Raw genomic sequence first — 57,671 nt, forward strand, 5'->3', positions numbered from 1 at the left:
GCTACTACAAGATTCATACTGCTCCTCCGGCCTCGAATCAGGCAGTCCTGCCCGAGGTCGAAGGTGCGCTGATGCGGTTTGACCGCCGCGGCGCCATGTGGATCACCCAGCCCGATGGCCTTGAGCGCAGGCTTGATCCTGCAAAGCGTAGCAATCCGGCACAGCGCCTGTCAATCGAAAACGGGATCAGCGGCCCGATGATAGGGGCGCTGCTCGAGGATCGGGAAGGCAGTCTCTGGATCGCCACCTCGCAAGGAATCGACCGGCTGCGTCCGAATCGCTTACGCACAGTCCCCCTCGAAAAACAGCTGGAGTTTCCTGCACTCGTGAGCGGACCTTCCGGCGACTTGTGGGTGGGGGACTATGCAGGCGACCTGTGGAGTTTTAGCAGGGCAGGGCGCATCAAGCGAGAGGTTGCGGGGAAGCTGACCGCCAGCTATACCGGTCCGGACGGCGTGCTTTGGCTGGGAGGAATGGACGGCGTAGTGCGCCGCGCCACCGATGGCGTGATCAGCATGATTCGCTTCCCGGACGAGCTTAAAACTTTGCGTATCCACGCCATGCAACAGGATCTCGACGGCGCCTTGTGGGTCGCGATTTCTTCAGGCAAAGGTGTCTACAAGATCGTCGATGGCAAATGGATCAAGTGGGGCGGGGTGCAAGGAATCCCGGACTTGCTCACCACGTCAATGGCGCGGGACCAGGATGGCAACTTGTGGATGGCGCACTTGCGCAGCCTGGCCACCATCATCAGCAACGGCAAGGCACGCACCCTCGGCGCGGAACAGGGCCTGCAACTCGGCACGGTAATGACGCTGTACGCCGACGCAGGCAATATGTGGGCCGGGGGCGAGAAGGGTGTCGCGCTGTATCGCAACGGACGCTTTGCCGCGCTACTCGGAGAGCATGCCGAAGGGTTTCGCGGCGTATCCGGCATCGTCCGGATGCCGGGCGGCGACCTGTGGCTGCACGGTGCGGACGGATTGTATCGAGTTCCTGCCGCCGGCCTGGCGGCCTGGATGAAGGATGCCCGCAAGCCTGTCGCCTTCGAACGCTTCGACGCGCACGACGGCATGAAAGGCCATGCGCCGCAGCTGCGTCCTGTGCCATCGTTGAAGCTCGCTCGTGACGGTTTCCTTTGGTACGCAACCACCGGATCTGTCGGCACAATCGATCCCCAAAATATCCTGCGCAACCCCATTGCCCCACCGGTGGAGGTGGTTGGCGTGACCGCCAATGGCCAGCGATATGCGATTCCTGAACGTCACTTGATCCGGCTGCCGGAAGGCACCCGCAGCCTGCAGGTCGATTTCACGGCTTTGAGCCTGGCGCTTCCCGAGCGTGTGCGCCTGCGCTACCGCCTGGCAGGCATGGACCGCGAATGGCAGGAAGCAGTGGGCCGCCGGCAGGCTTACTTCACCAACCTGGCGCCGGGAAAATATCGATTCGAGGTTAACGGATCGAATGAAGATGGCTTGTGGAACAGCAGGGGCGCAGTGCTGGAAATCGATATTCCACCGACCTTTATAGAGAGCACCTGGTTCAAGTTGCTGATGGTGTTTGTCATTGTCATGACCCTGTTTATAGCCTACGCAATGCGCCTGCACTACCTGACCAGGCAGATGCAGGAACGCATGCTCGAGCGCATGGCGGAACGTTCGCGCATCGCGCGCGCCCTGCACGACACACTGCTGCAAAGCGTGCAGTCCTTGCTGCTGTCTTTCGATGCACATAGCAGGTACCTGAAGGAAGGCTCTCCGGAGCGCGATTGCCTGAACCAGACGCTCGACTTCGCAGAGAAGCTGCTGGTGGAGGGGCGCGACCAGATCCTGGACCTGCGCGCATCGGCATCGCAGGAACATCTTGAACAAATACTGGGGCAGTTTGGCAAAGGCCTGGCCGCCCACGGAGCACACGCCTTTGAAGTCAATGTCGACGGAAGCCCGCGCCAGCTGCGCCAGCAGGTGCACGACGAGTTGTACGCCATCGCACGCGAAGGGCTCTTTAACGCTTCGCGCTACGCCGGCGCCAGCCGGATCGAACTCGCCGTTGAATACAGCAGCGACTCGGTCAATGTTCGGATCGCGGATAACGGGCGGGGACTGGACGCAAGCGTCGTCGCATCCGGCCACCGCCCAGGGCATTGGGGCCTGGTCGGCATGCGTGAACGGGCAGGCTGCATCGGCGCAGAGATCGAGATCGACAGCAAACCGGGCGAGGGGACGACGATCTCGGTCACCGTTCCAGCCCAAAAGGCCTATTAGCGGCCGGCGAACTGCCTTTGCGGCGCGCTCAAAAAGAGCCGATAATAGCGGCCACGCTATTTTGAGCACTAAATTTGGAACATTCCCATGGAAATTAAGGTCAACTTTCTCGATAAGCTTCGTTTGGAAGCCAAATTCGACGATTTCACGGTCATCGCAGACCAGCCAATCCGCTATAAAGGGGACGGCTCGGCGCCTGGCCCGTTCGACTATTTCCTGGCTTCGTCGGCCTTGTGCGCGGCATACTTCGTGAAGTTATATTGCTCAACTCGCAATATTCCGACCGAAAACATCCGCCTGTCGCAAAACAATATCGTCGATCCGGAAAACCGCTACCAGCAGATCTTCAAGATCCAGGTCGAGCTGCCGCCGGATATTTCGGCGAAGGACCGCGAGGGCATTTTGCGCTCGATCGACCGCTGCACCGTCAAGAAGGTGGTGCAGGCCGGCCCGGAATTCATCATCGAGGAAGTGGAAAACCTGGATGCCGATGCGCAGGCTTTACTGACCCTTGATGCCGGATCCGGCACAACCACCTACATTCCCGGCAAGGACCTGCCACTGGAACAGACCATCGCCAATATGTCCGGATTGCTGGCGAACCTCGGCATCAAGATTGAAATCGCTTCGTGGCGCAACATCGTTCCCAACGTATGGTCGCTGCACATTCGCGACGCGCATTCGCCGATGTGCTTCACCAACGGCAAGGGCTCGACCAAGGAAAGCGCGCTGGCGTCCGCACTGGGCGAGTACATCGAACGGATCAGCAACAACCATTTCTACGCCGGCGAATTCTGGGGCGAAGACATTGCCAATGCCGACTTTGTACACTACCCGGACGAGCGCTGGTTCAAGCCTGGCCGCAAGGATGCGCTGCCGGCCGAAATCCTGGATAAATACAGCCGCAAGATCTACGACCCCGAAGGCGAACTGCGTGGTTCGCACCTGTACGACACCAATTCCGGCAAGGTCGAACGTGGTATCTGCTCGTTGCCGTTCGTGCGCCAGTCCGACGGCGAGGTGGTGTACTTCCCGACCAACCTGGTAGAGAACCTGTTTGTCAGCAATGGCATGAGCGCCGGTAACACGCTGGCGGAAGCCCAGGTGCAATGCCTGTCCGAGATTTTCGAAAGGGCGGTCAAGCGCGAAATCCTGGAAGGCGAACTGGCATTACCGGACGTACCGCAGGAAGTGCTGGCGAAATATCCCGGCATCGTGGCCGGCATCAAGGGCCTGGAAGAGCAAGGCTTCCCGGTATTGGTGAAGGATGCATCACTCGGCGGAACTTACCCGGTCATGTGCGTGACGCTGATGAATCCCCGCACAGGCGGCGTGTTCGCCTCGTTCGGTGCCCACCCGAGCCTGGAAGTCGCGCTGGAACGCAGCCTTACCGAATTGCTGCAGGGCCGCAGCTTTGAAGGCCTGAACGATTTGCCGCGCCCGACCTTCGTCAGCAACGCTGTGACGGAACCAAACAACTTCGTCGAGCACTTCATCGACTCCAGCGGCATCGTGTCCTGGCGCTTCTTCAGCGCCAAATCGGACTTCGAATTCGTTGAATGGGATTTTTCCGGCCAAGGCGAAAACTCGAATGCAGAAGAAGCCGCAACCCTGTTCGGCATCCTGAAGGACCTAGGCAAGGAATCCTACATGGCGGTCTACGACCAGCTTGGCGCGACTGCATGCCGTATCCTCGTGCCCGGCTATTCGGAAATCTACCCGGTAGAAGACCTGATCTGGGATAACACCAACAAGGCGCTCCAGTTCCGCAGCGATATCCTGAACCTGCAGCGCCTCGATGACGATGGCCTGGACGAATTGCTGGAACGCCTGGAAAACAGCGAGCTTGATGAGTACGGCGATATCGCCACCCTGATCGGCATCGAGTTCGATGAGAACACCGTGTGGGGCCAGCTCACGGTCCTGGAACTGAGGCTGCTGATTAACCTCGCCCTCAACGAATACGAAGCCGCAAAAGAGCTGGTTGAGTCCTTCCTGCAGTACAACGACAACACGCTGGACCGTGGCCTGTTCTACCAGGCTCTCAGCGCAGTGCTGGAAGTACTGCTGGACGAAGAGATGGAACTGGACGATTACGTCGTCAATTTCCGCCGCATGTTCGGCGACGAGAAGATGGATGCGGTAATCGGCTCGGTCGACGGCAGCGTGCGTTTCTACGGCCTGACCCCAACCAGCATGAAGCTGGAAGGGCTCGACAGGCACCAGCGTAAGATCGACAGCTACCGCAAACTGCACGCGGCGCGCGCCAAGGCAGCGGCCAAGTCGAACTAAGCGCCGGAAGGAAGGCAGCCAAGGCTGCCAAGCGTGCGGGTGAGGGCGGTTTCCAGTGGAGTATGCGGTTCGGTGCCGAGCACTTGCCGCAGCTTCTGGTTTTCCATCCGCACAGCACGCAGCCACAAGTAGCGCATTTCCATCATTTCCCGCAAGGTCTCGTTGAACGGTGCGGCGAGACGAATCAGCCACCAGGGAAAGGCCTTCAGCTTCGGCAGCTTCGCACCGTGGGCGGCGACCACGCGCTGGATTGCCTGTCCGAATCCGGTGCCGTCATGGTCCCAATAGCCGGCCATGTGATAGCTGGCAAAGGCCGGCAGTTCATCGCGCTTATCCAGTAGCGCAATCATGGTGGCCGCCACGTCCGGCAAGTAGGCATATTGATGGCCAACACCAGGCGCGCCGGGCAGTTTTACTTCGGCGGGCACTTCGCCGGGACGGATCATGCCTTGCGAAAGCCAGTTATTGCGCGCACCGGGACCAAAGAAATCACCCGCACGGACAACGATGACGCGCACCATTCCTTGCTCGCTTGCCTCCCGCAGGCGCTGCTCCATTTCGACGCGAATCTTGCCTTTACGTGTAAGAGGGCGCTGCAGCGAATCCTCATGCAGGACCGGGAAAGCGTCGGGACCGTAGTTATAGACGGTTCCCGGCAGGACGACGGTCGCACCTTGCGCAGCCGCCGCAGCGATCGTGTTTTCGATCATAGGCAAAACCTGCTGGCCCCAGCCGCGATAGCCAGGCGGATTCACCGCATGGACGATCACTGCGCAACCTTCAGACGCCCTGCGTACATCGTGCGCGATCAACGCGTCGCCTTCGACCCATTCGACGCCATCTGCCAGCCGGCTTGCTGTGCCCAGGCCGCGCTTCAGCGCCCGAACTCGCCAGCCTTGCGCTACGAGCTGACGCAGCATTTCGCCGCCGATACCACCGCTAGGGCCGAGAACCAATACCGATTTAGCTTCCATGATTTGCTCCGTTAAGTTGACTATGAGGCAAATTATGGCCAAACTCAGACTAAACGAAAATTCCCTAAAGCTTTTCATCGGCTATACAAATTTGCATGACAACCTCGATTCCCTGGGATCTTTACCGAAGCTTCCTGCATGTTTTGAACGCCCAGTCGCTATCCGGCGCCGCCCGATCCCTGGGATTGACGCAGCCGACTGTCGGCCGCCACATATCCGAGCTGGAATCCAGCCTCGGCCTGGCCCTGTTTACGCGCTCCCAATCGGGGCTGCAGCCGACAGAAGCTGCATTGCAGTTGCGCAATCAGCTCGAAGAAATGCAGCACGCCGCCGCGTCGATTGAACGCAGCGCCCGAGGCCACAACGCCGTTCGCGGCGCCGTGCGCATTTCCGCAAGCGAAGTTGTAGGCGTGGAGATCCTGCCGTTGATCCTGGCGCCGCTTCGGGCTGAATATCCGGAGTTGGCGATTGAACTCGTGCTCAACGACGCAGTCCAGGATTTGCTTGGCCGGGAGGTCGACATCGCCGTGCGTATGACGCAGCCGCAGCAGGATCTGTTACTGGCGCAGCGCGTCGGCGAGGTTGCACTGGGATTCTATGCGCACGAAGATTATCTGGCGGCCCGCGGCACGCCGAAAACCTTGGCCGACCTGGCCGCCCACAGCCTGATCGGATTTGATATGGAGACGCCATTCCTGCGGTCGGCCAGTGCCAAATTGGGCGGATGGAAGCGCGAAGGATTCGCGTACCGCTGCGACAGCAATCTGGCGCAAATGGCGCTGGTTCGTGCCGGCGCAGGCATTGGCGGGTATCAGGTTGGACTGGCGGCTCGGGATAAAAAGCTGGTGCGGGTCCTGGCTAAAGAAATGAACATGACGATGACGACATGGGTAACCATGCATTCCGATCTACGCCAAAGTGCGCGTTGCAAAACGGTTTTTGACGCATTGGTGTCCGGCCTGAAGGAAGTGTGGGAAACTCCGAACGGCCCTAAGGAATGACATTTGAACCAAGCAAGGACAGTGCTGCGGCGTTGCAAGACTTCGCATAATCTATATTATGTCAAATGCAGTATATAGTCGCCGTGCACTATGCCGGGCAATGACGCCCCAACGGCAGCGCCTTGACTTAATGAACATGTCCAATCGCAAAAATATGGTCTGTTCCCGGGATCTATCCCGTTGTAACAAGGATTGAGTCGACTCATTTATGTGATTGCAAATGATCGTCGGGTCGCCCCTTCCTGAGGTCGAAGGGGCTTACGATGGCATCGTCGATTAATACGCTGCCATTGCGCGCAACTCCGTCATCCCGGCACGGCTCTTTGTCTCTACGGATACGGCCGGCACATAGCGCATGAAATCGTAGCGCGGCAATGCTGGGGTCGACACGGTTCCGGAAAGTGCGAATACCGGGACGATCATGCCCTGCACTTCGCGCGGAGGCAGCGCATAGAAACCAACCTGGCAGTCATGGAACTGGACTGAAGCCTCACCAGCGCGCAGCTGTGCAAAACTTTCATCGCGCATCAGGATGTCCGTCAGGTGGTCTGGTGAGAGCGTTATCGCTTCACCGGCCACATCGACTTCGCGCCAGAACCGTAGCAGCTCGTCCATGTTGCCGCCTTCACCGAGCGCTACCTGGATTTTGGCGCCCGGGCCAAAGCATGGGAGCCCGGCTTCCTTGAAGCGCATATTCACCTGGCGCGCAATCGGAAACACGGTTTCTTCCTTGTCGCCGGCCTTGCGGAAGCTGTACTCAAGGTCCGTGACTGAATGCACGGCTGCGGAGCTGTGCATCAGGTCGAGCTCGCGCAGTCTTTTCATGGCCAGGTCGATGGCTTCCTTTTCGTCGGGCAGGCGTGGCTGGTATTCTGCTTCACTTTTCTGGCCTGGACGGGTGCTGTAGCGCACCGAGCCGGTGGCCACGAAATATTCCAGTGAAGACCGCTCGTCGCGTGCAATCATGCGCGCCCCCATATCCTGCGGCCGTGCTTGCACGCCGAAACGTTCGGCAAATTTGCTGGCAAGGTCCATCGCGGCGCCTTCGATACGGCGTGGACGTAACAGGCATACCGATTGCTGCGCTGGCATTTTGGGGAAGGTAAACAGTTCGTAGTTCATGAGGATCTCCTAGCAAGCGCCGCGCAGGTAGTAATGGATAGCCGGAACATCGGGGTCGGACGAGACAAAGCCCTTGCCGTGCCAATGGTCCTCATAAGTATTGGTGCCGCTGGCGTCGGCCCGAAGGTAGGCCCAACGGCAGTCGGAGCCTTCGGTTTCCTGGGCGGCCGCGATCCAGGCGTCGCGCACGCGCCATCCGTTGTTGAGGTGGTCGGCGAAGTAGCGGCCACGGTTGGTCTCGTCATGGCACACGGTATCGAAGCCCAGCATGTAATGCAGGCCGGTGAAAGAAGGTCCCCAGCGGTCAAACACGCCTTCGCGCTGCAAGACTTGGCAGGCATGGAAAGCGATCCACTCTAGATCGATATCGCCCAGGCGCACTTCACCAGGCGTGGCCTGGCCGCTGTCGATCGTGGTGCCGAAGAACGGTCCCTGCGAATTGCCGTGACCCGCGAAGAATGCGATGTCGACATTGTCCGCCCAGGAACTGTCGCCGCCGGACATCGGGCTGCCGGCGCCCCGCTGTTCAAAATCCCTGTCCCACGCCGAGTTGTCGCCCCAGGCGAACTGGCGGACCGCGTGGAGCGTATTGTAGAAGCCTTCAGCTGCCGCTTTGGTATTTGAGACGTCTGCGGCACGCCCGTTGTACTTCATGACCCATTCAATGCCCATTCCCATGATGTATCTCCGTTGTTGGTTCGAGATGCCCCACTGGTACTGCCCGGTGGGATGTCCTGAACTTTACGGAGATAGTCAGCCTCGGTGATCCGTGCTGGTACCTAACTTTGGCGCCCTGCTCCACCTAAAATACGCCGGGCGTGGCGCACTACAGGTCTGGCACGATCCAGCATCAGATCACGGACGTAGCTGGCCCTCAGGCATCTTGTACTGTGCCAGCAAGTCCACTGTTCAAGGGATGAAGAACGTAACGCTGTACTGGAACGACTTGGCCTGGCCGCCGACTTTTACGTTGCTGATCGACACATTGAACTTGGTGTCGGACGGCGAGCGGGACCACTCGCTTGCGTCAGCGGTCAGCTTCCAGCTCATGGTGTTGTCGCCATAACCGTCCGGCAATGGACCGACACTGCCGACGGAGAGCACCTTGCCCTGGTCGTTGCTCATCGCCACGCTCGCGCCACTGAAATCCGCGCCGGGCAAGGAGAAGCTCCACGGGTGGCTTGGGTCGGCCACTTTGGAAGTCCAAGGCACATAGCCGCGTGATGGCCAGGCGATGCCCGTTTCCGTCACACCAGCCGGTGCGGCAACGGTGCCGCCGAATACCCATAAAGTGTTGGCCCGCGTAGTGTCGCCAGTGCCAACCTCGCCCAGGCGCGAATAGAGCACCCAGCGGCGGTGTCCCAGGCTCGGCGTGCCGTTATCGACAATATACGCGCGCACGGCATTTGGCCCTGCGTTGCCCAGTGCCAGGTTGGAGCTGCCCGCTGCGGTCGCACCGTCTGCCGTGTAGCAATTCCACGAAGATGGCGGCGAGTGGCTTAACTGCGAATTTGCTTCCATCATCAAGGCCGCTTGCTGCGCCATCGCAGAATGCGTGAGATTCAGGGAGACGTTCCCTGGCAGTCCAGCCAGCACGCGGAAGCTGTTCACCGTATTAACGACCGCCGCCTTATATTCAGCAGAGGTGGTACCGGCTACACAGCCCTGGGTTGAACCCGTCCACTGCATGGGAACCGAAAACGCGGGCAGCATGGTGGCGTTGTAGAAAGCGGCCACTTCCGCCCTGCTGTTAACGTTAATCGCCGTCGTCCCGCCGGTAGATGGCGTGGTTGGAGTGGTCGGCGTCGTCGGCGTCGTTGGATTTGTTGGAGTCGTCGGTGTTGTTGGTGTCGTGGACGGCTGCACTGACGGCTTGGATGACTCGGAACCACCGCTGCTGCAACCCGCGATCACCACAGTCAGAGCTGCCGCCAGAATTCGCGCCCTCGGGGACGCAGTTGTCATTTTCATCATTAGCTTATTTTATTGCCATGCGGCACAATTAATTGAGCCAGCATTATCACTTAGACACGGCAGATCTAGCGTTTGATTGGCACAAAAACCATAGTGTGTGCGCTCTACACGTCATTGGGCTAGAGGCAGTTGCCCATCGGTTTTCCGCGGTTCGGTAGTATAGTCGCGCCTCAACACGTCAATTTGCCCTGAAATCGAACATGCCCGATACCCTGATCAAGATTAACCGTTGGCCCGTCATCGGGCCGATTGTCCGCGCCATTGGCCTGCCTAATCCGACGGAGTTGCGGCGCTCTGCGGCGGCTTATGTCGCGCAGCCCTTCATTTCGCAGTCGTATTTGCTCGCGAAGGCCGAGGGAGCTTACGCCTCGTCCGCACTTGCCGCCGCGCTTCAAGCTGCCGGCGCAAAGGAAGCGACGGAATTGATCGACATCTTTGTGGTGGACGCTACGGGCTGCCGGACTGTCGGCGATTTGCGCGCGGTGTATTGCGCGTTTAATCAACACATAAGTTGCATCGCACGCAATGGACGCGTCCTTCTTATTGCTCCGCCTTTCAGTGCCGCATCGGATCCCGTAGCAGCAGCCGTGGCGCGCGGTTTGGAAGGACTGGTCCGTTCGCTAGGTAAGGAACTTGGCCGGCGCGGCGTGACAGCGAACCTGGCCAGCGTGACGCCACAGGCTTTGGACCGGCTCGACGGCGTGGTGCGCTTCTTCTGCGGGCCTCAATGCGCCTACGTCTCCGGCCAGGCAGTCCATGTCTCGTCCGAAACTTCCGCGCCAGGCGCCCTGCCCTCAACCGCAACCCTGGCCGGCAAACTCGCTTTGGTGACCGGTGCGGCACGCGGCATTGGCCTGGCAACGGCTGAACGCCTGGCGCAAGAAGGCGCCAAAGTGGTGGCACTCGATATTCCTGCTTCCGCCGACGAATTGAATGTCGTCGCAAGCCGGATTGGCGCTTCGCCGCTGGCGCTCGATATCGCTGCACCTGAAACTCCGGCAGCGCTTGCCCGATTCATCAGGGAGAACTTTGGCGGCGTCGACATCGTCGTGCATAACGCCGGCATTACGCGCGACCGAACCCTGGCGAAAATGGAAGCGCGCCAGTGGGATCAGGTGCTGGAGATCAACCTGTCGGCCATCGCAGCAATCGACAAGCTGCTGATGGATGAGGCACTGCTGCGGGAGAACGGCCGCGTGGTTTGCATGTCTTCGATCAGCGGAATCGCGGGCAATTTTGGCCAGACCAACTACGCCACATCGAAGGCGGCCCTGATAGGCTACGTCGCAGCGCATGCGCCCTTGCATGCGGCGCGCGGGATCACCTTCAATGCGGTCGCACCAGGCTTCATCGAGACGCCGATGACCCGGAAAGTGCCTTTCCTGACGCGTGAGATTGGCCGTCGCCTCAATTCACTATCCCAGGGCGGCCAGCCGCGCGACGTCGCAGAACTGGTGACTTTCCTCTGCACCCCCGGCGCTTGCGGTATCAACGGGCAAACCATCCGGGTCTGCGGCCAAGGACTGATGGGCGCTTGAGTTCCGATAAACGGTCCGGTGGCCGTTTATCCCGTATTTAACGCTGCTGAGGAAAGAATAGGTCGGCGCAAACACCTATAAGTGACGATGAGTGAAATTGCCGTCTAAGCCAACATGTGGGTCTTAATCAGTGTGCTTTATTTCCTTATCCTTCAGATTTCTCCAGACAACGATGACAACAGTAAATAGGGCGGTGGTGATCAGAAATACAATTGCGGCATAGTAGCGCACAAAGCGATTGATGATGTAGTCACGTGACTCCTTCTCCCACAGGAGACTAAACCCGAAAACGGTGTCTACGCCCCCAAGGGCGGCTACTGCGGAAGCGACATCTCGGCCTGCCAGCAGTTCTTTACCTTTTGCATGGTACTCACCTCGTATGACCAACCGCTGCGCAGTCTCAGGTACGCCATTGGGATACCTGAACGTATACTTGAGTGCCATTTCGTCGAATGAAAAGTAGAGGAATATTGCACCTACACAGCATAAAATTCCGACGGCGGCCCATAAGCGTTGCGTAACAACTCTGCTCCTCGCTCGGATAAATGGCGTCAGCGAAAGAAACACGACCAGAGTCCCAAGCGCGACAAAATTGACCGTCCGATCGGCGCCATTCATCTGCGGAAGTAGGTCTTTGAGAATTGAGCCGAATAAGGCGAAGGTAGAGCACACCAGCGCGGCCCCAGCACTAATGACTGCAATTGGGCCCGCGAACGGGCTTCCCGCCTTCACCGCCCCACCTGATCCAACTTTACAACTTGTCCTTCGTAGAAAGTCAGCTCAGCGGGACCGGTCGATGCCATATTCGCGTGTACCGGAGCAAACTGAATCTTTCCACCCCGAATTAACGGAAGCATCGCCTTGAAGGCGTCTTTGGGTCCAACCCAAACACGCAGGTCACTGACTGGCATGCGGGCTTCAGATGGCGATGCCAGCTTTTCAAACGAGAGTTCAACCAGCAGGTCTTCAACCAGCTCTACGGGAAATCTCTCCGGATGATGGAACATGTCCTTTGGCAACGCATAGACTCGCAACCCTGACATCTGTTTGGCATCTGTTTCGCTGACTAGAACCATTACTTTGATATCACGATGTTGCAGCGGTTCCTGGCCTTGACTTATCCTGGCTTGCATTGAGTGTAACGGTACAGTAGCGTCGCGTAGCGCTGCGAGGTCGGCATCATTGATCCCGCCTGACTTCGTGAACGCCTTCGATTCCAGTTGCATCGCTTCGACGTTCGCATTTGCTAATAAGTACTTTGTCATCGCGAGGTCAACGCGGCTGTATCGGGCCTGCCTTTCTTCCACAAATTTTGCACTCGCTTGGAACTGCCCTACCAGCTGCTGGTGCTTAACCAAGGTTGCAGCATTTGTGTAGCTTTGTCTCGGCAGCAGTTGTAGGCGCTCCTTTGCTGCTGAAGCGTTAGTGAACTGAACCTCCAACGTCGGTTTCGTTCTCTCGGCCATGCGAAAGCGATCCGCCAACGATTGACCCTCTGTTCGTTCTAAAGCAGTTTCATAGCTTTTCGTCTTTCCCGGAAATTTCTCGGCATTTCTCAGTGTGGGGATTGATGCAGCCTCGCGAGGCAACGACTGTTCCTGAGCTATAGCAACGGCTGACAACAGGCAACTAAGAATAAGCATTGATTTCATTTCTCTCCCCTTAATGCTGTCCCGCCATCGGCTCACTATATTCCGATATTAATCTCTGAAATTGCGCACTTTCTCACCTTTCTGATTACAAATGCATCCGGTGCTAACAACAGCAAGGGGCCGAAGCCCCTGCCCATGCGTCAAGCCGGTTCTGCAAGATCCTTCAGCCCATCCTTGATCTTCAGCCCTTTGGCCTTATTGGTCAGCTCCTTGGCCAATTGTTTGCCTGGCGCCGTGCTTGGGCCTGCGTCCTTCACCCAAGCCGCAGCACGCTTCAATTCCGCTGGGCTCATGACCGTGCTGCTGTCGATCAGCTTGGCAGCGGCGGCAAAGTCGGCTTTACGTTCACGGAAACGAGTCGCCATGCGTTTGGCTTCGACGTAGGCAAAGTGCGGGCGCAGCACCGGGTTGGCAATCGCTGCATCGATCGCAGCCAAGCCTTCGTGCAGGTGGTCGCCGCCAATAGCCAGCGACAGCAGCGAATCCGGCGTCGACAGCACTTTCAGCGCCGCCTCGGCGTGCGCCTGGTCGACTGCGGAAGTCACCATGACCGTGTTTTCGCCGGTGCAGGTGCATTCCAGGCCGCCATTGTCCCAGCGGGCTTCCACGATGATCCGGTAAGCGCCAGGCATCGGGAACAGCGCGCCCTGGCCGCCGCGCAGCAGGGTCAGGGAATGCTCCACCGTGTCTTGCGCATCCAGTGGCTGGACCTGGTCGTCTTCCACGCAAATGACGATGGGCGCGAAGGTGCGAATGGTGCCGCATGGGTCGATCACCTTGCCGCGCACAATACCGCTCTTCATGCTCAGGGTGTTTGGTGCGGCGATCGGGGCGCTGGTCTGGTTCTGCAGCGTGATGTTCAGGCGAACCGGGGCACCGATCGGAACTGCGCTGGCGACAGGCATCACGAACATGCTCAGGCCGTCGATTTCCAGTTCCATGTCGGTTGGGCTGATCGGGGTCGAACCGTAGGAGGTGCCGAACGGAAGGCCGCCAGGACGCACGTAGATATCCGGCATATGGCGCAGGCGCTTCGCATCATCCGGGTTATAGGACCACTGGATGTTCGCCGGGAATTGCAGGCTGCCCGGATTGAGCGAGCGTGAGGCGATCACGTCGGTGGTGCACAGGTAGCCGTTATCGGCGGTGTTGTGGTACAGGCCCATGGCATGGCCGATTTCGTGCACCGCGGTGCGGAAGTATGGCGCAGCAGCCGTGCCGAAACGCTGGCCTGCAACGGTGCCCCACTCCGCTGTGTTCGGCATGGTCCAGTGTGAGGAAATGGCGCAGCCTTCACGCGGGACGTTGTTGGAGTCCGTGCCGCTGTTGTCGTACATGATGCCGCGTTCGGTTTCGTCCAGACGGCGCATGGCCAGCACATGGTAACGCCATTCGACATCCAGGTTGGACGCGTCGCGCTTGGCCAGCATTGCGGCATGGGCTTCGCCGTTGGACCATGAGATGCCGCTCGGCTCGACGACATTATTGTTGCTTTGGATCGCGGTGATGTTCCAGTCCACGCTCTTGCCGATCACAGCCCAGTCCACACCCGCGCCGTTGCTGATGACGGCTTCGGACTGGCTGACGCGGTCCACTTCGATGGTCGCTTTGCGCAGGAAGTCGGAGACCCAGCCCATCGTCAGGCGGCCGACCACGACGTTGGAAGCGTTTTTGACGTCGCCTGCCAGGTAGTGGCTCGGCTCAGGGAAGCCGGCTGGCGCTGCCTGCCATGTCATCAGGGCCGTCAACTCTTCCTTGCTCCAGGTGCCGCCGGTATTCCAGGCGCCGGGATTCTTGGTGAAGCGCCACATCTCGAAGCCCAGCGTGAAGCTGTTGCCGAAGGTGAAGTTCTCCAGGATCTTGGTGACCCGCAGGTAATAGCGATAGCGGCTGCGGGACAGGATGGGAATGCCGCTGGCAGGATTGGGACCCGACAGGAGCAGTGGCCGTGCAAGGTCGGCCGGCAGCGCGCTCTTCAGCGGCAGGAACAGGACCGGGCGCTGGTACAGGTCGCCGCTCGCGGTACGTCCGCCTGCATGTTTTTCAACGCGCATCGTGCCGTCGTAAGTCACCAGGCCGATGCCGCTCGGGGTGTAGTTCAGCAGGTAGCAACCTGGGCGCACACTTTTTATCTTGATGAACTCCGGGTTCACCAGTTCGCCGGGGCCGGGAAAATGCGGGTGAATGTCGGCAGCCGATTGAGGCGCCGGCATCTCGAGGGCGTCTGGCAGCGTTGGGAACATCTGGTTCGATTGCATGGCGGAAGCATTGTTTTGGGCATCCATTGCGAAACTCCTGGTTTGGATATCGGGTATGTGAAGGTGAGGTGAACATGCCGGCTGCGCGATGTGGCGCTGCTGCATGTCGAGCACTTTAGGTGGATGCTGCGATGTCCGAATTGGTGCTGGCACCCAGATTTGGCGGGACGTGCCCCCTAAATTTCAACGCCGCTGGCGATCGCGAAGTGACAGCGGCGCGTTGATGTTGTATTTTGCGCAGCAAGGGCAGCTGGTGAGAATTGGTGTAGATGCTAGCGGTTAAACTTGATTATCGTTGCAAGTCCGACGCCGCCTGGAGATTCCCGCATGCTGGACCTGGATGCCACGCTGGTAGGATCTAGTCCTCCGATACAAGCTTTGCGTGCATACCTGCCCAAAGTCGCGCGCTCATCGGCCTCGGTACTGATCACCGGCGAAACCGGGACCGGCAAGGAATGCGTTGCGCAAGCGATTCATGCGCTCAGTCCGCGTAGCCGGGCCAATTTCGTGGTGGTCAACTGCGCCGCCCTGCCCGATACTTTGATTGAGTCCGAGCTTTTCGGCCATATGCGCGGCGCCTTCACCGGCGCACACGCCAACGCCCGCGTCTCCGGCGCCCGGGCCTGGCTGGCGGAACGTTTTCCCGGCGCTTTTGTCGTGCAGGGCGGCGAAGCGGAAGCCTTCCCTACTCCCGCCTCCGAAATGAGCCCGAAGAGCGCGCGGAGCAGCAGGCAGCGCGCGATGCCGCCACGCGGCTGCAACTGGCGCCCGGCGCCGGCATGCCAAGCCCCGCGGCCCTTCGTACCGTACTAGGACTCCAGCCGCAGGACGAAGTTCCGGCCGGCGACCCGGAGCGGCTGGTGCCTCTTGCACGCTCATGCCTGGCACGCAACCGCCAGCAGATGCTTGCCACGATGGTGATGATGGGCTTGCAGCGCATCGTTATCGAAAGCGGCCGGCTGAATGCTTCGATGCGCTTCCATATCGACACCCGCAGCGCCGCGAATGACGACCGAGGCTCCAGTTTTGATGAGCGTAATGACCTCAGCGTTGGTGTCGGGGCGAAGGTTGGTCCCTGGGGTGTCGATGCGCGGATGCAGAACACGATCGCTTATGTTTCGACCCAGCGCACCCAGACCTCGGAGGAGATGAATACCGACCTTGACCTGAACTCCTCGGTTGAATTGCTGTTCAAGACGGACCATGTGGACCTGGAACGGCTCGCCGGCGGGCAGGCGCAGGAGCGCATCCGGGTGAATACCATCAATCCGGAGGCGGAATCGCGCTTGGCTTCTGAGGATCGGCGTGCACGGATCACCTCGCAATCCGGTGCGGAGACGGCGCGCAGTGGGCAGGTTTCGGGGCGCCTCACAGCGCCGGCACAGGCTGGACCGGTGCATGCGACGGTACCAGGCAGCGGCGAGCGCAGCACCACAGCCACAGCACCGGAAGCAGCCACCACCACCGGAGGCACAGGCGGCACCAGCGGCACGGGAGTACCGGCACCACAGGCTCTACAGGCGCCACCGGAGCAAGCACCGCAAGCCCCACCCCGTCCGTCCCCGAGCAGCCGCTCCAGCCCCCGCCACCGCCCCCGATGGACCGCTCGCACGGCCTGGCAGCTTGAACAGGGGCTGGAGTGGTCCAAAACACCGCCTAGTTGCAGTAATCGGCGTTGATGAAGTCCCGCAAGCCGTGATGCTGGAAGATCTCGCAGTAGTCCTGCTTCCCGCCACTCGACCAGTTGGTGTGCTTGTCGAGGATTTCCATGAAGCGGTTGGCATACTCGTAGCGGTCTTTGTAGGTCGATGCCGCCATCAGGTCGGCCGCCCAATACACGATCCAGTTAAAGTCGGTATCGGTAGTTGGGCGCCAGGTCCCGCTCTGGGTCGCGCCGGTGACCTTGATGCCATGGTAGAACTCCCACAGCGCCTGTCCAACGACACGGCCGGCGTGATACGGTCCCTGGTCCGTGGTCTGGTTGACACAGAGGTGGCCGCCGACCGTCATCCGGCTTGCATCATTCTCGTGCACTTGCCCGGTTTCAGAGTGCGAGAAGTATAGCTTGTCGGTGCTCGACGGTTTATAGCCGACCCCGTAATAGCTCTGCCAGAACGCCTGCGGCACCGCAGTGCCAAGCGCACCTTCATGGATGAACTTCATCTGGTTGTTGCCGCCGCAATCGAGGTCCGAACCGAAATCGTAATATCGTTTCAGGAAGAAGTGATTCAACTCATGATGCAGATTGCTTGGGTTGTCAAAGCAGCCGCCACCTTCGCAGGATGCATTGTGATTCGACGAACCGGCAGGATCCCGATGCGCGAGACGGATCACATTCCCGCCTTCGCCCTTATTGTTGTCGGTGGTAATGGCGAAGGTGGAATTATGGACCGATCCGGAGCGGCAGGCGTCCGATACCAGGAGCACGCGCGGGAAGTCGCTGGCCGAGTCGGGCAATACGCCCATTGCATCGAGCGAGGGTTTCAGCCATTGCGAGAATTGGCGCGCCCAGTAATACGCATTCGTCTCGCCGAAAGTCTCGCTGGCGCCGCCGGGGAAGTACGGCGCAAAGTCGCGATCGGTCCTGCGGGTAGCGCGGATGAATGAGCTGCCGCTGTCCGTGCCATACGCGGCCGAACACCAGTTGCTCGCAAATTTGGTTTCGCCGCACATGGTTTCTGCCGCGCCTTCGCAGCGGTGGTCGTTCATCATGTAGAAGAAGTCGTGCTCGAGGCGGCGGTCATTGCGGGTGTACTGGCCGGTTGAAATCACTTGCGCTGGGGTAAACAGGTTGCCGCTCGGGTAGCGCCAACGATTCACCTGTGCGTCCGTGTAGGCGCGGTCGACCAGGTCGCTCACATTGAGGATGCGCCCGTTCGCTGCATCGACAATGGTGCGCCAGTGGCACTCGCCATCGCTGGATCCCGATTCAATGTCAAACACCCGAAGGCCGCGGGCGATGTCGATCGTGCGCTCGTTGCGGATGGTACGGACTTGCATTTGCTTGCATTCGGCCTGCGCCGGCGCAATCAATGCAGTTCGTGCCGCCAGTTCCGGGCTGATGCCGCCGCCGATGTCGGCACTGGTGGACTTGAGCTGCAGCTTTGCCGGTGTGAGCAGCATCCGGCTGATACCTATCACGTTCCAGTTAAGATCGAAATGCACCAGCGTGCGGCCATAAAGCACTTTTTCGTCGCCAACGTACTGCTCGATCGTCAGCTTGCGGAACAGCGGCGACGTCTGATATTCCTTGATGCGCAGCGACTGCGCGATCCGGGCCGGATCGATGTCAAACATCCTGGCATGGCGCGCCAGGAAGGCCGAGAGGATCGGCATTGCAGCGCGCTTCTCGAGCGCGAGCGTGGCCGCATCCGGTCTTTTCCAATCCACCATGCGGTCGGGGTCCGGCGCAGGCCCCTGCCGTACCTCGCGCGGCACTACCGTACCGTCGCGCGGCTTGTCGGCGCCATCGACTGTGCCCAGCGAAGCACTTGCCGCGCTGCCAGCCTCGGCAACGAATGGCAGGGCCAGGCCGTTGGTCTCCAGGTCGCGGCTGGCGATCGGGCCCTTGGATGGCAGCAGGAGGCTGCGCACCGGTTTCGCAGTCGCCGGCATGCCGAGTTTGACGAGCACCTGCATGGCATAGTCTGGGATCACGGGCTTCGCCTTCGACGCGAAACTATCGATATGCGGCCCGGCAAAGGTAAACGAGACGTCGGCATCGAGTTTCCGGTAGTCGGCCATGGCACTGGACACTGCAAGCGAAGGCGCCTCCCGAGGTGGACGCGCACCGTCGATGCTCCCTGCCTGCGCCGCACCGGCACTGAAAAGCGCTGCAATAGCGAACGGCGTGATGGAACGTGGGGTAAACATTATTTCCTCCCGGCTGAAAAGCCAAAGTTGTCTGGGTCAACCAACTTTAGAAAAGATCAGCGGCGGGCGGATTGGTGCTGGCACCTAAATTCCCCTGGGTGCGGCACCTAATTTTCTCAGGCCAGGTCGCTACAGATTTGGAAGGTGACGCGCCGCACCAACGCAGAAAACTATTTTTCGGTATTGCCGTGTGAAAACTAGTCAAATCTGTGTAAGATCGTCATTGCCGTACAGAAATAGCATCCTCCTGGTGACGCCCCACCTCTGCGCACCGCACTGCCGCCAAGGCACATCAATCAACAGCCCTGAATCCTGCTGTCCGAGTCTGGCTCCGTTTATGCAAACGCGATTGCCCGATCCGTCTCAATTCAACGTCTGAGGTAGCGTTATGAACAGGATTTTCCGAGTTGTGTGGAATGCCAGCATGGGTATGTGGCAAGTGCGTTCCGAACTGGGCGGCGCCCATGGCAAAGCGCGCGGCGCGCGCGCCACGCGCCGCGCCCTGGCGACAGCAAGCCTGGCCCTGATTGGCGGCGCGGCGTTGGCGGCAGATTTGCCGACTGGCGGCGTGGTCGTCGCCGGCCAAGGCCATATTAGCCAGCAAGGCGGCGCGATGACCATTAAGCAGGGCGGCGCCAAGATGGCCATCGACTGGAATTCGTTCTCCATCGGCAAAGGGAATACTGTCAATTTTGTACAGCCTTCCGCCTCCTCCGTCGCCTTGAACCGCGTTACCGGCAGCGATGTATCGCAAATCCAGGGGGCACTCAAGGCAAACGGCCAGGTCTTCCTGCTGAACCCCAACGGCGTCCTGTTCTCGCCGACCGCACAGGTGAATGTAGGCGGCTTGCTCGCGTCGACCCTGGACATGAGCAACCAGGACTTCATGTCCGGAAATTACAAGCTGCAGGGCGCCAGCTCGAACGCAGTGATCAACCAGGGCAATATCAAAGCCGCCAACGGCGGAACGGTCGCCCTGGTTGCAGCACGCGTGAGCAATATGGGCGAGATCTCCGCCGAGCGCGGCAATGTGCTCCTGGGCGCCGGCAGCGAAGTGCTGCTGGACCTGGGCGGCCCGATCAAGCTGCAGATCCAGAAAGGCGCCATCGATGCGCTGGTCGAAAACGGCGGCGCGGTCCGCGCCGATGGCGGCAACGTCCTGCTGACCGCAAGGGCTGCCGGCGACCTGGTCAGCACTGTCATCAACAATGAAGGCCTGGTGCAGGCACGCACCATGGCCACCGGTGAACAGGGCCAGATCCTGCTGCTGGGCGATATGCAGAACGGCCGTATCGATATCGCCGGCAAACTTGATGCAAGCGCGCCGGAAGGCGGCAATGGCGGCTTTATCGAGACCTCGGCGGCGCATGTCTCCACCGCACGCGCCGTGCAGATCGATGCCAGCGCCGCGCGCGGCCAGGGTGGTCATTGGCTGATCGATCCCTACAACTACACCATCGATACCAGCGCCGCCAGCAATATCGTCAGCGCCCTGAACCTGGGCACCAGCGTGACCGTCACTACCCAGTCCAATGTTTCGAACTACGGCAGCACCGGCTCAGGAAGCGGCGACATCACGGTCGCCAGCGCCATCGCCAAGACCAGCGGCGGCGACGCAACCCTGGCGCTGCGTGCCGACCGCAATATCATCGTCAACAGCGACATCACCTCCACCGCAGGCAAGCTTGGCGTGACCCTGAGTGCGGCCAATGCCGCCAATGCCACCCTGGGCGGCGTTGACATCAATGCCGACATCAAGTCCAACGGCGGCAATATCATGGTCGGCAGCAATGCCGGCAGCCAGGTCAATGGCTTCGGTTACGCACTCAATTCAAGCTCCGGCACGGCTGCAGTTGTCCTCCAGCGTGCAAGATCCATCCTGTCCGACGGCGGCAATATCGTCATCAACGGCAAATCCGTGGTCGGTTCCAACAGCGGCAGCTACGCTGGCGTTACCGGCGGCGTGTACATCATGTCGAATGCGAACATCAACTCCGGCACCGGCAACCTGTTCATCACCGGCGTCAGTACGGCCGGCATCAAGACTTTTGGCGTCGCCTTCGAAGGCAATTCCAACACACTCACGACGGTCGGCAATTCGGCGGGCGGCGGCATGCTGCTGAATGCCTCCAATACCACGGCGGGCAATACCCAGGCAGTGCTGGACCAGGGCGCAATTGGCCTGGTCTCTTATGGCAACCGTGCGCGCGTGGCATTCCGGGGGAACTCGGTTGCCAGCTGGCTGGTGTTCGTCAACGGCGCGCCGCAGTTGTCGGCATATACCCAATCGCCGCAGTTGTCGAGCTGTGCGACGCCTTATCCGAACTGCGGGACGCTGGTCATTCCTGGCGCGAACAACAGCTACCTGTACGCGACCTACCAGGCGGTCAGCATGTCGACCCAGCCGCTTTACGTGATCCAGAATGCGGCCGGCACCAAAACGTACGACGGCAATAGCATCGCCACCGGCCTGGCCTTCACCACGATGGGCGGCCCGGGAGGATTTTCCGTTTCATCGCTCACGCCGGCTGTGGCCTATACCACCAGCAGCAAGAACGCCGGTTCTTATGCCGGCTTGAACGCCGATGCCGCAAATCCGACCAGCTATACCAGCGGCGGCACCACTTACGCTATCGGCTACTTCAACACGGGCAGCTATACCATTACAGCAAAGACCTTGACCCCGGCTGCCGCCAGCAAAATATATGACGGCACGACGGCAGCCAATGTATCGGCCACCGGCATCGTCAGCGGTGACGCGGTCAACCTGAGCGGCAACGGAACTTTCGCAAGCAAAAACGTCGGCAACTATACGGTCGATATCAGCAATATCACGCTTAGCGGCGCGGACGCCGGCAACTACGCGCTTGCCAGCACTTCTGCCAGTGCTTCCGCCAGCATCACCGCACGCGCTGTTTCCGTGGCGGCGGCAAAGACCTATGACGGCAGCACCGATATGAGTGGTTATGTCATGCTGGGGAACCTGGTGTCCGGTGAAAGCCTGAACTACACCGGCGCTGCCGCAAATAGCGCCAACGTGAATGGCGCGAGCTACCTGAATGCGATGACGCTGACCGATGGCAGCAACGGCCTCGCTTCAAATTACTCCCTGCCCGGCCTTGGATCGGCTGGTGCGGCGAACTCCGCGTCCATCGCGGCGAAAGCGTTGACCCTTACCGGTCTTGCTGCGACTGACAAAGTCTACGACGGCAATACCTCGGCAACCCTTAACGGCGGCACCCTGAACGGTTTGGTCGGTGCGGAGACTTTGAACTTCTCCGGCCTGTCCGGGATCTTCGCGGACAAGAACGCAGGTTCGGCGAAATCGGTGACGGTGAGCGGCCTGGTGCTGTCGGATGGCTCCGGCCTGGCTGCCAACTACACCATCAGCAATCCGGTTGGCGTTACCGGTTCGATCACGCCGCGTGCAACGGCAGTGTCGGGCATTACCGCGGCAGGCAAGACTTATGACGGTAGTGCTGCGGCGCAGCTTGATGCGGGCAATGCCGTATTCTCCAACCTGGTCGACGGCGAGACGATCAGCCTGACGGTCTCCGGCGCGTTCACCGATAAGAATGCCGGCGCCGGCAAGCTGGTAAACATCAGCAGCAGCTACGGCGGGGCGTACGCCAGCAACTACACGATTACGGACCAGGCCAGCACGACTGCTTCCATCGCACGCAAGGCATTGACCATCGTTGGCATGTCCGCAACTGACAAAACCTATGATGCGACGACTGGCGCAACCCTGGTTGGCGGCACGCTGAGTGGGCTGGTTGGTTCGGAGACTTTGAGCTTCTCCGGCCAGGCGGGGGCGTTTGCGGACCGCAACGCGGGCAGCAACAAAGCTGTTTCCGTGAGCGGTATCGTGCTGGCTGATGGCACTGGCCTGGCGTCGAACTATCAGTTGACGATGCCGGTTGGGCTTATGGCTTCGATCTTCCCGAAAGCACTGACTGTGGGCGACCTGGCCGCAGCAGACAAAGTGGAGGACGGCATTACAGTGGCAGCGCTGACCTCCGGCGGTTCGCTGGGCGGCGTGATCAGCGATGATGATGTACATATCGACAGCAGCGCGGCGACTGCGCAATTCGCACAAGCGACCCCAGGCAGCTCGCTTAACGTCAATGTGGCTGGTCTTGCACTCGGTGGCAGCGATGCAGGCAATTACAGCTTCTCCGGCAGCGGCGCGACGACGGCCAGCATCACGGCGCTGCCGGTGCCAACGCCTGTACCGATTCCAACTCCTGTTCCAGCTCCAGAGACCACGCCGGCCCCGGCGCCTGAACCAGAACCAGTCACAGTACCTGTGCCGATGCCAGTTCCAGAGCCGGTCACCATTCCGGTGCCAACGCCAGTTCCTGAACCAGTTTCGGTGCCTGTGCCAACGCCAGTTCCAGAACCAGTCAGCGTTCCGGTGCCAACGCCGGTCCCGGAACCAGTCTCCGTGCCTGTGCCAACGCCGGTTCCGGCCCCGGTTCCGGTCACGACGCCTGAGCCAACGCCGATCGTCGTTCCAGCTCCGGCCCCGGTCGTGACGCCGGCGCCAGCCCCTGTTGTGGTAGCAGCCCCGGCCGCAATCCCGGTGCCTGAGCCAACGCCCGTAGCAGCCTCTGTAGCAGCCCCTGTAGCAGCGCCTGCCCCGGCTCCAGTTGCAATCAGCGTCCCGGTTCCAGCACCAGCTGCAGCAGTATCGCCAGAACCTGCGCCTGTAGCAGCGCCAGTTCCCACGCCAATGGCGGCGCCGGCACCGGCCGTAGAACCATCGGCCATGCCTGACGCAAGGACCGCTATCGCAGCCCAGGCCGCAAGCCCCATCATCACGGGTGGCGCAACCCCAACCTTGCCCTCGCTGAGCGTCGGTGGCTTGAACTACACCGATGTCAGCGACTCCAGCAGCGTTCAATCCGGCTCCGGCAATCGTGACAACATGCCTGCAACCCAGAGCCTGACCGCTGGCCGCGACGTCAAGTTCCTGAGCGTGTTTGTGGTCTCTGGCGGCATCCAGATGCCATCTGCCGTCCCAATTAATGAAGGAACAGCGACAAACGACCAAAAGTAACGATAGAATGGAGTTGTCAATCAGACAGCGTTGAAAGCCGACATGCGACCAGCCAACACCATTCTGACCATCGCCATCTTTTACGCCTTCGCCGAGGCGGCCTTTGCCCAGCAAGGCGCGCAGTCTTTGCAGGAAAACGGGCAGCGGGAGCTGCGGGAGCCTGTTCCCGCACCACCGCTCCCGTTACCTCCCCCGCCCCCTCCCGCCACAGTCCCTCCTGGCGGACTGACGGTAACGCTGAAACAGGTAACCGTCACCGGCAATACCCTCATCCCACAGGAAGAACTCCTGCGCGAACTGGGCCCCGTGGTTGGCAGGACTTTCGACTTCGCCGGCCTGAGTGCATTGGCGGACAAGCTCTCCACTTACTATCGTGCAGCGGGCTATCCATTTGCTCGAGCGTACCTGCCGCAGCAGGATCTGCAGCAAGGCAGCCTGCGCATCGAAGTGCTGGAAGGCCGCTACGGTGCAATTACAAGCAACGGTGACAAGTCCCTCAGTCCCGCAGCACTGCGTTTCCTGTCACCACTGCAGCCCGGCAGTGTGATTGAAAGCCATGAACTCGAGCGTGTCACCCTTATCCTCGACGACCAGCCGGGCGTGCGCAGCATTCCTGTGGTGCGTCCCGGGAAGGAGGTTGGTACCGGCGACCTTGCCGTCGAAGTGCAGCGCAATCATCGTTACGCAGGCGAGATCGGGCTCGATAACAACGGCACGCGTTACACGGGGCGCACCCGCGCCCATGCCAACCTGGACATTGACAGCCCGTTTACGCTTGGCGACCAGGTCTCGCTGCAGGGCATGTACACCAACGAGCAAATGTGGTTTGGTTCCGCGGCATACGCCGTCCCGCTGGGCGCAAGCGGCTTGCGCGGCCGCGTTGGCTACAGCCGTTCCTACTACGCGTTGGCGGACAGCTTTGCGGCCCTCAATGCAACCGGTACGGCAAATGTCAGCAGCGCTGGGCTGAGCTATCCGCTGGTTCGATCCCAGCGCCGCAACCTGACCTTGTCGGCGACGCTGGAACATAAGCGCCTGCGCGACCGGCAAGGCGCCACAGACAGCAGCAGCGACAAATCGAGCAACAGCGTGCCGATTGCCATGAATTTCGACGTGCGCGACAACCTGCTGCGCGGCGGTGTCACCTATGGCGCCGTTTCATGGACGCCGGGACGCCTCAGCCTCGATGGCGCCTTATTGGAGACCGACGCAACGACCTCCCGCAGCGCCGGCCATTTCTCCAAGCTGAACCTGGACCTCGCCCGCATCCAGTCGGTGGCCGAACACGTGGACCTGTATGGACGCCTATCGGCGCAATGGGCCAGCAAGAACCTGGACTCGTCCCAGAAATTCGGGCTCGGCGGCCGGAATGGCGTGCGTGCCTATCCCGGGGGCGAGGGTTATGGCGATGCGGGTGCCCTGGTCCAGCTCGAACTGCGCTACGCTGCCGGCGCCTTCATGCCTTACGTTTTTTACGATGCCGGCCGCATCACCGCCAACCGCGAGCCATGGACCAGCGACAGCAACCACCGCTCCCTGGCCGGTGCGGGCCTCGGCCTGCGTTACGACAATCGCGCCTTCAATGCCTCACTGGTTGCTGCCTGGCGTACCCGTGGTGGGGCGCCGCGCTCCGAGCCCCATGACAGGCAGGCGATGGCTTGGCTCAACCTCGGCTATCGCTTCTGAACGCGGGAGGCGCGCGCCACGCGGCGCCGCCTGGTGTTAGCCTGCCAATGCCGACAGCTAGCAGACAGGGCGCGCCATGCAAAACGCTACTATCGCTCCGTTCCACAAACAGCAGCCGAAGTCCGTTTTCATCATCGACGACAACGCAATGATGCGCTCGATGATGCGCCTCGGTGCGAACGAAGCCGAACTGGCGGTTCTGGGAGAAGCCGGAACGGCCCAGGCCGGACTTGCACGCTGCACGCAACTATCGCCCGATATCGTGCTGCTGGACCTCGGCCTGCCCGATGGTGATGGCCTGGAGTTAATCTCCGAAATCAAATCGCGCTGCCCTGACGTCTTCGTTATCGTCGTATCGGGCAATAACGACCAGGGCGTCGTCCAGTCGGCCGTCTCGCGCGGTGCAATGGGATTTATCGTGAAGCCCTTCAGCATCGGCAACATTACCGATACCCTGGTTGCCGCCAGGCGGCGGCTTGCAGCTCGGCAGTAACAGCACGGCGCTGTATATCAATTTGCAATGCAATGTCGGAAAGTTTTACATTTTTTCAAGCGCCTGCCGCACCCCGCAAAGTAAGTGACTGAAAGTAAAGCGGCTTATTTGCTGGGCCCGTTTATTGCTAAACGTTTTCCCAACGTATTCATTCACTGAGCAATATTCTCGGGAGGGAACGACGTGGGACCAAACACCGCAAAAAAACTGTTCGGCATGGCACTGGCGTTCATCGCTTTTGCCGGCACAGCACACGCTACGCCAGGCGGCACCATCACACCGTTGATCACATCGGGCGCACTGCCCGACACCCCTGCAGCCCACGTGGATCCCAATACTGCCGCCTCGCCTTTCTCCGGCGTGGTAAGCATCAATATCCGCTATGACGGACTGAGCTATATCTGTTCAGGTGCACTGGTCGGCAAGCGCCAGGTGGTCTCGGCTGGCCATTGCGTGGATACGAATGGCAAAGGCAGCCTGATCGACCTTAACAAGCCTGGCAACGATGTCCGCGTTGTATTCAATGCCTCCTCCACGCCGGGCGACCCTGGGCGTGCCGTAGTAACCGCGTCCAAAGTCCAGATGAATCCCAACTACGCGGGATTTGGCAATTGCCCGGCCGGCGTGTCAGGCTTTTGCGTGAACGATGACCTGGCCGTCATCACACTCGGCCAGGATGCGCCTCCGTCGGCCAAGATCTACAAGCTGGCAGGCCAGCAGTTGCAGGCCAATACCCGCCTTATCATGGCCGGCTACGGCACTTCGGGCGACGGCATCAAAGGCTACACCATCAGCCCGGACTTCCGCATCAAGCGTACTGGCCAGAACGTCGTCGACCTGTTCGATGCCGATGACGAACAGGGATTCAGTGGACCCAACGAAGTCTGGTACGCCGACTTCGATGGCAATGGCCACGACACCTTCTGCGGATGGGGCCTGGCGTGCTCCGCACAGCTGGCCAACGATCATGAGTCGGGCATCGGCGGCGGCGATTCGGGCGGCCCCTCGTTTATCGAGCAGTATGGCGAATTGATGCTGATCGCTACCAACACCTTTGGCGGTACGCCGGATGGCATTGTTGCCGGTGCCTTCGGCACCTATTTTGGCGGCATTGCCCTGAACAGCTACCTCGATTACCTGGCCAGGGCGACCGGTGGCGCGATACAGGTGGTGCCTGAGCCTGCGAGCGCCGCGATATTTGCGCTTGGCCTGTTGGCACTGGCCGCCGCCCTCCGCCGCGGCCGGCGGCACTGAGCGCTTCACAGGGCGGGCTGCATCGCACTTTTTTGCGCTGCGGCCGCCCTCTCCCGCGACGAACGCTTGCGCCACCAGATCACCACTCCGGTGACGCTGAGCATGGCGACCACGATTCCCATGGCGGAAATCAGGATTCGCCCCGGCAGTCCGAGGATGCGGCCGGAATGCAGGGGGAACTGCGCCTGGACGAATATATCGGCCGCAGTTCCTTTCCATGGCTGGCGGTCACCCAGCAGGCGGCCATCGATGCCGTCGTAATACAGCACCGCCGGTCCCACGCCGCCAGCACCATGATCGTCGCCCGGCTTGAAGAAACTCACGCCATAAATTCCATAGGCCTGCGAATAGAACACACTGCCAGGCGGTACGGTCCATGCGCGCAGCCGGGCTTCCCGCGCGGCCTGTTGCAGGACCTTGGCATATCCAACGCGGGCCAGGATCGGATTCCGCAAATCCCGCGGCACCCTGGTATCGAATGGCGTGGGCGTCAGCTCCGAGACAGTCTTCATCACGGGATAGAAAACTTCGCGGTACAGGTTCAGCGAGAACGCTGTAAAGGCCAGGATGAACAGCAGGCCCCACGTCCACAGGCTGACGGCCCGGTGCAGGTCGAAATTGAGCTTGGCACTGCCGCCGCCCCAGCGGACTTTCCAGGCGGGCTTCCAGCGCTGCCACCAGCCGCGGGCAGAAGGCGTGCGGACACGGACAGGCAGCGTGAGGTAGAAGCCAACGAAGCTGTCGACCGCCCAAACCATCGCAATCATGCCCATCAGCCAGATGCCCCAACGGTCTATGCCCCACATTTCAGGAATGTGCAGCGAATAGTGCAGCCGATACAGGAAGGACACCAGGGTCTCCTTGCGGATCGGCCAGACTGCTCCCCACTCACGCTTACCCAGTTCCGCGCCGCTGACGGGATCGACAAACACCTGGTTGAAGCCGCTTGCCTCAACGCCAAACCCCAACGATTCTCCCTGCCCTGCATGCAGCGGGATATACGAAACCTTTGCCTCGGGATGGCGTTGCTCGAGCTGGCGCGCCAGCTCCAGTGAAGACTGCGGCTTACCCGCCGTATGCGCCGCCATCAGGTGCGGGTTAAGCAGGTCGTCCAGCTCATGGTCCCATGAGATCACCGCCCCCGTCAGGCCGCTGATGAACAGGAAGCCCGCCGTGAGCAGGCCAAGGTAGCGGTGAACCAGGGTCCAGGTTGCGCGCATGTCGTCCTCGATTTAGAAACGGTACTTCAGGCTGGCCGAAACACTGCGTGGCGCAGCGTAAGTAATGGCGCCGTAGGCTGAAAACATGCCGAAGTGCTTTTTGTCGAACAGGTTGTTGACATTGGCCTGTAGCGAAAGCTGCTTCGTCAAGTCGTAGCGCGCCATCAGGCTGGCCAGCGCGAAGGAGTCCTGCTCGATCAGTCCATTGGTAGCCGCTGGCGCACCGGGGTCAAGCGTATAGGTACGGCTTTCCCAATTCACCCCGCCGCCTACGGTGAGCGCATCCAGGCGATAAGTGGTAAAGACGCGGAACAGCTTGCGCGGGTAGACGCTGTTGATGTCGGCGCCCGCAGCGTCTTTCGCCTTGAACTGCGAATAGCCGGCGGTGGCGTTCCAGCCGCGCGCCAGTTCGCCTGACAGCTCGAACTCGAAACCAACGCTCTTGGCCCCGTCCGCAGAACGGTAGTAGGCTTCCGGCGCCAGAGGGCCGGCACCGTCGCGGTCAACCAGGCCGGCTTCCTGGGCCAGCTTGTCCTGCTTGATCTTGAATACTGCAAGCGAGGCATTCACGCGGCCGTCCAGGAACTCGCCCTTGATGCCCGCCTCGTAGCTCTTGCCTGCCACCGGGTCGAGGATATTCCCCGCCCGGTCCTTGCGGTTCTGCGGCTGGAAAATGTCGGTGTAGCTGGCGTACGCGGACAGGCTTTCGTTGATGTCGTACACCACGCCCGCGTACGGTGTCAGTTCACGATCGTGCTTCAACCGGTAGGCGGGGCTCCAGGCTCCGACGCCTGTTTTGTCAAAGTTGGTGATGCGCGCACCGATAATCGCTTTCAACGGATCGGTGATCGAGAAACGCGAGACACCGTACAGTGCTTCCTGCCTGGTTACGCTGCTTTCGTAAAACGTCGGCGCGCCCCATTTCGGTTCGGGATAGGCGGCGCCATTCCAGGTATTGAAGTTCCCTACTGGCGGATAGCCGCTGCCGTAGTCGGCGGCGCGGCTGTCGGCGTTGAATTCCTGCTTCGAATGCATGTAGCCGACCGCCGCCTCATGCTTGCGGCCCGCGAGCTCGAAAGGGCCGCTGGCGTGCAGGCTGAAATTGTCCTGATTGGTGTGGGTGATGTAGGAGCCGGCAAAAGCGCCTACGCCCAGGCCCGTCACGCGCTCCGGCACGCCGGACAGGTAAAGCAACGCTGAATCGGCTTTGCGCTCGCCCTGGCTGAAACCCGCGCGCAGCTTCCAGCCGTTGTCAAAGGCGTGTTCCAGGTCGGCGAATGCGTTCTCGTATTCGCTCTCCCAACGGGTCCAGTCCGCGGCGGAAGTTTTCGATGCATCCCAGTTGGTCTTGCTGCCGTCTGTGTACCAGTATGGCAGGCCGCCCCACATCGGGCCCTTGGGTTCGTTCTTCTGGCGGCTGTAGCCTGCGGACAGCACGGTACGCGGGGCCAGGTCGGCCTCCACCGTAGCGTAGAAGGTATTGCTCTTGCTCTTCAGGAGGTCAAGCCAGCTGTCGGACCGCTGGTATTCCCCGACCACGCGTGCGCGCACAGTGCCGTTGGCATTGACGCCTGAGGAAACGTCGACCATGCCGCGGCGCTCATTCCAGCGGCCAATGCCAATCTCGGCGCTGCCGGTCAGCTCCTTGCTTGTGGCGCGTTTGCGCACCAGGTTGATGGCGGCGGACGGGTTGCCGGCGCCCGTCATCAGGCCGGTCGCGCCGCGCACCACTTCCACCCGGTCGTAGATGGCGAGGCTGCCCACCACTTCGCCGGAACTCCAGGGCTGGTCCCAGGTGGTCGGCGCGCCGTCAATCTGCAGGTTGTCGATGTCGAAGCCGCGCGCAGTGAAGCCGGCGCGGTGGGTTTCGTACTGGTTGACCGAGACCCCGGTCACATTGTTGACGACATCGGTCACGGTCTGCAGCGCCTGGTCCTCAATGCGCTGCTGGGTCACCACGGACACCGATTGCGGCGTGTCGCGCAAGGACATATTCAGCGGCGTCGCAGTGCGGCTGCGGTCCGTAGTGTACGAATCCAGCTTTTGTGCAGTGACCTGGATTTGTGGCATCAGCGCCGCGTCTTCCGCAACTGCCGCCAGCGGGAAAGCCAACCCCAGCAGGACGGCCAACTTCTTCTTACCCATCGTTACCTCAGCTAATTGAATGATCTTTAGCTGGCAACAGGCTGGCTTTTATATGAAAACGCAAATGATAACCATTCGCATCTAAAAGTCAACACTTGCTTATGCAAGTTACCGGATTAGATTGAAGTTGACCCAGATCATGCCGCTGGATTGCGCAAAACCCTAGACTTTTCTTATCTATCCAACACGGAGGCTGCCATGGGCTTCAAGACCGTCGTCGTGCACGTCAATAGTTCCGCCGAAACCGAACGCAGGGTGCGGCTTGCATCCCAGATCGTGCGCATGTCCAATGGTCGCCTGGTCGGTACGGCAATGACCGGCATTTCCCGCTTCCTGTACGCCGATCACGCTACGGCAATGGGCGTCGGCATGGCCGCCCAATGCATCGACGAGGCGCGCGAGAACGCGCGTGCCAACCTGCGGCGTTTCGAGTCGCAATGCCAGATGCTTGATATGCCGTCATTCGAATCGCGCCTGCTGGATGACCAGGCCTCCGATGGCCTGGTGCTGCAGTCGCGCTACGGCGACCTGGTGGTCCTGGGCCAGGTCAACCAGGACGATCCGATTTCGCCGTTGGAAGAAGAAACGCCGGAATATGTCGCCATGAACAGCGCGCGACCGGTTCTGGTCGTGCCCTACGCCGGACATTACGAAGCGCCCTTTCAGCGCGTGCTGGTGGCCTGGGATGGCAGCATGGAGGCCACCCGTGCCATCACGGCGGCGATCCCACTAATGGAGCACGCCGGCAAGGTCACGCTGGCCGTCTTCAATGCCGGCCGCGAACCGGACACCCATGGCGGCGAACCCGGTGCCGATATGGCGCTGTACCTGGCCCGTCATGGCGTCAGCGTCGAGGTCTCCTCACAGGCAACCGCGATCGATGTCGGATCGGCCCTGCTCTCTTTCGCCGCGGACACAGATGCCGACCTGCTCGTCATGGGTTGCTATGGTCATAGCCGCTTCCGCGAAATCATGTTGGGCGGGGCATCCCGCACTGTTTTGCAAAGCATGACGCTACCGGTATTGATGGCGCATTAGGTCTATACTGGCCTGCATGCCAAATCCATTTGCCAATGTCGCCGCCGCATGGCTGGCGCATCCCTTGGAGATGGCCCGGGCGTGGCAGGAACTGGCCAGCGTCACCTGGGCCAGCGGCATGCCTGCGCCATTGGCTGAAGCAGCCGAGGGCGACGACCGCTTCAGCGACGAGGCCTGGCGCGACAATCCCTTCTTCCATGGACTGATGCAGCAATACCTCGGCTTCACGCGTACGCTCGAACGCCAGGTGTACGACACGCCTGGCGTCGCCGAGAGCGAAGCCCACAGTGCCGCATTCTGGCTGCGGCACTGGTGCAATGCGATTGCACCGAGTAACTTTGCGCTGACTAATCCAGAAGTACTGCGCCGCGCATTCGACAGCGGCGGCGCGAGCCTCAAGCACGGTTTCGAAGAATGGCTGCGCGACCTCCTGGCCGGCGATCTGCGCATGGTGGATCCGGCGCAGTTCCAGCTTGGACGCGACCTGGCAGCGACGCCGGGCCGCGTTGTGATGCGCAACCAGATGATGGAGCTGATCCAGTACGCGCCTGTGCGCCGCGAAGTACGATCGGTGCCCCTGCTCTTGGTTCCGCCCTGGATCAACAAGTACTACATCCTGGACCTGACCGAACGGCAAAGCATGGTGCGCCACCTGGTCGGGCAGGGATTCGAGGTCTTTGTCTTGAGCTGGAAGAACCCGCGCGGCGATATGCAGGAGGTGAGCTTCGAGGACCACCTGTTCGACGGCATCCTCGCGGCGATCGAGGCAGCGCGCACTGTCGCCGGCGTCCCGCAGGTACACGCGGTCGGCTACTGCATTGGCGGTACCGCCCTGTCGGCCCTCATGGCGTGGCTGAACCGGCGCCACCGCGCCGTGCGCGATATCCCGGTCGCACACTGGACCCTGCTGGCCACGCTCACCGATTTTTCCAAGCCTGGCGATATCGCCAGCTTCATTAGCGACGAAAGCGTAGCGCTGCTCGACGGCCTGATGGCACGCCAGGGCTTCCTTGATTCGCAGCAGATCGGCTGGAGCTTTCGCATGCTGCGCCCGAACACGCAGATCTGGCGCTACGTGGTGCACAAATATCTGCTTGGCGAACCGGCACCGGCGCTGGCGCCTTTGGCCTGGAACTCGGACGGCACGCGGCAACCGCGCGCCACGCATAGCTTTTGCCTGCGGCAGCTGTACCTGGCCAACCGCCTGGCCAAGGCCGATGCGCTCGACATGCGTGGCCAAAAGCTGGACCTGGGCCGCATCCGCCAACCCCTGTATGCGGTCGGTGCGGTGGCCGATCACATCACGCCCTGGCGCAGCACCTACCGCAGCGCCGCGCTGGTGGGCGCGCCGGTGCATTATGTGCTGACCGCCTCCGGCCATATCCTCGGCATTATCAACCCGCCGGGGGGCAGCGCCAAACAGCAGTACTGGTCGGCGCCCCTGGTGGCGGGCCGTGATGCCAAGGATTGGCTGGCTGTGCAATCGCCCACGCCAGGCTCGTGGTGGCAGGACTGGACCGCATGGCTGCATGGGCGCTGCGGCGAATGGCGCGAGCCGGCGCCGGAGGCCCATCCGGATTATCCGTGGTTATGTGAAGCCCCTGGAAACTACGTGCGGGAGCGTTAGCCTTGGCCTTATAATTTCGGCCATGAAAAATGAGGAAAAACAGTTCCGCCGCCGGCTTGCCATGCTTGGCGCGATCGCACTTACAGGTTTTGCCGTGCTGGCGGGCCGCGTCATCTGGCTGCAGGCCTTCCAATGAGCGGCAGTCCCCCTTTGTGGCGCCGCCTGCGGCCGGTGCTGGCTGTTGACGCGCCTTTGGCCGCCATCCTCGCCCTGCTGCTGGCAGCCGGCCTGCTCACCCTCTACTCCGCGTCAGCCGATTTTCCCGGCCGCTTTGAACTGCAATTGCGTAACGTGCTGATGGCATTGGGCCTGATGTGGACTGTGGCCAACATCCCGCCGTCGATGCTGATGCGCCATGCGGTCACGCTGTATTCGCTGGGTGTGGCCTTGCTGGTGGCGGTATTCCTGTTCGGCGTGACGAAAAAAGGTTCGACGCGCTGGCTGAACCTGGGTCACGATTTCCAGCCGTCGGAAATGATGAAGATCGCGATGCCGATGATGCTGGCGTGGTACTTCCATCGTTTCGATGGCGCCAAAGGCTGGCAGGTATTTGTCGCGGCCGCCGTGCTGTTGGCCATTCCTGTCGGCCTGATTGCCAAGCAGCCCGATTTCGGTACCGCGATGCTGGTACTGGCAGCGGGATTCTATGTGATCGTACTGGCGGGCCTGTCATGGAAGGCGCTCGCCGCACTGGCTGGTTGCGCCCTGGCGGCGGTGCCCATCGTGTGGCAGCTGCTGCACGACTTCCAGCGCCAACGGGTGCTGACCTTCCTCAATCCGGACGCAGACCCGGCGGGCAAGGGCTTCCAGATTACACAAGCTAAAATCGCCATCGGTTCCGGCGGCATGGCGGGCCGCGGCTGGCTGGACGGCACCCAGGGTCATCTCGGCTTCATCCCGGAGCGCTCCACCGACTTCATTTTCTCGGTCTTTGCTGAGGAATTCGGCCTGCTGGGCGGCATTGCGCTGCTGCTGCTGTATTCCTTGCTGATCTGGCGCGGCCTGCAGATTTCGGCCGCTGCGGTGACCCCGTTCTCCCGCCTGCTCGGTGGCGCCATCACCATGATTTTCTTCACCTATGCCTTTATCAATATCGGCATGGTGAGCGGCGTGGTGCCGGTGGTTGGCGTGCCCCTGCCCTTTTTCAGCTACGGCGGCACGGCCCTGGTAACGCTGGGCATCGGTTGCGGCATCCTGATGGCCATCCGGCGCCAAAGCGAGGCCTGAGCGCGTTACAACTGTCCGAGATTGGACAAATCCGGCGCTCCTTGTTCAAGGCGTAACGGATCCGTTGTTGAAATGACGACAAGTTTGCGATTTCGATTGAACTGGCGCAGCCTCCCCGGCAAGATTGGATCACCCAACCACAACCGGACGGAGAGACGAATGAACTTGAAACACCTTGGCGCTTTCGCACTCGCAGCTTCCTTCAGCCTGGGCGCCTATGCGGCCGACGGACTGACCGCCAGCATCAGCATGGACAAACGCGCTCTGGGCCCGAGCGATGACGTCATGGTCCAGGTGACCCTGACCAACACGTCGTCGGTGCCGCAGTATGTCCTGAAGTGGCACACCCCGTTCGGCGAAATTGAGGAATCCCTGTTTGAAGTCACCCGCGACGGCGCCAAAGTGCCGTATGAGGGCATGCACGTCAAGCGTGCTGCGCCGACGCCTGCCGATTACTATGTGATCCACCCGGGCAAGTCGCACAAGGTGACGGTGGAACTGTCCCACCTGTATAACATGAGCATCTCGGGCGACTATTCCATCCGCTACCTCACCAAATCATCCAAGCTGTTCAGCAGCATGGACCCGATGGGCAAAGCGGTAGACAAGCGCCAGTCCGATACCCTGCAATCGGATGCGCTCGCCATTTCGATCGAAGGCAGCCTGCCGCGCGGCAGCGTCGCCAAGGCACCGGCCGCGCCGGAAGCGCTCGCTGGCAGCCTGTCATTCAGCAAGTGCACCGCGTCGCAGCAATCGACCGTCACCAGCGCCGTGTCGGCCGCCAAGAACATGGCCAACGACGCCAACGGCTATCTGGGCGCCAACAAGACCGGCCAGCGCTACACCAAGTGGTTCGGCACTTACACTTCGAGCCGCTACTCGACCGTAAAGTCGCACTTCACGGCCATCAAGGATGCCTTCGACAACAAGCCGGTCACTGTCGACTGCGGCTGCAAGCAATCGTATTACGCCTACGTATATCCGAACCAGCCATACAAGATCTACGTCTGCAAGGCATTCTGGAGCGCGCCGATGACCGGTACCGACTCGAAGGGCGGCACCCTGGTGCATGAGATGAGCCACTTCAACGTAACCGCAGGCACCGATGACCATGCCTATGGCCAATCGGCGGCCGCCAGCCTGGCGATCAGCAATCCGACCCAGGCCATTGACAACGCCGACTCGCACGAATATTTCGGCGAGAACACACCTGCCCTGCAATAAGTCGCCCCTTGCCGCTCACCTGCCGGTATGCTCAAAGCGTACCGGTCCAACGGTGAGCGGTATTTCTTTTCCATCCATGAGGTAATGCCCGGCATAACTGATCGTGTAAGCATGGCGGCCTTGCTTGAAGCCGTAGGCCGGCGCCAGGTCGATTGCATTGCTGCGGCGCGCGCCCGCCTTCATGGCGAGATAATCTTCGTCGGTCAGCGGCCCGCGCTTGACCATGATGCCTTGATATTCAAGGAGCTGCCCGCTTTCCGCATCGCGTATTTCGAACAGCTTGCCGAACATCTCTTCTTCCGTCGCCAGCGCGCGCAGGGCCTTTACCGGCCGGGCCGAATGGTTGGCCAGGGCAATGTGCAGCACGGGCCGGCCGGCCGTCTCCTTGACGGTGAATTTAACGTCGAGCATTTTCGGTTCTCCCGACAAGGCGCCGGCCGCTAGCAAGACTGCAATATTAATATTCAATCCAGACCTCGTTACACGTGAAACCTATGGTTAGGGCGACTGTTCCAGGGCTTCCCCGACCACTTCCAGGAAGTCCTTGATGTTCAGGGGTTTGGTCAGGTAACGGAAGAAGCCTGCCTCCAGCGCTGCCTGCACGTCAAGCGGCATGGCGTTGGCGGAGAGCGCAACCACTGGAATGTCGCGTGTCGTGACGTCCTGGCGCAAGCGTCGCTGGGCTTCGCGGCCGCTGATGCCCGGCAGGTTCATATCCATCAAGATTACATTGGGCAGGTATTTGCACGCCAGCGCGACTCCGGTATTGCCGTCTGTTGCCGACAGCAGTTCGAGGTCGAGGTGAAGCTTGACGATTTCCTCCACCAGCTTGAGGTTGGCAGGATTGTCTTCCACATACAGCAGTAGCGGCTTGCCATGGCGGCCACCTGAAACTGCCGGCAACCGCAAGTCTTCCTGGCCGTCCTGACGCGGCAGCTGTTGCGGCGCGGTGGCTGCCAACTCAACCGTAAAGGTGCTGCCCTGCCCAACCGAACTGGCGACGCTGATCGACGCGTTCATCAACTCGGCCAGGCGCTTGCTGAGCACAAGTCCGATGCCGCTGCCCTCTTCCGAGCCGCCCTCCTGGCCAAGCCGGTTGAAAGGCTGGAACAGGCCGGATATCTGTTCGCCGCTCAGTCCGGGGCCGTCGTCGCGCACGGCCAGCCAGGTACGGCCGGGATCCGCCTCGCCGCAGGCGACCCAGACGTGGCCGCCCTTGCTGTTGTACTTGACCGCATTGGTCAGCAGGTTCAGCACGACCTGCCGCAGGCGGATGCGATCGGCCCGGACATACATGCCACGTGGCTCGGACAGGTAGACCGTCACCTGGCGCGCGTCGGCCATGGCCTCGATCATCTTGCTGGCTTCGTGCAGCAGGTCGTCCAGCGCCACCGGTTCGAGCGACAGCGTGACGGCGCCGACCTCGATCTTTGCCAGGTCCAGTGTTTCATTGATCAGGTGCAGCAGGTGCTGGCCAGCCTGCACGATATTGCCGGCAAAGGCATAACGCTGCTGCTGCGTCAGCGGCAGTTTTTCGTTATGCAGCAGCTGGCCGAAGCCGAGGATGGCGTTCAGCGGCGTGCGCAATTCATGCGACATGCTGGCCAGGAAACGGTCCTTGGCCCTGCTGGCCTGCTCCAGTTCCAGCTTCTGCTCCAGCAGCTTGTGCTCAATCTGGCGCCGGCCGCTGATGTCGCGGATTGCACTCGAGACCAGCAGCTCGTCTTCCGTCTTCAAGGGACTCAGGCTGATCTCCACCGGGAATTCCGAGCCGTCGCGCCGCATCGCATACAAGTCGGTGTCGGCACCCATGGCGCGCGGCTGGGCCTTGTCGAAGAAGCTGCCGCGCGCCGCCGGGTGCCGCCCCGCAAAACGAGCCGGTATCAGGATTTCAATCGGCTTGCCAAGCAGCTCCTGGCGCTGGTAGCCGAACAGTTGCTCGGTGCGGGTATTGACCAGCACGATTTCGCCGCGCGCGTTGACAATCACCATCGGGTCGGGCGCCGATTCCAGCAAGCCGCGGAATTTCTGTTCGGCTTTCTTGCGCTCGCCAATGTCCCGGATCGCGCTCATCACGATGGCGCCGTCTTCCATCTGGATCACGCTGAGGCTGATCTCGACGGGAAACTCCAGGCCATCCTTGCGCAAGCCGTACAGCTCAAGCCCGGCGCCCATGGTGCGCGTGCGCGGTTGCACAAAGTATTGCGCCCGATGCGCGACATGCCCGCCGCGGAAACGATCAGGCAGCAACACTTCGACTGGTTTCCCCAGCAATTCGCGCGGCTCGAAGCCGAACAGGCGCTCGGCCTGGCTGTTTACCAGCACAATGCGGCCGGTGGAGTTGGCGATCACGATTGCATCGGGCATCGACTCCAGCAGGCCGCGGTAGCGCGACTCGACCTGGCGTGCGTCGCGCAGCGCCTTGGCGTCGGTGATGTCGTTCTGGCTGTGGATGACGTATTCGATTGCGCCCTGGGCCGTGTAGACCGCCTTGCAGGCAGCGCCGACATAGACGGCCTGGCCATCCTTGCGGCGCCGCAGGTATTCGAAATCGGCGCCGAATTCCTGCCGCACCGGCTGGCCCGGCATGCCGATCAGTTCCGCCAGCCGTTGGCCACGCGCCTCTTCCGCGCTGTAACCATAAATCTCCGTTGCGCCCTTGGTCCAGAACAGCACGACGTCATGGCCATCGGTGGCAATGATGCCGCCGGGAGCTTCTTCCAGGATGAACTTGCCCAGGTCAGTTTGCATGGATGGTCTTTTGGCGGACTCGGTGCATACCAATTGTAAGCGAATTCGCGTGAAAAAAAACCGCCTCCCCTTACGGGCGAGGCGGTCGATAGCGCGGGGGTGCGCCCTTTAAATTACCAGGAGGCTTTCAAGGTGTAGGTGCCGCTGGTCGAACCAGTGCCACCAGAGTAGTAGTACACCTTGGCATACCACGTTACAGCAGTCGAGCCCGTGTTGGCGCGCGTTACGACATCGGCCTGCCCCGTGCCTTTCACGCTCGACGCCAGTTCGGTACCTGCGCTGTTGTACAGCTTCAAGTCGTAGTCCGAAGAGGCATTCGGGGTCATGGTGGCAGTCAGGGTCTTGCCTGCAGGAACGGTGATGGCGAAGTAGTCGGCATCGGCGCTCGTGCTCATGTTGGCGCTGGCCGTGGTGCACGATGCGCTGATCGGGTTGGCGCTCGCGATGGTGTTATTGCTTTCCGTTTCAGACATGTTCACCGGGGTGCAGGCGCCGCCGCTCAGGATGTTCTGCGCTTCGAACTTGGCCTGGAAGGTGTTGGCGTAGCTCAGGTCCGATGGGAACAGGGTCTTCGCCGCGTTCACGATTGCCGTTGCCATGGCAGGCATCTTGATGTTGGAACCCAGGCCAAAGTGCGCTTCCAGGATGATCTTGTCGATGTTGGCGCGTGGCTTGCCTGCTGCGATCAGCGACACCATCGACGAGTACAGCGGGGCCGACCACAGTTCGTCGGACTGGAAGGTCACGCCGTTTTCGGTCACCGAGCTGTGCGCGCTGTACGACTTGCTGCTGTTGTACTTGGCATCGGTGCGGTTCAGCATGCGGCCGGCCCAGCAGGAGCCGTGGCCGTCCCAGCTGAAGGCCCACTCAGGGTGGTAGACCTGGCCGTTCGGGGTGCTGTAGGAGTACGATGCGGCCCAGTAGTCGCCGAAGCCTTCGCCCATGGCGCCGGTATCGCCGCCGGACCAGCTGGAGTTGATGCTGGCCTGGATGCCGTGGCCGTATTCGTGCAGGATGACGTCGGCGTCTTCGCTGTCATTGACGCAGCCATGGCCGAAGGCCAGGTAGCCGGTGGCGCCGGTGCCGCTGAAGTGCGAATTGTCGTCGCCGTTCACGCCGTCGGTATCGATATCCATCGAACGCTCGAGGATGCCCTTGCTGCCGCTGAAGCCCAGCGACTGCATGTAGCGCTGGCTCTGGTCGATGTGGAAGTAGACGTTGGTGTCGTCGAAGGCGTTGTTGCCGCGCTTGGCAGTCCACACACCATTGGTGGTGGTGCTCGGTGCGGTAGCCGGCGCTTCGATGTTCTTGATGTTGACGTACGGACCGGTCAGCTTGTAGACGCCGGAAGTCACGGTCAGGTCGCGCAGGGTCTTGCTCGAGTAGGCTGCGTCAAAGGCGGAGGCAGCCGAGGTATCGGTCAGCGCATCGTTGTTCAGCGTGGTGCGCGGATCCGGATCGAAAGCATAACCGCTGCCATTGATGCCGGAAGCTGCCAGCACGGTGGCAGTACTGCCCGCCTTCAGCGCGCTCACGCTGGAACTGGCCTTGGCGGCCTCGGTCGCGGCGTGGCGGTCCAGCGCCTGGCCCGGTGCTGCGGAGCGGGCTGCCAGGCTGCGTTCGCCGCCCTTGTTGGTGCGTGGCAATGAGGTGGAGTAAGAATCGATCACGCTGCCGTCATGGGCATTCAGGTACTGCACGAAGCCGCCGGTCGGCATCTCGGCTTCAATATTGACCTTGCGTGCCAGTTGCACGCCATCCTTGGTCGGTACCCACACCAGGGTGGCCGAAGGTACGTTTACCAGGTTGTGCTGGACCTTCATGTTCTTCCAGCCTTTGTCCAGTGCTTCGTCGTCGCTGATCTGGGACTTGTTGTACAGTTGGTTCACCGCGTCCGCATCGACCTTGGCCGAGATATGGCGGGTTTCATTGAAGATCTTTTGCAAGTCGCCGTTCTTGCCGATCGAAACCACGATCTGGGCGCGGTCGACTGGCAGGCCGCGCAGCATTTGCTGGTAGTAGTAGTGCTTGCCGGTCAGCGATTCCTTGACCGCTACCAGCACCAGGTTGTTCAGGTTCGCAGGCAGGCCGAAGCGTGTGGCGTTAACCTTCAGCACGCCCTCGGCGGAAGCGGCCTTGGTATTGGTGAAGACGGTCAGGTTGTCGACGGTTTTTTCGCCTGCTTGCGCCATGCCGGCGCATGCCAGCATGACCATGGAAGCGATCGTGGTACGAGTTGTGTAGCGCATGTTGTAAATCTCTCCTGAAGCGGTTATAGATGTAATTTTTGGATGGAAGAACAAGCCCCGCCGGGCCTAGCACTCAACAGCGTGAGGGCCGAGTATAACGACTAAAAGTTCGCTGATTTAAATGGAATTCTGCTGAAAAACGGAAAAGCATTCAGTCAAGACCGCGCACGCAACGTTAGAAGGAGTCGTCAGTGAAATTGAACATTTTGTTATTTTTTTCATGCCTTTGCTGCTTCGCTACGGCAGCCGCAATTCCCGATGACGAGCCCGACGTCACGGCCCAGGTGGCCGAAGTCCTGGAAGGCGTGGCGGAAGCCAAGCCTGCGACCGGGCGTTTCACCGAGCGCGGCGCCAGCTACCTGGCGCCGCCGGGACTGCCCGCACTATTGAAAGGCTGCGCCCGTCCCTTCGCGCTCGAGCTGCTTTCGAGAAACGTATATGGGGAAGACCGGCTTTACGTGTACCGTGCGAAATGCCAGCCGCAAGCCCTGCGCATCGCCATCGATTTCAACAAGGCGGCCCGCATCAACCGGCTTGAACTGGCACCTGAGCGCTAGTTGCACGTGGCGCTGGACTTGGCGTTGGGTGTGTGGTCAGATATGCATTAATCAGCCAGGAGAAGAGCATGGACGTCATTACGACAGCGGTGACGGCAGGTGCCGGCGAGGGCGGCATCAGTGCGGCCTACCAGATGCTGAAGTCCCGCCTTGCAGCCCAATCCCCGTCGGTGGCCGATGCGATCGCCGATGTAGAGGAGGACCCTGGCTCACGCTCGCGCCAATTCGCCCTGAGCGATGCGCTCGCTTCGGCAGGCCTGGCTGGCGACCGCTACCTGCGCGCAGCAGCCCGCAACCTCATTGACGAGGTCGAACGGCGGCGCAATGCGCGCACGCCCGCCACGGCCAAACTGGACGGCGCGCCAGACCATGCTGTGATGAAAGTGTATTTCGCAAGCGACCGCGAACTGAGCGGCGATCGCCACCCTGCGCGCCTGTTTGGCAGCGTGCGTGGCCAGCTGCGTTACGGCAGTTGCGAAGTCAGCATTCCGCGCGACCATCGCATGGGCGAAATGGAATCTCCCTCATTGCTGAGAATGGAATTCCGCCAGGATCCGGAGCAGCATGTCGTGTTGCTTTCAGCCGACTTGAGCGAGCGCGACAATTTTTTTGCGGAAGTGCGGCAATCCATTGCCGCCAGCGGTACCGGCAGCGCCCTGCTTTTCATCCACGGCTTTCGCACTTCGTTCGAAGATGCGGCCAGGCGCACCGGCCAACTGGCCTACGACCTGGGATTTCACGGTACGCCGATTTTTTACAGTTGGCCCTCGCAAGGCAAGCTGTCAGGATATATATTGGATGAAGCTAATGTGGAATGGACCCAGGCCGACCTTGCTGCGTTCCTGGCAGACGTGCTGCAGCAGTCCGACGCCGAGCATGTCTACCTGCTCGCGCACAGCATGGGCAACCGCGCCCTGGCCCAGGCAACTGCCAGCGTGCTTGCCGCGCGCCCGGACCTGGCCGGCCGCATTCGTGAAGTCATCATGGCAGCACCGGATATTGACGCAGATGTTTTCCGCCAGCAGCTGTTGCCGGCACTGGCCGGCGTGCCTGGCCCGCTGACTTTGTATGCTTCGTCTGAAGACAATGCCTTGCATGCTTCCAAAGCCGTGCACGGCTATGCCCGTGCCGGCGAGAGCGGACCGGGCCTGCTGGTGGCGCCAGGTGTCGAGACCATTGACGCCAGCAAGGTCGATACGGATTTCATTGGCCACACTTACTTTGCCGAACAGCGCTCTGCTTTGAGCGATATGTATTACCTTATACAAAAACATACCAGGGCCGCCGAACGCTTCGGCTTGCAGGCGGTCGAAAGTGCGATGGGACGCCATTGGACGTTCCGCGTATAACGGAGACTTTGTCTATGAGTTACGCAAGTGCACCGGATGAAGCGGTATTTTGTGTCGAAAAACTGCTGCAATACATGGGACAGGACGAAAAAGCCCTGAATACCATCGTCAAGATCGTGCGCGACGGCATTGGTCCCGGGATTGAGCCGCTCAACCTGGCCGGGGAAGCAATCCGCGACGGCAAAATGATGGAAGCGCGCCGCATCCTGCACAACCTGCGCGGTTCGATTGGCAACCTGGGGGCAAAGCGCTTTGTCGCTGCCTCCCTCGCACTTGAATTGGCCTTGCAAGAAGGCAAGATCGTCGAAATTCCCCTGCTTTTCACCGCGCTCGAAGGTGAATTGAAGCTGGTTCTTGACCATGCAGGAGCGTGGCTCGACCAGCACGCCGGCCGCGCGGCCGTCCGCTAGCATTTAGTTACATCTGTTACCCCAGCCTTTTTGTGCGGCGCAATAGCCGCATGTTATGATCGGAAACATTGTTTAGGTTTGGCATTTTTGCGAGCCGTGCGCCTCTGTCGCCTCGCATTTCATAAAATCCTGAAAGTTGCCCGCGACTTGACGCAGGGCAATTAATTGATATAATTGCCATCCGTTCGGGGATACACAAAGAAATATGGAACTATTTAACAAGGCGGGAGTTATTGTGACATCCACCCTTGTCATGGTCGGCATGTTGATTGCCTGCCAGGTCAAGGAAGACGTCGAGCCGCCGGCCCCGGTTGTCGAAGCCGTAGCGAAGAAATTGGCGGAGCATGGCGGTGCAGCTGCGGAACGGCGCATGCGCGAATGGGCTGAGCAAGGTTCGCCCGTTGCCGCACGTGAATTGGGCCTGCTTTACGTCCAGGATGCTGCAAAGCACAACGAAGCCATGCGTTTGCTGGAAAAGGCAGCGCTTGCCGGCGATTCCGTATCTGTTGACTATTTGTCTACCCGCTTCCGCTCCAGTGCTACGGTGGCCAACGCCGCCGGCGCGCAAGGCTGGCCGTTGTATGTCCAGCTCGCTAATCAGCAGCACACCAAATAACCCTGCGCCGGATCGCATGCTTTCTTGAGCGCGATCAATAAGCAGATGTGAGAGCTCCCTACGCTGGTAATTCCACCAGCCTGGGAGTTTTTTCATGTCTCGTCCGATCACAATCGCCGCGGCAATGACGTTGGCCGCCCTCCTCGCTTGCCAGCGGATCAAACCCGTGGCCGACGTACTTGCCGACGCGCGCAAGGCACACGACAGCGGCGCAGACCGGGCTGCGGTCATCCATCTCAAGAACCTGCTGCAGCAGGAGCCCGGGCACGGTGCCGCGCGGCGCATGCTGGGCGAACTGCACCTGGCACTGGGAGATCCAATCTCGGCGGAAAAAGAACTGCGCCGAGCACTCGCCCTCGGCCAAACTCGGGCGCAACTGCTGCCGCTGCTGGTGCGGGCCCTGCTTGCGCAGGCGTCCTATCAGGGCGTACTGGACGAACTGCAAGCGGAGCCGGCCACGCCAGCCATCCAGGCCTGGCGTGGCCACGCCTTGCTTGGGCTGGGCAAGACGGAAGATGCCGGCCGGCTTTACACACTGGCCTTGGGCAAGGACAGCAAGCTGGTTGAGGCACACCTCGGCCAGGCAAGGCTTGCCATGCTGCGCAGCGAGACAAACGCCGCCGCCGATTCGGTACAGCGCGCCCTTGCGGCCGATCCGCATAACAGCGACACCCTGCGTTTCAAGGGAGACTTGCTGCGGATGCGGGGCGATTTTGCCGGCGCCCTGGCGGCATACCGCGTCATCCTGGAACACGACAGAAACAACGTGCAAGCCTTCGCTGACATCGCAGCAGTTCACCTGCTGCAAGGCAAGCCGGACCTGGCCCGTCAGCAACTCGACGCCGCCCGCAAGATCCAGCCTTCCAGCCTCGTCATCCTGTACGCGCAGGGATTGCTCGACTTGGCCGAAGGTAGGCACAAGGCCGCCCTGGAACGCGCGCAAATGGTGCTGCGGGCGGCGCCCGATCATCTGCCGAGCGTGCTGCTGGCCGCCACTGTGGAGCTGGAAAATGGTGCCACCGCCCAGGCCCGCGCCCATATCGCCCGCTATCGCCAATCCCAGCCCAAGGAACTCTTCGCGCTGCGCCTGCAGGCCCAATGCGAGCTGCGGCAGGGAAAGCCTGGCGACGCCGTGGCGCTGCTGGAGCCCGCAATTGCCGAGAATCCGCAGGACATCGACCTGCTGGCACTGGGCGGCGAGGCAGCCATGCGCGCCGGCAGGCATGAACTGGCGGCGCGCTGGTTTGGCCGTGCCAGCAGCCTGGCGCCGGAATCAGGCAGCCTGCTGGCCGCCAACGGCCTGAGCCTGCTCGGCCAGGGGCAGGATGCGCGCGCAGTCGACGCCCTGGAGCAGGCCGCTCAGAAAGAAGGCGTAGCCTCGCGCGCTGCCTCCCTGCTGGTCATGAGCCATATGCGCAACCGTAACTTCAGCAAGGCGATGGAACAAGTCCGGCGCATGGAAGCGCAGGGCGACAATCCTGCGGTACAAAACCTCAAGGGCGGGGTGCTGCTTGCGAGCGGCGACCTGGCCGGGGCACGCAAGGCATTTTCCCGCTCTTTGGAACTCGACCCCGAACACATGCCCGCGCTGGACAACCTGGCGGAACTCGACGTGCTGGAAAAAAAGGTGCCACTGGCACGCCAGCGTTACCAGGCCGCGCTGGCCCGCAGCCGCGACACCCTGCCGCTGCTGATGGCCCTGGCCAGGCTCGAAGCCAGGCAAGGCAATGTGCCGGCGGCGGCCAGTTGGCTGGAGCGGGCCATCGCCGCGGCGCCGGACGGCGCTGCCCCGGTGCAGGCTCTGGCAGCGCTCTACTTGCGCAGCGGGCAAGCAGGCAAGGCACTGCAGCAGGCGCAGCGCCTGCAGGCACTGCGCCCCAATGAGCCTGCCAGCCTCGATGTGCTGGCCCAGGCCGCATCAGCCGCCGGCCAGCATGCGCAAGCGCTCGATAGCCTGCAGAAGCTGGCGCTGCTGCGTCCACTCGAAGCCGACGTGCAATTGCGCATTGCCCGCACGGCGCTCGCCCTGAGCCGGAAGCCTCTTGCATTGCAGGCTGCGCGCAAAGCCGTTGCGCTCAACCCGGCGCGGGAAGATGTCCTTGTACTTGCCAGCATGCTGCTGCTCGATAGCCGCGCGTTTGACGAGGCGCGCAAGCTGGCGCGCTCGGCGCAGCAACGCCAGCCCGGCGCCGCCATTGGCTTCAAGCTCGAAGGCGACACCCTGCTTGAAGAGGGCAAGGCAGCCGATGCCGTGGCGCCGTATGAACGTGCTTTCGGCCTGCAACGCAGCGGTCCGGTACTGATCGCCTTGCATCGCGCCCTGCATGCCGCCGGCAAAGCGGACGCGGCCGAACAACGCATGCGCGACTGGCTCGGCCAGCATCCGGGCGACCAGCCCACCAGACTATATTTCGCGAGCCATCTGCTGCAGCAGGCGAGATTCGGCGCCGCGCAGCGCGAGTACGAGTTCATCCTGCAGCACGACCCCGACAATGTGCTGGCCTTGAACGACCTGGCCTGGGCCCTGCTGCAGAGCAAAGAGGGCGATGCAATGCGGCCGGCCGAACGCGCCTACCAGCTGGCGCCAGGAAATCCCGCCGTGGCCGACACCCTGGCCTGGATCCTGGCGGAAAACGGCAAGCCGGCGCGTGCCCTGCCATTGTTGAAGAAGGCGCTGGAAACTGCACCGACAGCAAGCGACATCCGCCTGCATTATGCGCACGCACTATTTCGCAGCGGCGACAAGCGTGCCGCGCGCAGCCAGTGCGAGCAGCTGTTGGCGGTCCAGGGCTTTGCGCACCGTGCCGAAGTCGAAGGATTGCTGGCCAAGCTGTAAGGCGTCGGCGGGCTTTACGGGTCGCGCGCTCGGCCCCTGCATTGCTGCTGGCGCACTCCTTGCAACATGGCTCATATCCATCACTAGGAGCACACCATGTTCAAGAGCGTAGTTTGCAAAGGCGGCGCCTGGCTTTCAGCCATGGTGCTCGCCGCTCCGGCCGCTGCGAGCCCACTCGCCCCATTCGTGCTGCACGCGCCAGGCGCCGTCGAGCTCAAATTCAGCGGCTACCTGGCTCGCAGCGCGGATAGCGGCAGCGCCGCGGGCATGCGCGAAGCCAGCTTCGGCGCCGGCTATATGACCAGCATCCACGAACTGGGCAACCCGGCCAGCCAGCTATGGCGCAGCGGCCAGGATAACCAGAGCATTTCCTTCATGATGTACGGTGCGGCCGATGCTGCGGTCTTGCCGCTGGCGGGATCGTCGGCCCACCAGGTGTTCGGCAGCGGGTGCACGCATCTCTCGTTTGGCTGCGACGGCAAGATCCACCTCGATTTCTACCTTGACAAGCTGAGCGGCGGAACCAATCCGGGCTTCGGCATCGGCGGCATCAGGGCATCGCAACGCCAGGGTTTCAGCCAGCTTGGCGGCATCACCGATGGCGCACTGTTGATGCGCTGGGAATTCGTCCCCGGCCTGGCGGCCGCAGCACCGGGCGCCACGCCGGTCACCCTGTACCAGCAGCTGAGCGGACTCGCGTCGCCCGCTTCCGGTTTTGGGAGCTACCTGGCACGCTGCACAGGGGGGCCGGCCTGCAGCTATTTCAGCAACGGCATGCAACAGGCGGGAGCCGACTTCTATGGCACCAATACGACAACCAGCATCCTGGCCCTGACCGCGATCGGCCAGAATGGCTGGAGCGCCCGCCTGTCCGACCCGGTGATCGCGCAGGTAACCCTGGACCAGCCCGCTAGCAGCGCGCTGCTGCCGCTCGGCGCCGCCATGCTGGCCTGGATGCGCCGGCGCCGTCAGCGGGGCTGGTAGCGGCCGGGGGCGATGATGTGCTGCGGGTCAAGTGCATCCTTGATGCGCGCCACCGTGCCCCAGTAGGTGTCATGACCGCTGTCCAGGGCCTTCATTGATTGCGGCCCCACACGGTAAGGAATATATCCGGCGCCCTTGAGCCGCTCGAATGCGGCCTGGTAGCATAATCGGGCGCGCGCGGTTTCCACCGCATCCTCCTGGTCGAAGCAGATGGTCAGCACGCCGCCCAATGCGCGCTCATTGACCATGCTGAAGGTTTCGAACAGGTCGAAGCCATGCGTGGCGAACAGCGGCTCGACCAGCGAGTGCACGTGCAGCAGGTCGCGGCCACGCAGCGGCAGCACCGGGGCCAGCCACATCATTCCACAGCCGTCGCGCGCCGGGTTGGCGCCGCGCGGGAACTCCGGCGGCAAGCCGCCCCGGCGTCGCCAGTAGGCCCCGGCCAGGAAGCGGCCATCCGGGATGCCGCGATTCATGTTCAGCAGGGACTGGCCCAGGTTCACTTGTGCCGAGATCCTGGTGCCGAGCTTGCCCTGCCCCAGCCAGCGGCCCGCGAGGCGGCCCAAGGCCAGCATCTTCTCGTCGATAAAACGCAGCGTGGCCAGCCTTCCAATGGCTGCCCGCAGCGTGCGGCGCGCATCGGCGACCTGGGCGGGCCGGCCGTACAGCGCTGCTGACACGGTCCAGGCGCCAATGCCGGCCTGGCGGCAGAACTCGGCGCGCAACTGCGGCGGCAAAGGCGGCCCCTGCGGCAGCTGCGCAGCCGGGAACACCATGCCGCCCGACAGCACGCGCAAATCGTTACCGATGTGAACCACACTGGATAAGGTGCCATCCATGCGCAGCGGGCGCAGCGCATCGACCACGGCAGCAATCGCGCCGAATCCGGCGACGCTCGCAACCATGTGGCTGACCACTTCGGTTTGCGGCATCAGCCATAGGCCGAGGCTGGTAACAATGCCGAAGTTCGATTGGGTGAACAGGCCATCGAGCCAGGGCCCGACGCCGTAGGGATAGAGATAGGCCGCGCTGGCGTGCGCAAAATGCGCGAAGCCGGTCTCCAGCGTGTCGCCGCTCGCCAGCACGATGCGCATACCGGCCACGTGCAACATGCGGTTGCCGTAGGGCGTGTGGCCGAAGCCGCGTTCCAGGATGTTGCCGACCAGGCTGGTATCCGGCCCGGCGCCGGTGCAGTCCATCCACAGCGGCAATTGCTGCTCGGCCAGGTGGCCGGCCAGCTGTGCCTGCGTGACGCCGGGCTCGATGACGGCATAGGCCAGCTCGCGGTCCGTTTCAAGGATGCGGTTCATCCCGCCCAGGTCCAGGATCACCTGCCCTGCGCCACTCGGATTGGCGTCGCCATATCCCCAGTTGCGGCCGGTACTCAGCGGATAAAGCGGAATGTCAAATTCACCGGCACTGCGCACGATGGCCACCACTTCCCCATGCGACAGCGGACGCAGCACGGCTAGCGGCGCCACGGGACTGGCCGCGGTGCTGGCCATATACGGGGCCAGGTCGGTGGACGAGGTGAGCACGCGGGCAGGCCCAAGCAGCAAACGCCAGGCGCGCAGTGCGGGGTCAAGGTTTGCCATCTCAGTCCCTCCCTTCGCGCAGGCGCACCGTGATACCGGTCTCATCTTGCGGTGAAAAGAAGTAGGGGTAGAAGGAGCGCTCATTGGGCGCCGTTTCCATACGGCCGCCATACAGCCGGATCTGCTCGGCCATATGGCCCAGGTCAAGCCGCAACAGCACGGCAGGCGCGCCGACACGGCTGCAGTGCCGTTCCGGCGCCGCGTCGCGAAAGCCCAGCATGCGTTTGTAGAAGCGTACATGACGCGGATTGACTTCGATCACATAATCGGTGCATCCATGCAGGTTGTGGGCGTAGACATAGGAAATATGGATCAGCGCCGCGAATATCCGCATATTGACGTTGCGGTCAATCGCCAGCCGCGCCGGCTCGCACAGGCGCCGTCCCTGGGCCCGCAGGGCCGCCAGGATGTCGCCAAAATTTTCATCGGCCGGCAGGCCAATGCCGGGGTCATCCAGGCACAGCGACATGGTGCCGACAGTTTCGCCCTGGCTGTCGGCCGCCAGCGTGATACGGTTCGGTTCGTGCGGCGCATTCGCTTCCACCTCGTAGCCGCGCCAGCCATACATCTTTTGCAGCAGCACACTGGCCGCTTCGCGTTTGCCGGCCGAATTCGCCAGCCGGATGTGGAACAGTTGCTGGTCGATGGCGTGCAGTGGCTCCTCGCCGCCGGCGCCTTCGTCAATCAACAGGGAAACAATGGTGTCGTCGTCCACGGTGCGTCCTCCTATCGGAATACGGCTTGGATGCTCGGCCTGGCGCAAGGTTCCGCACGCGTCGGATTTCTTTTCATGGCCAGCGCCCAGCGGGGCGGCGGCGCATGGCACGGATGCTGCTGGTACGACCATGCCGGCAAACCCGCCGCAATCCAACCGGGAGATCCACGCTATGACTACCTTCCGCACTTCCTTACTGGCCACTGCCGCCCTGATGGCGGGCATCGCCAGTGCACCGGTCCAGGCATCGACCTTCGCCTCGGCCATCCTCGACATCAACAATTTCCGCTTGCTCCACGCCAACGGCACCGCCTACAGCACGGCCGACTTCACGATCCTGCAGGGCACCAACGACGCCCATGCAACGGCGTCCCTGAACGGCGTCTTTGCCAACGGGACGTCTTCGATTCCCATCCTGACCGGTACGCCAAACGTGGCCCATCAGTGCGTCGGCGGGACGTGCGGCGGACTGGCCAATAACGATTTCACCCCGTTTGCCAGCCCGCCACCGGTGCCGGGCACCTTCGGCTATGCCGACCAGGACTTGACCGGGGCCTCGATTACGATCGGCGCCGCGCCAGCCGGGGCGCACGCGCGGACGCGTGCCGATGCCTCGACCGCCTTGAATGCCATTGCCTCGGGCAACTCGGACGTGGGGACTTCCACCACTTTCCAGTTCACCCTGGGTGCGGCCGACACCATGACCGTGTCGTTTGACGCATCGGCATTTACCCAGGCCTACGTCTCGCCCGGATCGGGGCCCGATGCCAACGCCAATGCGCGCCTGTCCTGGTCCATCAATATCGTCGACCTGACTACCCAGGGCAGGATCTTCGACTTCGCGCCGGACCAGTTGAACGCGTTCAGCGTGCGCAGCCGCACTGATGGCAGTCCCGGCATCCTGACTTACACCTTCGCCACCCCGCTCGGCTCGCCGCTCACCAAGACTTCGGGCTTGCTGAGCGCCGGTACCAGCTACCAGATCACGATCCAGCACAACACCCTGGCCAACGCCTTGCAGCAGGAATTGCCCGAGCCCGATTCAATGGCCGTGCTGGCCGCAGGCATGCTGGCCATGTCGCTGGCGCTGCGCCGCCGCAAATCCTGAGCACTTCTTGACAGGCCTCAAAGTTCGGGCGGGTTCGCCAGCCAGGCTGCAATCCCCGCCCATATAATCCAGAGCACCGAGGCGTATCACCAGGGAGCGCAGCATGGAGCAACTCTTCAGCCAATTGCTGTCAAGCCTGCAAGGCATCTGGCAGCATCGCTGGGCCGGATTCGGTATCACCTGGCTGTTTGTGATGGCAGGCTGGGCCAAGGTCTATTCCCTCCCCGACGAATACCAGAGCACGGCACGGGTGTTCGTCGACACGCAAAGTGTCCTGAAGCCACTGATGGTGGGGATGACCAGCATGCCCAACGTTGAACAGCAGGTTGCCATCATGGGCAGGACCTTGCTCAGCCGCCCGAATATCGAGCGCGTGCTGCGCATGGTCGACCTTGATGTGCGCACCGTGTCGGCGCGCGATCACGATGCGATGGTCGAAGAAATGTTGAAGCGCATCCATATCAATGGCACCGGCACCTACGATATCTACACCATCAGTTACACGCATTCGGACCGGCGCCAGGTGCGCGATGTGGTGCAGGCATTGCTGTCGATCTTCCTCGAGGGCAGCTTCAAGGGAAAAAGGGGCGACTCGGAAAAGGCGGTTCAGTTCATCGACGAACAGATCAAGAGCTATGAAGAGCGCCTGCTGACGGCGGAAAACTCAGTCAAGGAGTTCCGCTTGAAACACAATTACCTGCTGCCCCGCGAAGGCCAGGATTATGGTGGCAAGCTGTTGGCGGCCAGTGAATCCCTGGCAAGTGCCCAGCTCGAACTGGCGGAAGCAGAACAGGCACGCAAAGCGATTGAAGCGCAGTTTGGTGGCGACGAACCCCTGCTTGCCGCCGTCGGCACGCCGGCCGAAGTGTCCGAGCTCGATGCCAGGATCAGCGCCTTGAACAAGAACCTGGACGCCTTGCGCCTGCAGTACACCGACCTGCACCCCGATGTTGTCGCCGCATTGCGCCTGGTCGCCCAGCTCGAAGAAAAGCGCCAGCAGGAACGCCAGAAACAGGCGGATCCTGGCGATACGGCGCGCCAGTACAACCCTTTGTTCCAGCAAATGAAAGTCGCGCTGGCTGAATCAGAGGCACGGGTCGCGGCCTTGCGGGCCCGCGTCGATGCCATGCAAAAGCGCCAGGCGCATCTGCAGGAGCAGCGCAACGCTGTCCCCGAACTCGAGTCCCAGCTTGGGCAGCTGACCCGCGACTACCAGGTCAATAAGGAGAACTATGAAAAATTTATTGCGCGTCGCGAAGCGGCCAAGCTGTCGGGCGAGTTGACAACCACTACCGAGATGATGAGTTTCAAAATCATCGATCCGCCGACCATGCCGCAACGGCCGATAGGTCCCAACCGGGCACTGTATTACAGCGCCGTGCTGGCCGCCGGCCTGCTCGGCGGCACAGCCGCGGCGCTTGGGCTGGCGGAATTGCGACCTACTTTCCTGAGTCCGGCCGAACTGCGCGCTGCAACCGGCATGCGGGTGCTGGGCACGATCGGCATGAACTGGACCGACGACGAAAAGCGCAGGCACGGGCGCGACCGCCTTGGTTTTGGCGCCGGCAGCGCTTGCCTTCTATTAAGCTATTGCTGCGTGATGGCATTCACCCTGCTCTACCAGTGATTGGAGGTCCCATGCAACTACCGCCCAGTTTGTTGGAAGTCGTACCGCCGGCCGAGCTAGGCTATGCTGACATCAACCTGGTGCGCATGCGCCAAAAGGGCATGATCACGCACGAGAGTGGCCGCACTTCAGTTGCAGAGGACTTTCGCATCGTCAAGCGCCACTTGCTCAATGATGCGCGCTCGAGCGGCGCCAATGCCATCCCGCATGGCAACCTGATCGTCGTCACAAGCGCCCTGCCAGGGGAAGGAAAGACTTATTGCGCCGTCAACCTGGCAATGAGCATTTCGATGGAGAAGGACTCGCGCGCACTGCTGGTGGACGCTGACGTGGCACGGCCATCGGTACTCAAGGTGCTGGGCCTGGAGGCCGAAAGCGGCCTGATGAATGTGCTGCTCGATGGCAGCGTGGAATTGTCCGACGTTATCTTGCGCACCAATGTTCCCTCCCTTACTTTGTTGCCGTCCGGCCCCGCAAGCCGCCATGCAACCGAGCTGCTTGCCAGCCGCAACATGAGCCGGCTACTGGAGGAACTGGCCAGCCGCTATCCGGACCGCATCATCATTTTCGACTCGCCACCATTGCTGCTGACCACCGAAGCAAGTGTACTGGTTTCGCAAATGGGACAGGTTGTCATGGTGGTCGAGGCCGAGACCACGTCGCAGTCCGCGGTGCAGGCAGCGCTGCAGCGCATCGAACACTGCCGGCATGTAAACCTGGTCTACAACAAATCGCGCGCCTTTCCCGGTGCCCAATACTACGGATACTACGCATGATCGATGCCGCGGCCATCGGGGTGCTGCTGTTGTGCGCCTATATCCTGCACAAGGTGCGGAATATGCACCTGCTGGTGCATGCCTTGCGGGATGATTCGCGGCAGGAACATGCGTCGCTCTTCCGGCAGCTTGAAGCCTTGCAAGGCCTGTATATCAGCCTCGGATTGCAGCGCGCACTGCCTTTGACACGGGGCTGGGCTGCATCGCCCGACTTCCTGCAGGAGCTGGCGGCCTATGCGCTTGATGAAAAGCCCTTGTGCGTGGTGGAATGCAGCAGCGGCACCTCGACACTGGTGCTGGCGCGCTGCATGCAGATCAACGGCGCCGGGAAAGTGTACAGCCTGGAGCACGATCCCGCCTATGCCAGGCGCACCCGGCGCCTGCTGGAGCTGCACGGCCTGGCAGACTGGGCAACGGTCATCGACGCCCCGCTGCTGACCCAGACCTTCGGCGACCGGCAGCAGCCCTGGTACGACTGCAGCGGGCTTGCGACCGGACAGGCAATCGAGATGGTCGTGATCGATGGGCCGCCCCAGGCGACCAGCGAGGCCGCGCGCTATCCTGCCGGCCCCCTCCTTTTCCCGCGCCTGGCGCCTGGCGCAGCAATCTTTCTGGACGACGCAATGCGCCCCGGCGAACGCACGGCCCTGCAGCGCTGGGCAGCTGAATTCCCGGAACTTGAGATCAGTTCGCTGCCGTGTGAAAAAGGCGCCGCGATGCTGCGCTACAAGCCTAAAACCTGAATTCAGGCCGTATCCGCCGGCACCAGTTCGCGGTAGCAGGCTGCGACCTGGGAGGCGACACGCTGCCAGGTGAATTGCTCCACCATCGACTGCACGCTGGTGCGTAGCGGTGGCCGGGCAGCCAGGCTGACAATCGCCTCCCGTTGGCCGGCCTGGTCGTTCCATGCGACCTTGCGCAGCATGCCATCCGAGCCGTCAATCTGCAGCGCACTGTCCTGTGTCATGACCACCGGCGTGCCCGCCGCCAGTGCCTCGAGCACCGACAAGGGGAAGATCTCACCCTGGCTGGGCAAGGCCACCACCGAGGCGGCAGCATAGGCACTGGCCAGCAAGGGATCCTCATGGTCCAGTGCGCCAAGCCAGCGCGACCAGGGCGACTTCAGCACGCTTTGCAGGTAGTCGTGCTCCTCGCGGGCGACCGGGCCGATCATCACCAGTGGCAGCTCGCTGCCTGCCAGCGCCTGGGACAGGCCAAGCTGGTTCTTATATGACGAGACCGTGCCCACGGTCAGCACGAAGGGGCCGACAATACCGGTGCGATGGCGGAACAGCTCGCCTTTTGCGGTAAAGAACTGGCGGCTGATGCCATTGGGGAAGACACGGATTTTCGAGCGATCGGTCAGGAATCCGCTCACGATCGCCTCCCGTTCGGCTTCGCCCAACGCGATCACCAGGTCCGCCAGTTGCAGCGCGCGCTTGGTCTGGGCGTAGCTTGTCTGCAGGTTATAGGAGCAGATGCGCCCTGCCAGCCGGTCCGCCACCCGCGCGCGAAGGCCTGCATTGCGGCTCCAGGTGGGCGAGACCAGGGGCGAAAGCACCACCGGAAGACCCAGTTCGACCGCGGATTCGACTACGCGGAAATTGCCGTTAAATGCAGAGAAAACATGGATCAAATCGAAGTCGGTCAACCTCTGGCGCGCCGGGTCGACCAGTTCCGCCGACATCGAGGCCTCAAGGTGGTTCAGCGCCGCGACGGTCTCGCGCACCTGGACCTGCAGCCCGCCTTCACGCTGGAACAACATGGGATAAGACAGGATTCCGATGCGCATGACCCCTCCCCTCATGGTTGCCAGCCGGTGCGACGCAGGAAGCCGGCCAAAGGATGCTGCTGGAGCCAGATTGCCAGTCCCCATCCAAGCGCTCCCGCGCCGCCGCCGGCGAGCAAATGCAGCACTCCAGGCGCCTCGTTGCGGGCCGCTGCCAGCACCAGCATGGCCGGGGCGAGCGCAGCACCCGTAGCCAGGGCGCTCTTGCGCAATGCCCGCAGCAAGACAGCGGGCTCCAGTCCGTATAGCTTGCGCAGGCATCGCAACACCAGCCAGCTGCGTAACAGGAGGCTGAGGGCAACCGCCGCCGCCAGCCATTCCAGCCCCGCCAGTCCAGCGGGAACGAGTATCGCCAAGCGCCCCGCTACCGCGATGGCGTCGATCCTCGCTTGCTCTCCGATATGACCGGTGGCCAGCAACAGATAGCGCGCCATATTGAACATGCTATACAGCGCAGCGGCGCCACACATGATCCGTATCAAAGGTACGCAGCCTTGCCACTGCTGGCCGTACAACAGCGACACGAGTGGCCCTGCGAACAGGCCGGCAAACAGGAAGAAGGGCCAGGACAAGGCAGTGATGCACGCAGCCGCCGCGATGTATGCCTGCAACGGATCACCGCCTTCGCGTGCCTGCTTCGCGAAAAGCGGGAAGACCACGGGTGAGACCGCACTGGTGACGGCCTGGTTGAACAGCGAAAGCACCGATTGCGCCTTGCCGAGCAAGGCCACCTCCTGCACCCCGAGCAGTTTGCCGGCGACGAGGTCGGGCGCCACGACGCCGACCTCGTCGATTGCGTTCGACGTCACGGCAAGCCCGCCGGGCCGGACCAGAGCGCAGATGCCATGCAAACCGGGACGCCATGCCATACCGGCAGGCTGCTGGAAGAGCCCCGCCAGAAAGCCTGCCAGCGTCGCCGCAAAACTGCCCCACGCCAGGGCGCAGGGTCCTGATCCGTTGCTGGCCAACGCGATGGTAGCTACAAACTGCGTCGCGTTGTAGCTCGCAGACACCCTTAACAGCGCGCCCGCGCGCATCTCACGGCGCAGCAGTGCCGTTACCTGGGATGAAAACGGCACCAGGACGAAGTTGAGGGCCAGGATGTGCAGCACTTGCGCCAGTTGCGGTTGCCGATAGAAGTGCGCAAGTGCGTCGGCCGAGCCGGCCACCAGCAGGGCGAGGCCCCATCCCATGGCAATCGATATGGTCAGCAAGGCGCGCTGTTCTGCTCTCGACAGATCACGCCGTGCAACCAGTAACTGACCGGTCCCCAGGTCGCGGAACACCTGGGCCAGCCCGGTCAGCACCGCTGCGATTGAATAGACGCCGATCTCCGAAGGGGACAGGAGCCGCGCGAGAATGATGGAAGATGCCAGGGCCAATGCGGCCTGCAGGTACTTTTCGGCAAAGCCGAAGGCAAAGTTGCGCGCCATGCCGCGCATTTCACGTCAGCCCGTCATAGAAGGCCTCCACTTGCGCGCTGATGACCGGGACCGCATACCGCGCCTCTGCTTCCGCCCTGCCCTGGCGCCCCATCTCGGCGCGGCGTTCAGGATCGTCCAGCAATGCGCCGATCGTCAGGACCGCATTGTCGATGTCGCCCGGAGCGAGCAGCAAGCCGCCTGCGCTGCCCTCGAGGATATCTGCGCTGCCGGGCACCCGTGTAGCCAGGACCGGCACGCCGCACGCCATTGCCTCGATCGTCGCAATGCCGAAACCTTCGCGCAGGCTGACCAGCAAATGGAGGTCCATGGCGGGGATGATGGATTCAACCTTGGCCTGGAAGCCGGTAAAGATGACGCGCCGCGTCAGGCGCTGGCGGCGCACCGTCTCGCGCAGCGTCGACTCCAGCGGGCCGGTCCCGACCAGCATGAGCTTCAAGCGCGGCCGCGTCTGGGCCAGGCTGGCAAAGATCGCCAGCAGCTCCTCCGGGCGTTTCTGCCCCGACAGGCGGCCGACGCTGCCGATCACCTCGTCATTGTCGGCAATGCCCCACTGGCGCCGTGCAGCGGCGCGCCGCCGCGGCGAGGCCTGGAAGCGCCGCATATCGACGCAGTTCGGTATCACCGCCAGCCGCGCGCCAGCGGGCAGCCACTGGCGATACAGCGCCAGGAAGTGATTCATCGCAGAATCCGATACTGCGTACACGCCTCGTACTCCCGACATGGCACGCTGCAGCTGGCCACGCTGCCATTCATTGAACTCGGTATGCGGGAACGCGTTGTGGACGCTGATCACGGCCGGTACGCCGCAATGCTGCGCAAGCCATAAAGCGCTGGCGCCATAAGTCGTCCAGCAGAATGCCACATGTACCAGGTCGGGGCGCAGCTTGCGCAATGCCGGCGCGCTGAAGGCCATCGCGCGCAAGCGGTTGAGGTGGCGCCA

Annotated in this window: 41 protein-coding genes and 2 pseudogenes (2 of these 43 running past the window's edge); 25 read left to right on the forward strand and 18 right to left on the reverse strand. The window is 61.7% G+C overall.

Going from position 1 to position 57,671, the window contains the following annotated elements; genetic code table 11:
- Both ASE26_RS19185 and ASE26_RS19190 read left to right on the forward strand, forming a co-directional pair.
- A protein-coding gene (locus ASE26_RS19185) for a sensor histidine kinase (RefSeq protein ID WP_082591411.1) crosses the window boundary here: on the forward strand, positions 1 to 2,264 show its 3' portion. Its footprint begins 697 nt before the window's first position; 2,264 of the gene's 2,961 nt are visible here — the last part of the coding sequence; the start codon falls outside the window, past its left edge; the stop codon is at positions 2,262 to 2,264.
- An 87-nt stretch (positions 2,265 to 2,351) separates the two neighbouring features.
- On the forward strand, positions 2,352 to 4,556 hold the full coding sequence (locus ASE26_RS19190) for an OsmC domain/YcaO domain-containing protein (protein WP_057246747.1): 2,205 nt from the start codon (positions 2,352 to 2,354) through the stop codon (positions 4,554 to 4,556).
- Here ASE26_RS19190 and ASE26_RS19195 read toward each other — a convergent pair.
- On the reverse strand, positions 4,553 to 5,530 hold the full coding sequence (locus tag ASE26_RS19195) for an NAD-dependent epimerase/dehydratase family protein (RefSeq protein ID WP_057246748.1): 978 nt from the start codon (positions 5,528 to 5,530) through the stop codon (positions 4,553 to 4,555). The two genes, ASE26_RS19190 and ASE26_RS19195, sit on opposite strands and share 4 nt — an antisense overlap.
- A 95-nt stretch (positions 5,531 to 5,625) precedes the next feature.
- On the opposite strand from ASE26_RS19195, the gene ASE26_RS19200 reads away from it, so the two are divergent.
- Complete coding sequence (locus ASE26_RS19200) at positions 5,626 to 6,531, forward strand: LysR family transcriptional regulator (protein ID WP_055923454.1); 906 nt, start codon at positions 5,626 to 5,628, stop codon at positions 6,529 to 6,531.
- A gap of 276 nt (positions 6,532 to 6,807) precedes the next feature.
- On the opposite strand, the gene ASE26_RS19205 is transcribed toward ASE26_RS19200, so the two are convergent.
- The 3 genes from ASE26_RS19205 to ASE26_RS19215 all read right to left on the reverse strand — a co-directional run bounded on the left by ASE26_RS19205 (position 6,808) and on the right by ASE26_RS19215 (position 9,390).
- Positions 6,808 to 7,653, reverse strand: a complete 846-nt coding sequence (locus tag ASE26_RS19205) for a hypothetical protein (protein WP_057246749.1) — start codon at positions 7,651 to 7,653, stop codon at positions 6,808 to 6,810.
- Positions 7,654 to 7,662: 9 nt separating this feature from the next.
- The gene (locus tag ASE26_RS19210; protein ID WP_156409967.1) at positions 7,663 to 8,331 is read right to left on the reverse strand and encodes a DUF6345 domain-containing protein; all 669 of its coding nucleotides are present in this window, start codon (positions 8,329 to 8,331) and stop codon (positions 7,663 to 7,665) included.
- Positions 8,332 to 8,562: 231 nt separating this feature from the next.
- The gene (locus ASE26_RS19215) at positions 8,563 to 9,390 is read right to left on the reverse strand and encodes a CAP domain-containing protein (RefSeq protein WP_057246751.1); all 828 of its coding nucleotides are present in this window, start codon (positions 9,388 to 9,390) and stop codon (positions 8,563 to 8,565) included.
- A gap of 437 nt (positions 9,391 to 9,827) precedes the next feature.
- Between ASE26_RS19215 and ASE26_RS19220 the strand changes: the two genes are divergently transcribed.
- A complete protein-coding gene (locus tag ASE26_RS19220; RefSeq protein WP_057246752.1) occupies positions 9,828 to 11,165 on the forward strand; it encodes a 3-oxoacyl-ACP reductase in 1,338 nt (445 codons plus the stop codon).
- A gap of 123 nt (positions 11,166 to 11,288) precedes the next feature.
- Here ASE26_RS19220 and ASE26_RS19225 read toward each other — a convergent pair whose 3' ends face one another.
- The 3 genes from ASE26_RS19225 to ASE26_RS19235 form a co-directional block, all read right to left on the reverse strand.
- Positions 11,289 to 11,897 carry a hypothetical protein gene (locus ASE26_RS19225; RefSeq protein ID WP_057246753.1) on the reverse strand — a complete coding sequence of 203 codons (609 nt, stop codon included), beginning with the start codon at positions 11,895 to 11,897 and terminating at the stop codon, positions 11,289 to 11,291.
- Positions 11,894 to 12,817, reverse strand: coding sequence for a hypothetical protein (locus ASE26_RS19230; protein WP_156409968.1), 924 nt, complete (start codon positions 12,815 to 12,817; stop codon positions 11,894 to 11,896). Before ASE26_RS19230 ends, ASE26_RS19225 begins: the two co-directional genes overlap by 4 nt.
- Positions 12,818 to 12,957: 140 nt before the next feature.
- On the reverse strand, positions 12,958 to 15,102 hold the full coding sequence (locus ASE26_RS19235; protein ID WP_057246755.1) for a hypothetical protein: 2,145 nt from the start codon (positions 15,100 to 15,102) through the stop codon (positions 12,958 to 12,960).
- Between the two features lie 300 nt (positions 15,103 to 15,402).
- On the opposite strand from ASE26_RS19235, the gene ASE26_RS32100 reads away from it, so the two are divergent.
- The gene (locus ASE26_RS32100) at positions 15,403 to 15,888 is read left to right on the forward strand and encodes a sigma 54-interacting transcriptional regulator (protein WP_057246756.1); all 486 of its coding nucleotides are present in this window, start codon (positions 15,403 to 15,405) and stop codon (positions 15,886 to 15,888) included.
- Positions 15,855 to 16,754, forward strand: a complete 900-nt coding sequence (locus ASE26_RS19245) for a hypothetical protein (RefSeq protein ID WP_057246757.1) — start codon at positions 15,855 to 15,857, stop codon at positions 16,752 to 16,754. Before ASE26_RS32100 ends, ASE26_RS19245 begins: the two co-directional genes overlap by 34 nt.
- On the opposite strand, the gene ASE26_RS19250 is transcribed toward ASE26_RS19245, so the two are convergent.
- Positions 16,732 to 18,948 (reverse strand): hypothetical protein, encoded by a 2,217-nt coding sequence (locus tag ASE26_RS19250; RefSeq protein WP_156409969.1) that lies wholly within the window; start codon positions 18,946 to 18,948, stop codon positions 16,732 to 16,734. The genes ASE26_RS19245 and ASE26_RS19250 overlap by 23 nt on opposite strands.
- Before the next feature lie 388 nt (positions 18,949 to 19,336).
- Here ASE26_RS19250 and ASE26_RS32105 point away from each other — a divergent pair.
- The 5 genes and pseudogenes from ASE26_RS32105 to ASE26_RS19270 form a co-directional block, all read left to right on the forward strand.
- A pseudogene (locus ASE26_RS32105) lies at positions 19,337 to 22,327 on the forward strand (YDG domain-containing protein); the annotation flags it as partial.
- A 51-nt stretch (positions 22,328 to 22,378) separates the two neighbouring features.
- Positions 22,379 to 24,010: pseudogene (locus ASE26_RS32110) on the forward strand (YDG domain-containing protein); the annotation flags it as partial.
- 42 nt (positions 24,011 to 24,052) lie between these two features.
- Positions 24,053 to 25,696 carry a ShlB/FhaC/HecB family hemolysin secretion/activation protein gene (locus ASE26_RS19260; RefSeq protein ID WP_057246760.1) on the forward strand — a complete coding sequence of 548 codons (1,644 nt, stop codon included), beginning with the start codon at positions 24,053 to 24,055 and terminating at the stop codon, positions 25,694 to 25,696.
- A gap of 76 nt (positions 25,697 to 25,772) precedes the next feature.
- On the forward strand, positions 25,773 to 26,189 hold the full coding sequence (locus ASE26_RS19265) for a response regulator (RefSeq protein ID WP_057246761.1): 417 nt from the start codon (positions 25,773 to 25,775) through the stop codon (positions 26,187 to 26,189).
- A 183-nt stretch (positions 26,190 to 26,372) separates the two neighbouring features.
- On the forward strand, positions 26,373 to 27,443 hold the full coding sequence (locus tag ASE26_RS19270) for a trypsin-like serine protease (protein ID WP_057246762.1): 1,071 nt from the start codon (positions 26,373 to 26,375) through the stop codon (positions 27,441 to 27,443).
- Between the two features lie 5 nt (positions 27,444 to 27,448).
- On the opposite strand, the gene ASE26_RS19275 is transcribed toward ASE26_RS19270, so the two are convergent.
- Entirely contained in the window at positions 27,449 to 28,663 is a 1,215-nt protein-coding gene (locus tag ASE26_RS19275) for a PepSY domain-containing protein (RefSeq protein ID WP_057246763.1), read from the reverse strand.
- Between the two features lie 12 nt (positions 28,664 to 28,675).
- On the reverse strand, positions 28,676 to 30,808 hold the full coding sequence (locus ASE26_RS19280; protein WP_057246764.1) for a TonB-dependent siderophore receptor: 2,133 nt from the start codon (positions 30,806 to 30,808) through the stop codon (positions 28,676 to 28,678).
- Between the two features lie 198 nt (positions 30,809 to 31,006).
- Here ASE26_RS19280 and ASE26_RS19285 point away from each other — a divergent pair, with 198 nt between their 5' ends.
- The 4 genes from ASE26_RS19285 to ASE26_RS19300 all read left to right on the forward strand — a co-directional run bounded on the left by ASE26_RS19285 (position 31,007) and on the right by ASE26_RS19300 (position 35,924).
- A complete protein-coding gene (locus ASE26_RS19285; RefSeq protein WP_055923420.1) occupies positions 31,007 to 31,846 on the forward strand; it encodes a universal stress protein in 840 nt (279 codons plus the stop codon).
- A 16-nt stretch (positions 31,847 to 31,862) separates the two neighbouring features.
- Complete coding sequence (locus ASE26_RS19290; RefSeq protein WP_057246765.1) at positions 31,863 to 33,473, forward strand: alpha/beta hydrolase; 1,611 nt, start codon at positions 31,863 to 31,865, stop codon at positions 33,471 to 33,473.
- Between the two features lie 132 nt (positions 33,474 to 33,605).
- Positions 33,606 to 34,700: a rod shape-determining protein RodA gene (gene rodA, locus ASE26_RS19295; protein WP_055923418.1), complete on the forward strand. Its 1,095-nt coding sequence runs from the start codon at positions 33,606 to 33,608 to the stop codon at positions 34,698 to 34,700.
- Between the two features lie 159 nt (positions 34,701 to 34,859).
- Positions 34,860 to 35,924, forward strand: coding sequence for a M35 family metallo-endopeptidase (locus tag ASE26_RS19300; protein WP_055923417.1), 1,065 nt, complete (start codon positions 34,860 to 34,862; stop codon positions 35,922 to 35,924).
- Between the two features lie 15 nt (positions 35,925 to 35,939).
- On the opposite strand, the gene ASE26_RS19305 is transcribed toward ASE26_RS19300, so the two are convergent.
- The 3 genes from ASE26_RS19305 to ASE26_RS19315 form a co-directional block, all read right to left on the reverse strand.
- The gene (locus ASE26_RS19305) at positions 35,940 to 36,335 is read right to left on the reverse strand and encodes a hypothetical protein (protein ID WP_055923415.1); all 396 of its coding nucleotides are present in this window, start codon (positions 36,333 to 36,335) and stop codon (positions 35,940 to 35,942) included.
- 87 nt (positions 36,336 to 36,422) lie between these two features.
- On the reverse strand, positions 36,423 to 38,675 hold the full coding sequence (locus tag ASE26_RS19310; RefSeq protein ID WP_082591413.1) for a PAS domain S-box protein: 2,253 nt from the start codon (positions 38,673 to 38,675) through the stop codon (positions 36,423 to 36,425).
- Positions 38,676 to 38,788: 113 nt separating this feature from the next.
- Positions 38,789 to 40,924, reverse strand: coding sequence for a hypothetical protein (locus ASE26_RS19315; protein ID WP_057246766.1), 2,136 nt, complete (start codon positions 40,922 to 40,924; stop codon positions 38,789 to 38,791).
- A 191-nt stretch (positions 40,925 to 41,115) separates the two neighbouring features.
- Here ASE26_RS19315 and ASE26_RS19320 point away from each other — a divergent pair, with 191 nt between their 5' ends.
- From ASE26_RS19320 to ASE26_RS19345, 6 genes are all read left to right on the forward strand, one after another.
- On the forward strand, positions 41,116 to 41,481 hold the full coding sequence (locus ASE26_RS19320) for a hypothetical protein (RefSeq protein ID WP_057246767.1): 366 nt from the start codon (positions 41,116 to 41,118) through the stop codon (positions 41,479 to 41,481).
- A gap of 68 nt (positions 41,482 to 41,549) precedes the next feature.
- Positions 41,550 to 42,830, forward strand: a complete 1,281-nt coding sequence (locus ASE26_RS30100; RefSeq protein ID WP_082507023.1) for an alpha/beta hydrolase — start codon at positions 41,550 to 41,552, stop codon at positions 42,828 to 42,830.
- Positions 42,831 to 42,844: 14 nt separating this feature from the next.
- Positions 42,845 to 43,240, forward strand: a complete 396-nt coding sequence (locus ASE26_RS19330) for an Hpt domain-containing protein (protein ID WP_055923411.1) — start codon at positions 42,845 to 42,847, stop codon at positions 43,238 to 43,240.
- A gap of 235 nt (positions 43,241 to 43,475) precedes the next feature.
- Entirely contained in the window at positions 43,476 to 43,856 is a 381-nt protein-coding gene (locus tag ASE26_RS19335) for a hypothetical protein (protein ID WP_200953731.1), read from the forward strand.
- A gap of 94 nt (positions 43,857 to 43,950) precedes the next feature.
- Positions 43,951 to 46,692, forward strand: a complete 2,742-nt coding sequence (gene prsT / locus ASE26_RS19340) for an XrtA/PEP-CTERM system TPR-repeat protein PrsT (protein ID WP_082591414.1) — start codon at positions 43,951 to 43,953, stop codon at positions 46,690 to 46,692.
- 96 nt (positions 46,693 to 46,788) lie between these two features.
- The gene (locus ASE26_RS19345; protein ID WP_057246769.1) at positions 46,789 to 47,676 is read left to right on the forward strand and encodes a hypothetical protein; all 888 of its coding nucleotides are present in this window, start codon (positions 46,789 to 46,791) and stop codon (positions 47,674 to 47,676) included.
- Here the strand turns inward: ASE26_RS19345 and ASE26_RS19350 are convergent.
- Together ASE26_RS19350 and ASE26_RS19355 are read right to left on the reverse strand one after the other, a co-directional pair.
- Positions 47,661 to 49,271 (reverse strand): FAD-binding oxidoreductase, encoded by a 1,611-nt coding sequence (locus ASE26_RS19350; RefSeq protein WP_082507021.1) that lies wholly within the window; start codon positions 49,269 to 49,271, stop codon positions 47,661 to 47,663. The two genes, ASE26_RS19345 and ASE26_RS19350, sit on opposite strands and share 16 nt — an antisense overlap.
- Before the next feature lies 1 nt (position 49,272).
- Positions 49,273 to 50,118: a long-chain N-acyl amino acid synthase gene (locus ASE26_RS19355; RefSeq protein WP_156409970.1), complete on the reverse strand. Its 846-nt coding sequence runs from the start codon at positions 50,116 to 50,118 to the stop codon at positions 49,273 to 49,275.
- A gap of 40 nt (positions 50,119 to 50,158) precedes the next feature.
- Between ASE26_RS19355 and ASE26_RS19360 the strand changes: the two genes are divergently transcribed.
- The 4 genes from ASE26_RS19360 to ASE26_RS19375 all read left to right on the forward strand — a co-directional run bounded on the left by ASE26_RS19360 (position 50,159) and on the right by ASE26_RS19375 (position 54,240).
- Entirely contained in the window at positions 50,159 to 51,094 is a 936-nt protein-coding gene (locus ASE26_RS19360; protein ID WP_055923402.1) for an EDSAP-1 family PEP-CTERM protein, read from the forward strand.
- 103 nt (positions 51,095 to 51,197) lie between these two features.
- Positions 51,198 to 52,721, forward strand: a complete 1,524-nt coding sequence (locus ASE26_RS19365) for an XrtA system polysaccharide chain length determinant (RefSeq protein WP_055923400.1) — start codon at positions 51,198 to 51,200, stop codon at positions 52,719 to 52,721.
- Between the two features lie 11 nt (positions 52,722 to 52,732).
- Positions 52,733 to 53,497, forward strand: a complete 765-nt coding sequence (locus ASE26_RS19370) for an XrtA-associated tyrosine autokinase (RefSeq protein WP_055923398.1) — start codon at positions 52,733 to 52,735, stop codon at positions 53,495 to 53,497.
- Positions 53,494 to 54,240, forward strand: coding sequence for a class I SAM-dependent methyltransferase (locus ASE26_RS19375; RefSeq protein ID WP_055923396.1), 747 nt, complete (start codon positions 53,494 to 53,496; stop codon positions 54,238 to 54,240). The genes ASE26_RS19370 and ASE26_RS19375 overlap by 4 nt, the downstream gene beginning before the upstream one ends.
- Positions 54,241 to 54,242: 2 nt before the next feature.
- Here the strand turns inward: ASE26_RS19375 and ASE26_RS19380 are convergent, their stop codons facing one another.
- The 3 genes in view from ASE26_RS19380 to ASE26_RS19390 are tightly spaced (at most 11 nt apart) and all read right to left on the reverse strand, a layout consistent with a single transcriptional unit that may run on beyond the window.
- Positions 54,243 to 55,289 (reverse strand): glycosyltransferase family 4 protein, encoded by a 1,047-nt coding sequence (locus tag ASE26_RS19380; protein WP_055923395.1) that lies wholly within the window; start codon positions 55,287 to 55,289, stop codon positions 54,243 to 54,245.
- Between the two features lie 11 nt (positions 55,290 to 55,300).
- Positions 55,301 to 56,719, reverse strand: a complete 1,419-nt coding sequence (locus tag ASE26_RS19385) for an oligosaccharide flippase family protein (RefSeq protein WP_162259187.1) — start codon at positions 56,717 to 56,719, stop codon at positions 55,301 to 55,303.
- Between the two features lie 10 nt (positions 56,720 to 56,729).
- Positions 56,730 to 57,671, reverse strand: partial view of a glycosyltransferase gene (locus ASE26_RS19390; RefSeq protein ID WP_229208181.1) — the 3' end only. 1,140 nt of this gene lie beyond the right edge of the window; the window shows 942 of its 2,082 coding nt (coding positions 1,141–2,082); its start codon lies beyond the right edge, outside the window — the gene reads right to left on this strand; it ends in the stop codon at positions 56,730 to 56,732.

This window comes from Duganella sp. Root198D2, from assembly GCF_001428585.1.
Taxonomy (GTDB): domain Bacteria; phylum Pseudomonadota; class Gammaproteobacteria; order Burkholderiales; family Burkholderiaceae_D; genus Rugamonas.

Coding starts and splice junctions, on each gene's coding strand:
- ASE26_RS19190 (WP_057246747.1), top strand. CDS start 2,352: ATGGAAATTAAGGTCAACTTTCTCGATAAGCTTCGTTTGGAAGCCAAA.
- prsT (WP_082591414.1), top strand. CDS start 43,951: ATGTCTCGTCCGATCACAATCGCCGCGGCAATGACGTTGGCCGCCCTC.
- ASE26_RS19370 (WP_055923398.1), top strand. CDS start 52,733: ATGCAACTACCGCCCAGTTTGTTGGAAGTCGTACCGCCGGCCGAGCTA.
- ASE26_RS19290 (WP_057246765.1), top strand. CDS start 31,863: ATGCCAAATCCATTTGCCAATGTCGCCGCCGCATGGCTGGCGCATCCC.
- ASE26_RS19360 (WP_055923402.1), top strand. CDS start 50,159: ATGACTACCTTCCGCACTTCCTTACTGGCCACTGCCGCCCTGATGGCG.
- ASE26_RS30100 (WP_082507023.1), top strand. CDS start 41,550: ATGGACGTCATTACGACAGCGGTGACGGCAGGTGCCGGCGAGGGCGGC.
- ASE26_RS19280 (WP_057246764.1), bottom strand. CDS start 30,808: ATGGGTAAGAAGAAGTTGGCCGTCCTGCTGGGGTTGGCTTTCCCGCTG.
- ASE26_RS19315 (WP_057246766.1), bottom strand. CDS start 40,924: ATGCGCTACACAACTCGTACCACGATCGCTTCCATGGTCATGCTGGCA.
- ASE26_RS19310 (WP_082591413.1), bottom strand. CDS start 38,675: ATGCAAACTGACCTGGGCAAGTTCATCCTGGAAGAAGCTCCCGGCGGC.
- ASE26_RS19245 (WP_057246757.1), top strand. CDS start 15,855: ATGCCAAGCCCCGCGGCCCTTCGTACCGTACTAGGACTCCAGCCGCAG.
- ASE26_RS32100 (WP_057246756.1), top strand. CDS start 15,403: ATGCTGGACCTGGATGCCACGCTGGTAGGATCTAGTCCTCCGATACAA.
- ASE26_RS19250 (WP_156409969.1), bottom strand. CDS start 18,948: ATGTTTACCCCACGTTCCATCACGCCGTTCGCTATTGCAGCGCTTTTC.
- ASE26_RS19195 (WP_057246748.1), bottom strand. CDS start 5,530: ATGGAAGCTAAATCGGTATTGGTTCTCGGCCCTAGCGGTGGTATCGGC.
- ASE26_RS19385 (WP_162259187.1), bottom strand. CDS start 56,719: ATGGCGCGCAACTTTGCCTTCGGCTTTGCCGAAAAGTACCTGCAGGCC.
- ASE26_RS19365 (WP_055923400.1), top strand. CDS start 51,198: ATGGAGCAACTCTTCAGCCAATTGCTGTCAAGCCTGCAAGGCATCTGG.
- ASE26_RS19210 (WP_156409967.1), bottom strand. CDS start 8,331: ATGGGAATGGGCATTGAATGGGTCATGAAGTACAACGGGCGTGCCGCA.
- ASE26_RS19285 (WP_055923420.1), top strand. CDS start 31,007: ATGGGCTTCAAGACCGTCGTCGTGCACGTCAATAGTTCCGCCGAAACC.
- ASE26_RS19350 (WP_082507021.1), bottom strand. CDS start 49,271: ATGGCAAACCTTGACCCCGCACTGCGCGCCTGGCGTTTGCTGCTTGGG.
- ASE26_RS19205 (WP_057246749.1), bottom strand. CDS start 7,653: ATGAACTACGAACTGTTTACCTTCCCCAAAATGCCAGCGCAGCAATCG.
- ASE26_RS19330 (WP_055923411.1), top strand. CDS start 42,845: ATGAGTTACGCAAGTGCACCGGATGAAGCGGTATTTTGTGTCGAAAAA.
- ASE26_RS19375 (WP_055923396.1), top strand. CDS start 53,494: ATGATCGATGCCGCGGCCATCGGGGTGCTGCTGTTGTGCGCCTATATC.
- ASE26_RS19275 (WP_057246763.1), bottom strand. CDS start 28,663: ATGCGCGCAACCTGGACCCTGGTTCACCGCTACCTTGGCCTGCTCACG.
- ASE26_RS19300 (WP_055923417.1), top strand. CDS start 34,860: ATGAACTTGAAACACCTTGGCGCTTTCGCACTCGCAGCTTCCTTCAGC.
- ASE26_RS19200 (WP_055923454.1), top strand. CDS start 5,626: ATGACAACCTCGATTCCCTGGGATCTTTACCGAAGCTTCCTGCATGTT.
- ASE26_RS19380 (WP_055923395.1), bottom strand. CDS start 55,289: ATGCGCATCGGAATCCTGTCTTATCCCATGTTGTTCCAGCGTGAAGGC.
- ASE26_RS19305 (WP_055923415.1), bottom strand. CDS start 36,335: ATGCTCGACGTTAAATTCACCGTCAAGGAGACGGCCGGCCGGCCCGTG.
- ASE26_RS19345 (WP_057246769.1), top strand. CDS start 46,789: ATGTTCAAGAGCGTAGTTTGCAAAGGCGGCGCCTGGCTTTCAGCCATG.
- ASE26_RS19235 (WP_057246755.1), bottom strand. CDS start 15,102: ATGGATGCCCAAAACAATGCTTCCGCCATGCAATCGAACCAGATGTTC.
- ASE26_RS19260 (WP_057246760.1), top strand. CDS start 24,053: ATGCGACCAGCCAACACCATTCTGACCATCGCCATCTTTTACGCCTTC.
- ASE26_RS19265 (WP_057246761.1), top strand. CDS start 25,773: ATGCAAAACGCTACTATCGCTCCGTTCCACAAACAGCAGCCGAAGTCC.
- ASE26_RS19230 (WP_156409968.1), bottom strand. CDS start 12,817: ATGAAATCAATGCTTATTCTTAGTTGCCTGTTGTCAGCCGTTGCTATA.
- ASE26_RS19355 (WP_156409970.1), bottom strand. CDS start 50,118: ATGGTCGTACCAGCAGCATCCGTGCCATGCGCCGCCGCCCCGCTGGGC.
- rodA (WP_055923418.1), top strand. CDS start 33,606: ATGAGCGGCAGTCCCCCTTTGTGGCGCCGCCTGCGGCCGGTGCTGGCT.
- ASE26_RS19220 (WP_057246752.1), top strand. CDS start 9,828: ATGCCCGATACCCTGATCAAGATTAACCGTTGGCCCGTCATCGGGCCG.